The following is a 57,671-nucleotide window of genomic DNA, read 5'->3' on the forward strand; positions in this document are numbered from 1 at the left end:
AAAGCATAGTTTTCGCAAGGTTAGCACGAGCACCAAAGAACTGCATTTGCTTACCAACAACCATTGGAGATACACAACATGCGATTGCGTAGTCGTCAGAGTTCATGTCTGGACGCATTAGGTCGTCGTTTTCGTACTGGATTGAAGAAGTATCGATAGACACTTTCGCACAGAACTTCTTGAAGCCTTCAGGTAGTTGCTCAGACCAAAGAACAGTGATGTTTGGCTCTGGAGAAGGACCCATTGTGTATAGTGAGTTTAGGAAACGGAAGTTTGTACGTGTAACTAGCGTACGACCGTCAAGACCCATACCACCCATAGACTCAGTTGCCCAGATAGGGTCGCCAGAGAATAGATCATCGTACTCAGGAGTACGTAGGAAACGAACCATACGTAGTTTCATTACGAAGTGGTCGATCATTTCCTGAGCTTGTTCTTCTGTGATGCGGCCAGCAGCGATATCGCGCTCGATGAAGATGTCTAGGAACGTAGAAGTACGGCCTAGAGACATTGCCGCGCCGTTTTGAGATTTAACAGCAGCTAGGTAACCGAAGTAAGTCCACTGGATAGCTTCTTGTGCAGTTTCAGCAGGACGAGAAATGTCACAACCGTATTTTGCAGCCATTTCTTTGATTTGACCTAGAGCACGGTGTTGCTCTGCGATCTCTTCACGAAGCTGCATTGTCATTTGTAGGTCTTCGCCGTTCTCGAAACGCTCTTGTAGAGAAGAGAACTGTGCGAATTTATCCTTCATTAGGAAATCAATACCGTATAGAGCAACACGACGGTAGTCACCGATGATACGACCACGACCGTATGCATCAGGAAGACCAGTCAATACGCCAGACTTACGACACGCCATGATTTGTGGAGTGTAGATGTCGAAAACGCCTTGGTTGTGAGTTTTACGGTATTCTGTGTAGATTTTCTTAACTTGTGGGTCAAGCTCGCGGTTGTAGGCTTTGCATGAGCCTTCAACCATACGGATACCACCGTTAGGGATGATCGCACGTTTTAGAGGAGCGTCAGTTTGAAGACCTACGATAGTTTCTAGGTCTTTTTCGATGTAGCCTGCATCGTGAGCAGTGATGGTAGAGATAACTGAAGTATCAAAATCAACAGGAGCGTGAGTCGCGTTCTCTTGTTTGATGCCTTCCATTACCTTAGCCCAAAGCTTGTTAGTCGCTTCAGTACCTTCAGAAACTAGGAAAGATTCGTCGCCTTCGTACGGAGTGTAGTTCTTCTGAATGAAATCACGAACGTTTACTTCGTTTTGCCAGTCGCCTGCAGCAAAACCTTCCCAAGCTTTAGCAAATTGCTCTGCCATGACATACCTACCTTTTTAGTAGAAAAAAATACGTACTGCTTCGCCGTTGAGCCAGCTATCCCCAAGTTAAAGAGGGGAACAGTACACTCTTATGAATAACAATATTTATAGTCTTAAATTTAAATGTTCGAGTTACAAAACTATAAATATTGTCACTAGTTTTAACGTTTCTCTTTTTAAGCAACAGTTAGAGGTTAAACTAAAATTTTTTTGCAAACCTTAAACTAAATCAATAAATCCTCAAAAATCTCGATAAAAATGGGGTAGCGACTAGCGCTACCCACACATTTTCTGAACTGTCAGCTTTACAGCCAAGCTTGGATGCCATATTGGCCTTCAAGCATACCAACTGCAAGCATAGCAACTAAACAGATAATAAGTACGCTTACTGGGATCACAATCTTGTCTACAAACGACAAGCGAGACGCGCGCTCTTTATCACCAATTAAGCCGTTGTTATCTAAAAGCATAGTTAGTGCCCAAGCTAGAACAGGGTTAACGACTGCTGAACCAAAGATACAGATGCCTGCTGCTTGTGAATCTTTTGAGTCTTTCACCATCTGCATGCCTGCTTCAAGTAGTGGTAGAGAGACACCAACGAGAAGAGCAACGCGCATAACTGGTGGCCATACTGCAACATCCATAGGGAAACCAAGGATTGCAACAATAATACATAGAGAACCTAGTAAGATTGCACCGCCAGGAATAGGGCGCTTCGCGATTGCTGCAGGGATCATGTAAGTCCCCCAAGATGATGTGATGTTACCACCACCGACAGCGGTACCGACCATTTGGCGCACAGAACACATTGTCATTGTGTCATCAACGTCCATCAGTACTTTTTCACTCTTACGTGGGTAGTTCATTTCTTGGAAGATGCGGTGACCCAAGAAGTCAGGAGACCACATTGCTACAGCAAGAATTGCGAATGGTAGAGAAGCGATGAAGTGTTCCATATTAGGAAGACCAAGCATCCAACCTTCTTCTGTTGAACCCCACCAGTAGATTGGGTTTAGGTTTGGAAGACCCGTCTCGGTTACGAATTTAATATCGAAGCCTGCGCCAAGAATAAGTGCGATCGCAAGGCCAGTGAAGGCACAAACAGGGATTGCTAGCCAGCGTTTGTTCACTTTAGCAAGAAACGCGTACAGGCCAATGGTAACCGCAAGAACGATTAGACCAATGTAACCCATGCTACCTGCGGCAACTGTGTCGGATTGCAAACCAACAGCCCAAGCTTGAATGGAATTAATTTGGCTCATCGTTCCGGTTAAACCCAAGAAGATGAGAAGGCCACCAGCCGTACCTTCAGAGGTGAGGTTAACCAGTTTTGAACCACCTTTTAACAGGCTCAGAATTAAACCAAACACACCAATAAGAATTGCCAATGCAAGAGGGTGAGCACCAGCAAGCGCGATGGTACCAATAAGAGGGATCATTGGGCCGTGGTTACCTGCTAGGTTGGCTTTAGGGTTAATAAAGCCAGAAGCAAGTACACAGAAAAGAAGTGCAGGGATGAGCATCTCTACACGGGCAACTTCGATAGCGAAATCTTTGCCCAGGTTAACATGGTCCCATGCGGCAGTTAGGCCTTCAGCCCAAGACATCATTACCGCTGAGTACATCGCGATAATACCAATCGTACCGGCAAGTGCTGGAACAAGATCTTCAAGTTCAAAACGGAAGTCACGACCTGGCAAGTTTAAGCCGAAACGACGCGGCTTCATAATTTGTAGTTCGTGGTCTAGGTAGTCTGAACGGCTTGCGAACTCAGATGCTGGACGATGAAGCTCACGGTAGCTCTTGGTCTCGATATCTGAATCAGAGTGCGTTTTGTTAACTGCGTCTGACATAGATTCCTCATATATTTAAAAGTTATGAATTCTTCATTCAATTGTGTTAATCCGCATCCTGCGGCACGCTTATGCTAGCTATTATTAGATTTGTTACACGTCGACATTGTGCCTAAGCATAGCTAATAACTTATTGTGTTGAGGCACAAAAAAATCCTCATCTTTTGGCAGGAGTCTAGCAAGATAGCCATTTAGGGTGATTGATTTAGATCACTTTAAGAATGGTTGTGAAATAAAACTACAGAAAGTTTCTGGCATGCGAATGAGATGGTGAAATCTTGTGTAATTTCATTACACAAGTTGCATAAAATTAGAATTTGTTGCTCTTATCGTTCTGGGATGCAGGGTAAATATCAATATTCATGATGATTATATAAAGCTGGCTTTATTCTTGCTTTCTACAGGACAAAGACGATTTTTTGGCTAATCATTGCCGCTCAGTTTAGGAAAAAGACATGAAACAGCTTAAAGTACTGCCACTAGTGGCAATCATCTCAGGGTTAATGGTCGGTTGTGGTGGCGGTGGCGGTGGCGGTGGTAGTTCCACACCAAGAACTACATTCACTTTTACTTTTGCAGCTCCAAATGTCATTAGTGAAACAAATGCACAAAAAGACAGCTGTACTATTTACGACCGTAGAGTAGATGGCAATGGCATCGAGCAGGTATTGACCTATCAACCAGCCGTAAGTGCACAGCTAACAGGAGGTAAGGTTGTCGGTTTCTATTCAGACAAGAATGGTGTCCGTCAAGGCGACTTTATCTACCCATCAGGCACTACTTTGAAATTTGTTCTAGAAGACATTCCTGAGGACGGCTATTTTACTTATCAGTTGCTTGATGCTTCTGGAACCGTATTTACGGCAAACAGCTTCAGTCGAGACTTTTTAAAGGACAATAACCTTAGAAACTCAACGTTCTCAATGAATCGAGAGGCGGTGTCTGCTTGTAATAAAAATGGCAACTTCCGTAAGGCTACCCGAACTGACCTTAAATATGAAGCAACGGAGGCTGGTGGCTTAGAGTACAACTTCATATCTCAAATTGCGAAAGAGTCTAAGCCTACCTATTCTATTGATTCTTTAGATGTAAGAGCAATTGGTTCGAAGATGGAGTCGACAGTCGTGCTGCAATATGCAGACGCAGCGAAAACAGAACTGCACCAGTATGGTATTCGCGATTGGTCGAGTGAATCACCATTGCCATTGGTTGGCATGAATGGTTCTTCTCCAATCTTGAACCCAACATCTTTCAAATATGACACTTTAGACATCAGTGTACTTGTTGGTGATTACAACTACGAAGTTGCAGAGCTACCTATGTCAACGACGAAGTTCTACCACCCGCTTGAGCCAAAAACGGAAACTTGGACTTACAGTGTTGCAGCTGAAAAACCTATCAATGGTTGGACGGTAGCGCTGAACCAAAAGATGTATCAGGACGCAAATTGGGATATCTCAATTGATCCAAGCGCTTACTACAACCTAAATGCTCTGCCTGCGTCGCATGTGGTGAGAGGTTCAACTATTGATACTGGTTTTGCTTTCACTGACCAAGATAAAGGCTTTAGCCGCCTTGCATATCGTGCAGAGTCTAACTCTGGAACACTACACCGAGTAACACACAAGGTATTTACAACTTTAGAGAGTGATGTCGTTGTTCCGGAGTTGTTCTACTACACATTCGATGACAGTGTGAAACAAGATTTGAAAGTTTCTTCTACAAGTGATTACTCACAATCTATTGTCGTGGAGTCTGCTGAAGCAAACCTAAATAGCTATGACTTTGTTTCTCTTTTCTCTCATGGTGATGTGACCGATCTTAAAGTGGATCACGATGGTCTTGTGATCAGTGAAGTTGATTCTGAGAAGGTCAATACGAATGCTCAGAAATCTGATTTTATGGTATTGGTTAAGTAGCGTCTTAACACTTTTGTAAATTTATTAAGCCCCTTCTAAAGGGGCTTTTTTATATTTAATATTCAGCTTTTGAAGAATAAGTTGCTATATATTGCATATTAATTTGGTTATCGTATCTTTCTATTCGAATTATTTAGGTTAATAATTTGTTGCAAGTTTCAGGGTGTGGTGCTAATTTGTTCCGAATTAGAGAGGGCGGAGTCCCTTAATTGCAGTGACAAAAACACAGGGAGTAGAGCGCATGAATGATGTACCAGCGCTAGATATAAAAGACCTGCACAAAACATTTGGACAAAATGAAGTTCTCAAGGGAATTTCTCTTGCCGCGCACAAAGGAGATGTCATCTCCATCATTGGCTCTTCCGGTTCTGGTAAGAGTACCTTTCTTAGATGTATCAACTTGCTAGAAACGCCTACCGCAGGCGAAATTTGGGTGAATGGTGAATTAATCCAAATGAAGAACAACCGAGCAGGGGAATCTGTTCCTGCTAATGAAAAGCAAGTGCAACGTATTCGCTCACGTCTAGCGATGGTGTTCCAAGGTTTCAACTTATGGTCACACCTGACAGTACTAGAAAACGTGATTGAAGCCCCTGTTCATGTTCTAGGCGTACCAAAAGCCCAAGCGATTGAAAACGCAGAAGTCTTGCTTAAGAAAGTAGGCCTATATGAGCGTAAAGACTATTATCCTGGACACTTATCTGGCGGTCAGCAGCAACGTGCCGCTATTGCCCGTGCGCTAGCAGTTGACCCTGAAGTGATGTTGTTTGACGAGCCAACCTCTGCGCTTGACCCAGAACTCGTTGGGGAAGTGTTAGGGGTAATGAGAGATTTGGCAGATGAAGGACGAACCATGCTGGTGGTCACGCACGAAATGGCGTTTGCGCGAGACGTATCAAACCATGTGATGTTCTTGCATCAAGGCTTAGTGGAAGAACAGGGAAATCCAGCTAAGCTATTTACAAACCCGGATTCAGAACGATTACAGCAGTTTATCTCATCCATTTACTAATATTTTTAGGCGGCAGACTATTGCCTCCTAAGCCAGCACAACAAACAAAACGAAATAAAATAGCAATCACAGGAGTATGGAAATGAAAAAGTGGTTATTAGCAGCAACGATCGCTGCAACGGCAGTATCTGGTGTCGCTCAAGCGAAAGAATGGAAAACAGTTCGCTTCGGCATTGAGGGTGCTTACCCTCCGTTTAGCTGGACAGAAACGGATGGTTCTCTTAAAGGCTTCGACGTAGACATGGCCAACGCGCTTTGTGAGGAAATGCAAGTGAAATGTAAGATTGTCGCGCAAGATTGGGATGGCATCATTCCTTCTCTATTAGCGCGTAAGTACGACGCAATCATCGCTGCGATGTCTATTACTGAAGAGCGTAAGAAGAAAGTCGATTTCACTGGCAAATACGCACTGATTCCAAACAAATTTATTGCCAAGAAGGGTGCGAATCTGGATTTTGACAACCTAGATGGCAAGAAAATCGCTGTTCAACGTGCAACAACACACGACAAATATCTGACAGATAACTATGGCGATAAAGTAGAAATTGTTCGTTACGGTTCTTTTGATGAGGCTTACCTAGATTTAGCCAATGGTCGTGTTGCCGCTGTATTGGGCGACGCCTCTGCTCTAGAAGAAGGTGTGCTTAATAAAGCGGGCGGCGACGCGTACGAGTTTGTTGGTCCGTCATTGACCGATCCTAAGTGGTTCGGTGAAGGTTTTGGTATTGCCGTGCGTAAACAAGATAAAGATCTAACGAAGAAATTGGACGCGGCGATAATTTCACTACGTGAGAAAGGTGTTTATCAAGAAATTGCTGGTAAATACTTTAACTACGATGTGTACGGTGAATAAACCGTAATTAAGCGACCGTTGGCTTGTTCCTAGAAGTAGTCAACGGTCGATTTTTTGAGTTTAGGGATTAGGAACTCACCTATGCTAGATTTACAAGGATACGAAGCTTCGATTTTAAAAGGGGCTTTAGTAACGATAGAAGTTGCAGTGCTTTCACTCCTTCTTGCCGTGATCTTAGGTATGCTTGGCGCATTAGCTAAGTTAGCGCCTTACAAATGGGCAAGGGCGATTGCCACTCTTTACACCACCGTCATTCGCGGCATTCCTGATTTGGTTCTGATGATGCTGATTTTCTTTGGTGGACAAATACTTTTAAACAATAGCCTGTACTCCATTAACGAAACGCTCAATGAGTGGTTTGCTTCGAGTGATCCAAACCATGAATGGACGTCTTACTTACCCGACTATATTGATGTCAGCCCATTTATTGCAGGTGTACTCACGATTGGTTTTATCTTTGGTGCCTACATGGCGGAGACTTTTCGCGGAGCGATCATGGCGGTGGACAAAGGTGAACTAGAAGCGGCGAAAGCTTATGGTATGAGCTCAGCCTTATCGTTTAGAAGAATCTTACTGCCTCAGATGATTCGTCATGCATTACCTGGATTTGGTAATAACTGGTTAGTGTTACTCAAGACCACTGCGTTAGTTTCCATCATCGGCCTGGATGACATGGTGAGAATGAGCTCGTTGGCGGCGGGTACGACGAAAATGCCGTTTACCTTTTACATGGCTGTCGCGCTCATCTTTCTGTTTTTTACCAGCGTTTCGACCGGGCTACTCAAGCTTGTTGAGCGTAAGTTCAGTATTCATGCGAGGTAAGTTATGGATTTTTCTTTGATTATTGAAAGTTTCCCAACTTATCTTCAGGGACTTTGGACGACAGTTTGGCTGGTAGGATTAGCGTTGGTTATCGGTTTGTGTGTCTCGATTCCATTAGCCGTGGCACGTAATAGTACGAATTATGCCTTTAGCTTACCTTCTTGGGGATTCATTTACTTTTTCCGTGGAACACCGTTGTTGGTCCAGTTGTATTTGATTTATTACGGTATGGATCAGTTCTTTCCTGTGAAAGATACCTTGTGGGAAAACGCTTGGTTCTGTGCTTTAGTCGCTTTTATTCTTAATACGTCGGCTTATACTGCAGAAATTATTCGTGGTGCGATTAATGGCTTGCCCAAAGGTGAAGTAGAAGCTGCCAAAGCGTATGGGATGAGTAAGTTTATGACATACAGACGTATTATCTTGCCTAGTGCACTGCGTCGAGCATTACCAGCTTATTCAAACGAAGTGATTTTCATGCTGCACGGTAGTGCGGTCGCGGGTATCGTTACCATTATGGATCTAACTGGCGCTGCGCGCTTAGTTAACTCACGTTACTATGCGCCATTTGAATCTTTCCTTACGGCGGGGCTGTTCTACATGGCACTGACATTTATGATCTTGTGGTGCTTTAAAGTGGCAGAGAAGCGCTTCTTGGCATACCTACGTCCTTTAAGTTAATAATTAATGTCAGCAATGGTATCGGAATGGGTACCATTGCTTTTTGATGATTTTGTTATCTTCATTCCTATTTTTCCTATCGATACAAAAGACTATTTCTTTTTATTCATGTACTTACATTAATATTTGATAAACCCATTGTTTAGTAAGTAAAAATGAAAAAAACAATTCTATCGTTGGGCCTTGCCGCCGTTGCCACTGGATGTGGTGGGGGAGAGGGAGAGTCACAATCTAATGCTCAAGTAAAACCAACGCCAGCTCCAGTTCAACAAGCTCTGGAAACTGGTAATGCACTGCTCGTTTCTGACCCGAACGATTTCATCCGAGAAAGCCGGCAAGTTGTGGAAGGGCACAAGAAACAGTCGAATACGATCAAATCTGCAATTGCGAAAAACCTTTCTGGCCTTTATTGGGATCCAACCCATGATGCAGCGATATTGGCACCTCAGTATGGGTTCAACGACACCATCTTGATGACCAACAAGGCCATGGCTAGCGGTTATAAAGATCAGGCGTTGTCAATTGGCGTTGCTGGAGAAAAAGCTAATGGTCAACGTTATGCGCTATTAGGTAGTAACCCATTTAGAACGGCACAACGCTTTCCCGAGTCTTCGAATGCAGCGATGACTCAATGGCTAAGCAACCTGGTCACTTGGTTGTCAGGCGGAGCTACTTCAAACGTTGTCATCGCGCAAATGGATCAGTCTTATTACTTCCCTGATGAGCAAGCGACTCGGAATTGGTTGAAAGACAATGTTTCACAAGAGTTGGCGTTTAACGAGGCCAACCTATGCGATGGTTCGAAGCTACTTAGCTGCGTGCAAACCAATACTCCAAACTTATTGATCTTGTCACAGCATCTGCAATCTGGCGACACCAACCAACAAGTACTCGATGCTCTGGCATACGCTGAGCAAGCCCAAATTCCTGTTCTATACCTGCATTGGGATGGAGGACTAACTGAACTTGGCCGAGACATTTTGGAAAAATTCCATGTTGATTATGTGGGAGATAACTATTGGCGTAAGTTAGGCTTGGTTGATTGGGCGCCTTCATCACTCATGAACTTCGTGCCAGACTCTGTTGCTACGCAACAAGCGCTGTTGTCTCGTTTTGAATCTCAAAACTTCAATGTTGACTTGTCACAGTGTGATGACAAATCTTGTCCTGACACTGCGAATATGGAAAGTCAATTTTATGCAGGGGCAAACAGTATTCGCCATCGGTTGCAAAAGCTTGATGAACAAAAAGTAGATTTGTTTAATCAAGACGGCTACCAATACGAAAAACTCATGGTATTGCTGGCTGATCATTATCGTCAAACGGTTGTCTTCCCAATGGACAAACAGTCAACCCAAACGACCGAATTCCTAAAGTCGTACTTTGCCGATTACGTGCAATACAACAGCCGAAGCGTAAACCCAAAACAACCAAATATGGGGAACTTCAGCCGTAGTGAGTTTAGCCCTGAAGTAAAGAGAATCAGCGCAACGATTAATATGGAATCAAAGCGTAACTTCCGCTCTGCTGGTGTGTATGCGCTTCCTGGGGAGACCTTTACGGTCACGCGCAATGACAGTAATGAAGTGACGACTAAAATTGTCATCAACAGTTTAAGGAGTGGCGCAACTCATGAATTCAGCAAAGATGGATACACGCGACCAAAAATGCTGACTTCTTTCGCCTATGAGGTGAAGCCGGGTGAAACCATCACGCTGACTTCACCTTATGGCGGGCCTATCCAGGTTCACTTTAACAATAATGATGTACCAGTAGCTCTAACATTTAGCCATGTAGCGCAACACCCTGTATGGAGAAGTGAAAAGGATAACGATGCGTTTATTCAGGAGCTTGAAGCGAATTTGTTCGATTGGGCTGAACTGATCACGCCTGGATTTGAGGTACATTCTAAACGTGACAAAATGCTTGAATCTGTCAACGATGAGATGTGGTCGACACCAGCTGAAATGGCGCTGGCGACAGAAGAGTATGTTCATAACTACCCACATGTCTTGGCTGGTTTCCAAGGGCCGGGGATCGATGAGGTTCCGGAAATTATCCAGTATGCCAAAAATCAAGGTTGGGAAATCGCCAATATTGATATGGTGAAGCATATGAACGCTGACCAAGCGACGTGTGGTTACGGCTGTTCTGGTAACCCATACGATGCTTACTGGTCATTCAGCCCACTCGGTCACGGTGATTTACATGAGCTTGGTCATGGCTTGGAAAAAGGTCGATTCCGATTTGCTGGTTGGGAAGGGCATTCAACGACCAATTACTACTCGTATTACAGTAAGTCTCGTTTCTTCCAGAATACGGGGAAAGTTTCAACTTGCCAAAGCTTAGATTTCAAAGGCCAGTTTGAATTATTGCAAGCAAGCCGAACTCAAGCGGATCCAAACGCTTACATGGCAGCGCAAAATCAAACTGGTTGGAGTTGGGGAGCTCGCGTTTACATTCAAATGATGATGGCGACGCAGCATGAAGGTGTACTGCAAAATGGTTGGCATTTATTGGCGCGATTGCACCTGATTGAACGTGAGTTTAACCGCTTGAAATCGGATGATGCGCTTTGGAATGAGAGACGATTGAGTATTGGTTTCACCAACTACTCTCGTGAAGAGGCAAATAGCATCTCAAACAACGACTGGTTGCTTATTGCTCTGAGCTACATCTCTCAGCGAGACATGACGAGCTATTTAGATATGTGGGGCTTCTCGTTCACAGAAAAAGCGAAACAGCAGGTTGTGGCGCTGAATCTACCGCCGATGCCTCTCACTTACTTTGCAAGCAGCAATACCGGCTACTGTCTGAACGAATTTGCTCAAACGCCAGTCAGTGTTGATGGTCAAACGGTTTGGCCGCTGAACTAGCTGAGTAGAAAGTAACTTGCATGAAAAAGGGAGACAGAGTCTCCCTTTTTCATGGGGTAAGCTTAGCGTTGAGTCCCGCTTATTGCTCAGTTATGTATTACTTGAACGTCGACCAAATTGGAGCGTGGTCTGAAGGTTTTTCAATACCGCGTAATTCATAATCGATCCCCGAGTCAATACATTTTTTCGCGAGAGAAGGGGTCGCCAAAATGACATCAATTCGTAGACCTCGGTTATCATCAAACCCGCGAGAGCGATAATCAAACCACGAGAATTTATCGTTCACTTCTGGATATAGCTTGCGGAAGGTGTCCTCAAAGCCCCAATCTAGCAAGGTTTTCAGCCATTCGCGCTCTTCCGGTTGGAATGAACATTTACCTGTTTTTAGCCAACGCTTACGGTTTGGTTCGCCGATACCGATATCTGCATCAATAGGGCTAATGTTGATGTCACCCATAACAATCAATTGCTCGTCGCTATTGTGATGATCGTTTAGGTAAGTCATCAGATCTTTATAGAACTGACGTTTGTATGGGAATTTTGTTTCGTGGCTGATGTTATCCCCTTGAGGGAAGTAGCCATTTAGCACCGTGATTTTTTCGCCGTTTTCATTTAAAAACGTTGCCATGATCATGCGCTTTTGGTGCTCTTCGTTATCCGTCGGGAACCCTTTTTGTACGAGAAGAGGCTCTTGCTTACAAAGCATTGCGACGCCGTAGTGCGCTTTTTGACCATGGAAATACACTTTGTAGCCCATGGCTTCGACAGCTTCAATCGGGAATGCTTCATCGTGAACTTTAATTTCCTGAAGGCCAATCACATCTGGTTGGTGTTTGTCGATTAGCGCTTGGAGTTGGTGCAGTCGCGCACGTAGTCCATTGATGTTAAAGCTGATTACTTTCATTGTTTATCCTTTTTGAGGGCGTACTTTTTTATGAATAGTATCATTGTGCAAGAGCACTGAAAACGAGTCTCGGTGAAAGGAGCGAAACGTTGGGCTACTTTGCTTTTAATTTGTTTTCTAAGTCGTTTTGCACGATCTTCAAAGCGTTAAGCGCAACTTCTGGATCTATCTCATTGCTCTCAAGTAAATAGATCAAATCGACAGCCAATTTGATCTCTTCAGGTGCGTCATCTAAAGGCGAGGTTGGTTGATCGGCCATTATTGGTGTTTTTCCCTATGTGTAATTTGGTTCTCTAGTTTCAGAAGCGCTGCCTCACAACGAGCCAAACGTTGCTCGGTCGCTAGTAACACTTTCTGAGCCTCGGCACGCATAAAACTAGGAGCGGTTTCGACAGCACGTTCTTTTTCTAACACCATTTCGCGCAAGCGTCTTGCCCACTCTTGGTGTTGAGCGAGTTCCTGATAAAGCACGTTAATAGGCTTGCGGAAATGGCTGCTATGTTTGATTTCATTCTTACGAATTTTAGTGGTAGAAATCTCGCGTTGAATCGCACCGACTTGCGCTACTAACCGTTCAGTGAGGTACTCAGCACGCAAAGCGGTGAGCTTACCTTCATTTTGCTCACGCACAATCGCATCCAGCGTAGCTTTTGCTTCTTTTACGCAAGGAGTAAGTAAGCGAGAGCGACAACCAAATAAGCGCTCATCAAAAAGCGGAACATGGTGTTCGCCTCTTTGACGGTCAAGAACAGCGGCTTGCTTCGCCATTTGTTCTAGGTTTTCCTGGAGTTGAGAAATGTTCATGACAAACCTACAAACCATGCGTCATAAGCCAATTTTATGGCCAGTATACTGACGACAGTAACAAATACAGGGCGAATGAATTTAGAACCAAACCGAATGGCGGAGTGCGCGCCAACAAAAGCGCCAGCCATTAAACATACCCCCATTGTTAAGCCTAGCACCCAGTTGATATGACCGAGGACTGCAAACGTAATCAAAGAGGTAAAGTTGCTGGTAAAGTTCATTGCTTTTGCTAAGCCAGAGGCGAGCAAGATATTCAGCCGATACAGGGCCATTGAACTGACCGTCCAAAAAGCCCCAGTTCCAGGCCCTGCGAGCCCGTCATAGAACCCTATGGATAATCCTTGCATGTACTGTTTTCTATGAAGTTTTGGGCAAGGCTCGGGAATTGGACTTTGATGAGGAGAGTGCGGTGTTTTATGGAAGACGGTATATAACGCCGCCGCTAAAATAACAAGGGGTAACCCTTTTTCTAGCCAATCCGTGCTAATCGCGTCCACAAGTAGGGTACCTAATGTTGCTCCGACAAGCGTCGCTACAAAGGCTCTTCCCCAGCATTGAGGCTTGAATAAACGTTTCTTGTAGTACGTAAATGCCGCAGTAGAAGAGGCAAAGGTAGCCGCAAGTTTATTGGTGCCTAGTGCAATATGAGGCGGCAAGCCCAACGATAGTAGAGCAGGTACGGTTAGCATGCCACCACCACCGGCAACTGCATCAATAAATCCAGCGACAAAAGCGACAAGCGCCAACACCAACAGCATAGTTGGCTCAATCATTTCCATAAATGGTGATTCTTCTAATATTCTATTTTACGTTTAAATGGAGGTAGTGAGTCGATTAAGGCTTGTCCGTATCGCTTAGTGACTAGGCGTCGATCAAGAATCGTTACTCTACCAGAATCTCTCTCTTTACGCAGTAAGCGACCTACGCTCTGGATCAGCTTTTTGCTTGCGTCAGGTACAGTTATTTGCATAAACGGGTTCCCTCCTTTTTTCTCGATATATTCGGAGTGAGCCTGTTCGACAGGGGAGGTTGGAACACCAAATGGAATTTTTGTAATCACCAAGTTTTCAAGTAATTCGCCAGGTAAATCTAGCCCCTCAGAGAAACTGCCAGTACCAAATAAGATGCTGGTTTTATTTGATTCTATTAGATTTTTATGTTTTTTTAGAATTTCTTGACGTGAGCTTTCACCTTGAACTTGCAATGCCCAGCCTTTTTTTATGAACTCCGAAGACAGCGCCTTCGCAACTTGGTTCATCTGCCAATAGGATGAGAATAATACTAAGTTGGCTTTCTTGTCTTCCAAGTACTTAGGCAATATCTCAATAAGATATTCAGTAAATTGAGGCGCTGGTGGTTCATATTTCATCGCAGGGATGAGCAATTCTGCCTGGTTTTGGTAATCGAATGGTGACGCAAGCGCTAAAAACTGTGTGCCTGATTCTGGTTTTCCATCAATACCAACCTGATGGCAAAAGTAATGGAAGGAGTTTAATGCACGCATCGTTGCGGAAACTAAAATGGCGCCAATGCACCTGCTCCAAATTTGTTGGTCGAGTTGCCATCCAATTTCAAGCGGAGAAACACTCACAATTAAATCACCCTCGCGATCGGGGTGGGTTTCTAACCAGCGAGCTAAAGGCGCACCTTTTTCACGAGTTGGCTCAGCCATCAAGTGCCAGACTTGCGCTAGGTTTTCTAACCTTTGAATGTAGAAGCCGAGTTCTGCAAGCGCTGGTTCAGCCAATCTTGTCGCAAGCTCCCCATCTTTTACTCGTTCCGCAATAAGGTCGGCAATTTTTGCCACACTTTGATTTGCTTTTTTACTGAACTGCTTTAACTCTTTGGATTGGTTCTCTAGCCATTCTGGTAGTTCACCGTGCTCAAAGCGGTAGATGCCTTCTTCAAATTGAGCTGGATCGAACTGTTTAGGCAGTTGAGTCAGTGCTGGTATCAAGTTCTGAACCGCGTCTTGAAGGTCGTTGCGAAATCGAGCTACGCGTTTCTCGTCTGCGAGCGATGAAAACTTGCTAATCGACTGATTTAACTTCTCAAGCCACGCTGCCGCACCTTTTAAGCTAGCAGATGCTGAAGCATGATCGCGGGCGACATGAGGTAAGTGATGTGCCTCGTCAAAGACGTATATCGTGTTTTCTGGCTCAGGTAAGATTACTCCGCCCCCCAAGTCTGCGTCTGCCATGACGAGAGAGTGGTTCGCAATGATGACATCATTCTTATCCAACTCTGAGCGCGCTTTTTGAAATGGACAGCCGCGATGGCCGGGTAGACTGTTATTGCAACTGTGTTTATCACTGACAATCAGTTGCCAAAGCTTATCATCAATGGTTTTAGGCCAAGAATCACGGTCACCGTCCCATTTACCTTGCGCAAGAGAGCGATGCATTGTTTCCAACAGCTCTATATCTCTTTGCTTAGGCTTGGTTTCGAACATGGCTAACTGACCACCATCAGCACCACAAGCTGAAGCAAGTTTTTCTGCACAACAATAGCGTTGACGGCCTTTTGCCAAAATAAAAGAAAACTCTCGGTCGGTAATCCGACGAAAAAGAGGGAGGTCTTTATTTATGAGCTGCTCTTGCAGAGCTACGGTCGCCGTTGAGATAACCACTTTTCTATTGTTATGTACGGCCACGGGGATGGCGGCCATTAGATAGGAGAGCGACTTACCAATTCCAGTCCCGGCTTCTGCAACCAGTATTCGGTTAGATTTGTGGTACTGACCGCACAGCGTTTTTGCAATCTCTGCAACAAGGTAGTTTTGTGCTCTTCTAGGTACAAAGTTATCAAGTTGATCTTGCAGGTTTTGATAGCTATTACGAATCGATTTTTGAATGTTACTGGTCAGCATACGGGCCTCAAATGCGTTGGAGGCGAATAGTAGCACACATCACTAGTTGTACAGTAGTTCACAAAACGGAATGCTTTTATGAGGAATGTAGATCTTCTTCACAAAAAATATTGAACCTTATCTAAATGAAATTAATTTCATTATATGGAAAATATAAAACTCCAAATATGATATTTTTATGGTTTTTTGTTCTGTATATTGTGTTTTTTAGTGTATATTTTTGGTTTAAAATCTTATTATTAATGGTTTTATAAATTATGAAAAATCAAGAAGATTGATTAGATGTTCGTCGAGTAAATAAAGATAAGTGTTACAAGTTATTGTTTTTTAATATTATTTTTGTTTTTTACATTGGCATTTAGAAAATTTGACAGTCAGAACAATCTTTTGCACTCTTAGCTCCAGATTTTGAGAAGGCGCTGTATAACGTTTTGTTAACGCTCCATCTCAAACATATAAAAAAAGGGAATCGGACAAGGATATCCCGAACTAAGAAAAGGCAGTGGATTAATTATGAAAAAGACTCTAGTAGCTCTTGCAGTAGCAGGCATCTCTACGTCTGCACTAGCAGCAGGCAACATCTACGACAACGGTACAACTTCTTTCAACCTTAAGGGTGAGATCGATACTTACCTAAGTACAAGAGAAGCTAAGCTAGCAGGCAAGCAAATCAAGAAAAACGACCTTGACATTGACCTATGGGCAAAAGTTCAAGTTGATGCTACTCATAAAATCAACGATGACGTTAAAGTGTTTGGCTCATTTGAGCTAGAAAACGGTAACGGTTTCGGTTACGACGCAGACAACAACAAGGTTAGCACAGACGACCTTTACTTTGGTGCTTACTTCGGTGATAACTGGGGTGTGGCTCTAGGTGAAATTGGTGACTTCGGTGACTCTCTAGACGCGATCACAATCGACAACACTAACGAAGGTTACGGTTACGCTGATGACTTCCTAGGTTCTCTTGAAAGTGCTGGTCACGCAGTATCTGTTAAGGGCAGCTTTGACCAGCTTACTGTTATTGCAGATGCATACTTAAATCAAGACGAAAATGTTGATACTGCATTCGGTCTATCTGCACAATACGTAATCAACGACATGTTCACCGTAGGTGCTTCTTACCAAGATCAAGGTAAAGCAGAAGTTAAATTCGCTGATGTTAAAACGACTGTAGACCACAAAATTTTGGGTATCGCAGCTCGCTTCAACATGGATAACTTCTCTACAGCGGTTAACTACATTGCTGAAGAGTGGGACAACGTTGACGTAAACACTTGGTCTGCTGTTGCTGCATACCAAATGAATGAAGCTCGAGTTTACACTTCATTCGGTTTCACTGATATCGATGACTCAGACGCAGATGCTAACTACTACACGTTTGGTGCTGATTACGCAGTGACTAGCAACGTTCTTTCATTCCTAGAATACTCAGTAGCAGAAGCTGACAACGGCACCGCGAAACTTGAAGATACTCTAGTTGTTGCTGGTGTTTACTACACGTTCTAATTACTGAACTTAAGTAGATATAGTAAAAGGTCGCAGCTATTGCGACCTTTTTTCTATAGAGTATATAAGTAAATCCTTCTTGAACTCTGGTCAATGTGAAAGAGTGTGAAACGTCAAGGATTGAGTGCGTTTACCAATTATCTACAGTGAGTTATGTAGAAATCATTGGCTTTTCTTCAATGATTTCCTCAAACTGTGATGAACGGTAAACGAGATTTAACACTGTTGATGTAATTAATTGAATTTTAAGGTTATTAGGATATGAGACTAAAAGCTTGGACTGTAGCATTTGTTCTTGGGCTATTTGGGACAACAGCGAGCGCAGAGACAACAAATAGAGCTGATACTTCAGCAACCCTAACTACCGCTCAAGGCGTGCAAGTGCTGTTTGTCAATGGTGTTAGCGCGGATGATTTGAGTGAACCGTTTGGTCTTGTTGATGGCTCTAACCAAGTAGTTGTAAAAGTAAACAAAGCGATTGGGCGTGGCGATAAACGTACTCAAGTTTACTCTGCACCATACATTCTTGGTTTCAGTTCTGGCGCGGGTGAGCTTTATATTGATGCGCCATCTTTCAGAGAAAAACGTCAGGCAGACAAGCTGTTTGAGCAAGATAAAATGGACTGGAAAGTAAGTTTCAACGATAAGTCTATTGATTACTCGCAATATAAAATGCCAGGTGAGAAAGGCGCGTTCCCTTATTCAAACCTTGATGAGCAACTAGCGGTGTACAATGAAGCTAATGGCGTTTTCTTTGCAAACGGTAAGAGAGTCGAATTGTCTGAGCTACAAGCAGCGACGGCTGTAACAGCAACCAGCAAAAGCGCGCAAAGAGTAAAATCACCCGTAACAAAAGCGAAGATTGCCTACCTAGAAATGACAGACGAAGAACGTCAGGCATTCAAGAAGTGGGTTGCTCAACAATAATCGTTATTGGTAACGACAAAAACTAAAAAAGCAGGTGATAGCCTGCTTTTATGTTTTTTGAGGTTTAAGCCTAGAGCTTTATTTCTCGCCACTCCCCTGGCTTTAAATCGTCAAGAACAATGCCGCCCATCGAGTAACGAACTAAACGCAGCGTTGGGAAGCCAATGTGTGCAGTCATGCGACGCACCTGACGATTTCTTCCTTCAATAATGGTAATGGCTAACCAAGTGGTAGGGATATTTGCGCGAAAACGAACAGGAGGGGTTCTATCCCAGACTTGTGGTTCTGGAATCACTTCAACTTCGGCTGGTAGGGTCATACCATCTTTTAGCTCTACTCCCTTTCTCAATTTTTCAAGGTCTTGCTCTAGAGGAGCGCCATCGACTTGAACCCAATAAGTCTTCGGGGATTTTGACTTTGGCTGCGTGAGCTTCGCCTGCAAGATGCCATCGTTAGTGAGCACCATCAAACCTTCGCTGTCTCGGTCCAATCGGCCAGCCGCATAGACATCTTTGATTGGGATATAGTCCGCTAACGTTTTGCGACCATCGCCATCGGTAAATTGACTGAGCGTATCGTAAGGCTTATTGAAAATAATGACTTTACGATCTTTGGGGGCCACTTTTGGCTTTTGGCTTTTTGTTGGGCGATTAGGGCGACGGTCTTGCTGAGTACGAGTCTTCGAGCCATTGCGAGCTCCTGAGTGTTTAAAATGGCCCGTTTTAGACTGGTTACGACTGCGACCTTTTTCCTGACCTGTACGAGATGACATGTTAACTACCCTGCAAAAATGTAAATGAACTGTGTTTGAAAGTTTTAAGTTTTCTCATGATCGGATATGATTTGCGCGCCTAAAACTAACAAACGCGCACAGAATGATAGACTAATTCGTGTTATTTGTTTAATTATATCAGTGCACTCATGGATTCAGAGCTTAGAGCTTCAAACTACAACAAAGAGTGCGAACCGCATGTGGCGTTAGTGAGGAGACATGTACTGCTAACGTGCAGCAATGCGTCAATTAAACCAACTCAGACGCTGAGTTGATCAGCCAACAAGTTGATTAAAAAATAGGGAAATTTCATGCCTACAGAAAAACCTACAATTATCTACACCATCACTGATGAAGCGCCGGCGCTAGCAACTTATTCATTACTACCAATCATTCAATCATTCACAGCATCGTCTGGCATCAATGTAGATACTCGTGATATTTCACTAGCAGGTCGAATTATCGCTAACTTCCCAGAGCATCTAAAAGAAGAACAACGCATTGGCGATGCGTTGACTGAGCTTGGTGAACTGGCTCAAACTCCAGAAGCAAATATCATCAAGCTGCCTAACATTTCAGCTTCAGTTCCTCAGCTTAAAGCGGCGATTAAAGAGCTTCAGGCGAAAGGTTACGATTTACCAAACTACCCAGAAGAACCGAGCACGTACGAAGAGAAAGCGATTAAAGCGGCTTACGACAAAATCAAAGGTAGTGCGGTTAACCCAGTACTTCGTGAAGGTAACTCAGACCGTCGTGCTCCAACTTCGGTTAAGAACTACGCGAAGAAAAATCCACATTCAATGGGTGCGTGGTCATCAGAGTCTAAGTCTCATGTTGCGAGCATGTCAGACAATGACTTCTTTGGTAGCGAAAAGTCCACGACTATCTCTGGTGCAACAGAGGTAAAAATCGAGTTTGTTGGTAATGACGGTACAGTTAAAGAGCTCAAGTCTGCGTTCCCATTACTAGATAAAGAAGTCATTGACACTTCAGTGATGAAGAAGAAGGCGCTGGTTGAATTTTTCGAGAAAGAGATTGCTGAAGCGAAAGCACAAGACGTGCTGCTGTCTCTTCATATGAAAGCGACAATGATGAAAGTTTCTGACCCTGTCATTTTCGGCCATGCAGTAAAAGTTTACTACAAAGACGTTTTCGATAAGTACGGCAAGCTGTTTGAAGAACTGGGCGTTGATGTAAACAATGGCATTGGCGATGTTTACTCGAAAATTGAGTCTCTACCTGAAGCACAAAAAGCAGAAATTGAAGCGGCAATTCAAGCGGTTTACCAAACTCAACCAGAGCTTGCGATGGTTGACTCTGATCGTGGTATCACAAACTTACATGTACCAAGCGACATCATTGTAGATGCTTCTATGCCAGCAATGCTTCGCTCTTCTGGTCAAATGTGGGGACCAGATGGTAAACAAAAAGACACCAAAGCGATGATACCAGATCGTAGCTACGCAGGTATTTACCAAGCGGTGATTGATTTCTGTAAAGAGCACGGCGCATTTGACCCGACCACTATGGGTAGCGTGCCTAACGTTGGCTTAATGGCTCAAAAGGCAGAAGAATATGGTTCTCACGACAAGACGTTCATTCTAGATGCAGCGGGTACCGTTCGCGTTGTTGATACTGCGGGTAACGTATTGTTAGAGCAAGCGGTTGAAGAAGGCGATATCTTCCGTATGTGTCAGGTGAAGGACGCACCAATCCAAGATTGGGTTAAACTAGCAGTGACTCGCGCACGTGCAACAGGTGTTCCAGCCGTATTCTGGCTAGACGAAAACCGTGCGCACGATGCTGAACTCATTAAGAAAGTAAATACCTACTTACCAGAGCACGATACTGACGGTCTAGAGATTAAGATCCTATCTCCTGTTGATGCTTGTAAGTACTCGCTAGAGCGTATGAAAGCGGGTCTAGATACTATTTCTGTAACGGGTAACGTTCTTCGTGACTACCTAACAGACTTGTTCCCAATTTTAGAGTTAGGCACGTCAGCTAAGATGCTATCTATCGTTCCACTGATGAATGGCGGTGGTCTATTTGAAACAGGTGCTGGTGGTTCTGCTCCTAAGCATGTTCAACAAGTAGAAAAAGAGAATCACCTTCGTTGGGATTCTTTAGGTGAGTTCTTAGCACTAGCTGCATCCCTAGAACACCTAAGTGTGGTGGCAGACAACCCGAAAGCGCAAGTTTTGGCGGATACGCTAGACAAAGCGACTGGTGAGTTTTTAGATACCAACAAGTCTCCGTCACGTAAAGTGGGCGAATTAGATAACCGCGGTAGTCATTTCTACCTCGCACTTTACTGGGCGAAAGCACTTGCCGAGCAAACAGACGATGCTGATCTCGCTGCTGAGTTTGCACCGATTGCGAAAGCGTTGTCAGAGCATGAAGAAAAAATCGTCGCTGAGCTAAACAACGCACAGGGTGTGAAAGGAGAGCTGGGCGGTTACTACCTGCTAGACGATGCATTGGTTTCTAAGTTGATGCGCCCAAGCGAAACCTTTAACGCGATCATTAACAAGTAAAATAGATGAAAAGAGCACGTCGCTTTCGACGTGTTTCTTATTTTATCAATACGTTGTATATGGTCTATCTGCATTTCATAAGCTACAAATATTAAGAAACCCGCTATCTTGGCGGGTTTATTTTTCTCTTCAGAACATCAAAATGATGTTTCGAGAGCAATATTTTTATTTTTCGACAGCGCTCTAATTATTTGGCTTGACCTTCAAGAGGCACGACGCTACTCGCGTGACAGCCTTTGGGACCTTTTTCAATCTCGTATGAGACTTGTTGGCCTGCTTTCAGTGTACGATAACCGTCCATCTGGATAGTTGAGTAGTGGGCAAAGATATCTCCCTCTTCTTCATCTGAACAAATAAACCCAAATCCTTTGGCATTGTTAAACCACTTTACTGTACCTGTAGCCATGCTTTTACATCCCTCATGCATTTTTTACTGAGTTGTTACAACAACCAAGTTATACCTTTAACCTGGTACTACTATTGTCAGCGAACGCTAACAAACATCTAGTCAATGAGAAATCACATTCACCAAGCTGCTTAAAAACAAATGGATTCAAAATGACGATTTATGCATCAACACTTTCCACTGTAGTCAATGAATCCCGACAGTCAATAGCATTAAGCAACAAACAGAAACATAATTGAAAACAAATCACTTTTGAGATTAACAAATTTGCAAACAGTTTTTCGTATATACGCGGAAGTTTGGTCAATTAGCCTGCAAAGTAGTATTCACTGGAAAAACCATACTGTTCGTGTTGCTTATGATAGATGAATCCTCTAACTGAATAAAAAATGAAGTTTTCGTGATAATTACCCCATTCTCAGTTAGGAAGTGTGATCTCGGTAGAAGACTGAGAGATGTTTCGCAATAGCTCGGAGGGGGTAAAAAGAAAGTTATTTTATAAGTAAAAATGTGTAACTTATCGACAAGCATCTTTTATTTGCGCCCCCTCAAGACCTGCATTAGTCTCTATATTAGGTAGCAACTTTTATCGATCAAAGATCGAATTCGGTGCCATATCTCACTACACCGCGCTGCACGCTTGTGGTAGATTGTTTTTATAGGTCGAAAACATCAACCCTTTGATACGATATCTTTGAATTGCCATGAGTAAAAATTTTGAATGGGTCACTCCGGACTCTGATCTTCTGGAGCGAGAAAGTACGAAAGTTCAGCCACCTAAGCTGTACAATGTTGTACTAAATAATGATGACTATACACCTATGGATTTCGTCATAGAGGTACTTGAGCGATTCTTTTCACATGATATTGATAAAGCGACTCAGATCATGCTCAAGATTCACTATGAAGGAAAGGCAATCTGTGGCACATACAGTGCAGAAATTGCCGAAACAAAAGTAGCGCAAGTTACGATGTACGCAAGGGAAAATGAACATCCGCTACTTTGCACTATGGAGCAAGCGTAAACAAAGAAGACTTGCTCGAACAACCCAAGTTGTTTTTTCGGGAGGTACTTATGCTAAATAAAGAACTAGAGTCAAGCCTTAACGGTGCATTTGCTCGGGCGAGAGATAAACGCCACGAGTTTATGACTGTCGAACACCTCCTACTTGCATTATTGGAAAATGATGCAGCTAAGGAAGCCCTTTTAGCTTGTAAAGCGGATCTTGACGCTTTACGTAACGAGCTCGATATATTCATCGATCAAACTACGCCTCTTATCCCAGACAGTGATGAGACGCGTGAAACCCAGCCGACTTTGAGTTTTCAACGTGTGCTACAACGCGCCGTCTTTCATGTACAGTCGTCTGGCCGCAACGAAGTAACAGGTGCAAACGTGCTTGTGGCGATCTTCAGTGAGCAAGAGTCGCATGCCGCCTATCTATTGAAGAAAAACGACATCTCCCGATTAGATATTGTTAACTTTATCTCCCATGGTATTACTAAAGCGTCAGGTGCAAGCGAAGACCCATCATCAGATTCGTTCAGTTCAGAGAGTGTCGAAGAGCCGAATTCTGAAGAACGTTTGGAAAGCTTTGCGACTAACCTTAATCAGGTCGCTAAAGATGGCAATATCGATCCACTGATTGGTCGCGATAAAGAGCTAGAGCGCACTATTCAAGTACTTTGCCGCCGCCGCAAGAATAACCCATTACTAGTGGGTGAAGCCGGGGTAGGTAAAACAGCCATCGCAGAAGGTCTTGCTTGGCGAATTGTAGAAGGGCAGGTCCCGGAAGTTATTCAAAACAGCGTGATTTACTCATTGGATATTGGTTCTTTATTGGCTGGTACTAAGTACCGTGGTGATTTTGAAAAACGCTTCAAGGCGATTTTGAAACAGCTTGAAAAAGAAGAAGATGCAATTTTGTTCATCGATGAGATACACACAATCATCGGTGCGGGTGCGGCTTCTGGTGGTCAAGTTGATGCCGCAAACCTTATCAAACCTCTACTAAGTAGCGGTAAGTTGCGTTGTATCGGCTCGACTACATACCAAGAATACAGCAACATTTTCGAGAAAGAGCGTGCGTTGTCCCGTCGCTTCCAAAAGATTGACGTTGTAGAGCCTTCTCTGGATGACACAACTAAAATCTTGATGGGCTTGAAGCCGAAGTACGAAGCACACCATGAAGTACGTTACACCAATAAAGCACTGCGTGCCGCGGTAGAACTTTCGGCGAAATACATCAATGAACGTCATTTACCAGATAAAGCCATTGATGTCATTGATGAAGCTGGCGCTCGCAGTCGTCTTGCTCCTGCAAGCCGCCGTAAGAAAACGGTTGGTGTTGCCGATATCGAAGCGATGGTTGCCAAAATGGCACGAATCCCAGAGAAGTCGGTTTCTTCTTCAGATAAAGACATCTTGAAGAACCTAGATAGCAAGATGAAGATGTTGGTATTTGGTCAAGATAATGCGATTGATGCATTATCCGAAGCGATCAAGCTTACACGTGCAGGTTTGGGCGTGGATAACAAACCAGTTGGTTCATTCTTGTTTGCTGGCCCTACTGGGGTGGGTAAAACAGAGGTGACGGTGCAGCTATCTAAGCTTCTAGGGATCGAGCTACTTCGTTTTGATATGTCGGAATATGGTGAGCGTCACTCCGTGAGTCGCTTAATTGGTGCGCCTCCTGGTTATGTCGGTTACGACCAAGGTGGTTTGCTGACAGACGCTGTTATCAAGCACCCACATTCAGTAGTATTGCTTGATGAGATTGAGAAAGCGCATCCAGATATCTTTAATTTGCTATTGCAAGTGATGGATAATGGTACGCTAACGGACAACAACGGTCGTAAAGCAGACTTCCGTAATGTCATCCTCGTTATGACAACCAACGCGGGTGTGGCTGAAACTGAGAAGAAATCAATTGGTTTGATTCAGCAAGACAACAGTCACGATGCGATGGCGGAAATTAAGAAGGTGTTCACTCCTGAGTTCCGTAACCGTCTTGATAACATCATCTGGTTTAACAGCCTTGATGAAAGCGTTATCCATCAAGTTGTTGATAAGTTTATTGTTGAACTGCAGGTGCAACTTGATGCCCGTGGTGTATCAATGGAGGTATCGCAAGATGCACGCCATTGGTTAGCGAATAAAGGTTATGATAAGGCGATGGGTGCTCGTCCAATGGGACGCGTTATCCAAGAGCAACTTAAGAAACCTTTGGCTAATGAATTGTTGTTTGGCTCTCTAGTCGACGGCGGCACTGTGAAAGTAACGCTAGTGAATGACACACTTAAATTTGAATATTTGAGTGAGAAAGAGGCAGCGATGCATTAATTGCTCCGTAGGGAAGTAAAAGCGCACGATTTTATCGTGCGCTTTTTGTTTGTCTGAACCTACTCGGAAATAAAAATCATGCAATAAAAAACGGAGCAAACTGCTCCGTTTTTTATTGCATCCGAAAATCAGAGATTAACGAGCGCGGAAGACGATGCGGCCTTTTGACAGGTCGTATGGAGTCATCTCTACAGTTACTTTGTCACCCGTTAGGATACGGATGTAGTTCTTACGCATCTTGCCAGAGATGTGAGCAGTCACAACGTGACCGTTTTCAAGTTCAACACGGAACATAGTGTTTGGTAGAGTGTCAAGGACTGTGCCTTGCATCTCGATTACGTCTTCTTTAGCCATTTAATCCTCTTTAGAAATTAGGCAATATTAGCGGGCTATATTCTGCCGCTAAATAGTAATTATGTAAAGTTGAGGCGTATTCTACCCTCGCCAACGCTGATTTACTAGCCTTTGGTGGCGTTGAAAGCGTGTTTTGTAGCTCATTGCTGGGCACTCATCAATCTGATAACCCAAATAAAGCCACTGTTGTTTGTTTTCTTGGCAGTATTTTATTTGATAGAGCACTGCCAAAGTGCCAAGAGATAACGGGTAGTCAGGGTCAAAAAAAGTATAAAATGCACTCGAACATTGAGTCATTACATCCGTTACCGCAATGGCGAGTAATTGATTTGACTCATCGTAAATATGCAAAAATGAAGTGTTCAGCCAGCTAGTTTGAGCAAATCGAGCAAACTCATCACGCTTTGGTGGGTACATAGTGCCGTTTTTATGCCGTTTGCAGATGTACCGACTGTAAAGCTCAAACCATTCCTCATCCATTTCGGGTTTCATTTCCCAGCGTAAAAACTGTGCTTTACTGAGCAGCCTCTTCTGGCTTTTTGATAGCGTCACATCCGGAATCGAGACTCGAATTGGCTGGCAAGCATTACAATGCTCACAGTGCGGTTTATATATGGTATCTCCGCTACGACGAAAGCCGTTGGCCATCAGCAGTTGATAGTTTTCTTCAGTATGCAGTCCTGCATCAAGTGCCACCGCCACACGCTCTTGCCGTTCAGGCAAGTAACTGCAAGGGTGATTATTCGTTAATCCAATTCGAATATGTTGTATATCCGTACTCATACTGAATCCTGCAAAACTTGGGGCTTATAGGTATCAAATAGTGTTTGTTTTTCTCTTAAAGATAGTAGTTTTTGCATAAACTCGTTACGCTCTAGTTCAAATGCGCCAAGTGATGCCAAGTGCGAGTTCATAACCTGACAATCGATTAATTGACCTTGCTTTGACGCCAAATGGTTGCATAAGTACCACAATGCAATTTTAGATGCGTTATCTTTTAGGCTAAACATCGACTCTCCGCAAAAAAGTTGACCAACGCAGATGCCATATAGTCCCCCAATGAGCTCGTTGTCATGCCATACTTCTACTGAGTGACAGTGACCAAGTTTAGCTAACTCAATATAAGACGCTTGCATTTCCTCGTTGAGCCAAGTTTCCTCTGCAGGACGTGTTGATGAACATAGTCTAATCACTTCTTCTGTCGCGAAATTGAGCGTTACTTTATAGTTATGTTTACGCTGAAATTTTTTGAGACTTTTAGACGGTTTAAACGCTAAGGGATCAAAAACAGCGCGTGGGGAAGGGCTCCACCATAGAATAGGTTCTCCAGGACCATACCAAGGGAAAATGCCTTGATAGTAACCATTGAGGATTCTCATGGGATCTAAGTCACCGCCAAAAGCAAGCAAACCATTGGGATCGCTGAGTGCTTTATACGGTGAGGGAAAGTTGAACGTATCATCGAGTTCAGTTAAATAAATAGCCATAAGAAGTCGTTACCAACATTAGAGTCAGAGGAGTTTATGATGACCTGGTCAAGAAATATTGTGAAAGTATGGCTTTGGATCATACTGTTTTTCCCACTTGCCGCCAACGCAGCATATGAAAGAAATGTTGCCAAGCCGGTAAATGAAGTGGTGTATGGGAAGATTGACTCTGTCCGTTATATTACTCAGCAAGAGGTCGTTCAATCGAAAAATAATGGTTGGAAAACGCTACTTGGTGCCACAATAGGCGGTTTAGTCGGCAATCAATTTGGTGGTGGTACTGGACGAGAAGTTGCGACGGCAGTGGGTGCACTTGCAGGTGCAGCGGTTGCACAAAATCAAAGTAATTACCAATACACGGTTGAATATAAGTTAGTTGAGCTACTCATTAAAGTGAAGGGAGACAAGCTGATTAATGTTATCCAAGATGTTGATAAAAATATGCTATTTAGTCGAGGGGATGAAGTTCGTATCTTATATTTTGATGATGGAGTCAGGGTTGATATCGCTTATTAATCCTACGTTATTTTAACCTAAGGTAGCCTAACCAGGCATGCACAGTAGGGCTGGCTTATCGTCAAATAAAGTCGAAATAGCTTGCTGTTTCGTCGCGCCTCTTTCGCTCTTATTTACATCGCTGGCAATACCTTTAATTCAGTATCTTTAGGCTGCTTGAGGATATTCATTAATTAGCGCCGATTTACTCTGGTTTTGTCGTGTTTTTTTGGGTAGTCTGAATTCACGAAGAATTGTTTAGCCCTCATAAAAAATCGTATGTTGAGGGCACAAAGGATTATCAACTTTTAATGGAAAGCCTAACGTTACAACCTATCAATAGAATTCAAGGGGAAGTGAACCTTCCTGGCTCTAAAAGCGTTTCTAATCGAGCTCTTTTACTTGCTGCTCTTGCTAAAGGCAAAACTCGCCTTACTAATCTCCTCGACAGTGATGATATCCGTCATATGCTGAATGCGCTGACTAAACTCGGCGTTCAATACCAACTTTCCGAAGATAAAACAGAATGTCTCGTTGAAGGCCTTGGGCGTCCGTTTTCTGTCTCAGAACCGGTAGAGTTATTTCTCGGTAATGCTGGCACTGCGATGCGACCGTTAGCTGCGGCTCTTTGTCTTGGAGAAGGGGAGTATGTACTGACGGGCGAACCTCGTATGAAAGAGCGTCCAATTGGTCACCTTGTCACGGCACTGAAAGATGCTGGTGCGAAGGTTGAGTACATGGAGAACGAGAACTTTCCGCCTCTCAAAATAGTCGGTACTGGCCTAAAAGCAGGTACAGTTTCTATCGATGGATCCATTTCAAGTCAGTTCTTGACCGCTTTCTTAATGTCTGCGCCATTGGCTGAAGGTGAAATTCGCATCAACATCGAAGGCGAGTTGGTTTCTAAGCCTTATATCGATATCACCCTGCATATCATGAAGCAGTTTGGGGTCGATGTGATCAACAACGACTATCAAGAGTTTGTGATTCCTGCCGGTCAGCAATACATCGCTCCAGGTGATTTCTTGGTTGAAGGTGACGCGTCTTCTGCTTCTTACTTCTTAGCGGCGGCAGCCATCAAAGGCGGAGAAGTTAAAGTCACGGGTATAGGTAAAAACAGCATTCAAGGTGATATTCAATTTGCTGATGCGCTTGAAAAAATGGGTGCAGAAATTGAATGGGGTGATGACTACGTAATTTCACGTGTTGGTCAATTGAAAGGCATCGATATGGATTACAACCATATCCCTGATGCTGCAATGACCATCGCGACAACAGCGCTATTTGCCGAAGGCACTACTGCTATTCGTAACGTCTATAACTGGCGTGTAAAAGAAACAGACCGTTTGTCAGCTATGGCGACGGAATTACGTAAAGTGGGTGCGGAAGTGGAAGAAGGGGAAGACTACATCATTGTCAAACCTGTCTCTCAGTTAAAGCATGCTGCGATTGATACTTACGATGATCATCGAATGGCGATGTGTTTTTCGCTGGTGGCACTTAGTGATACGCCTGTGACGATTAACGATCCAAAGTGTACGTCGAAAACGTTCCCTGACTACTTCGACAAACTTAAGGCTTTAAGCTGCTAAATATTCTGACCTGAAACAGGAAAGCCAGAGTGAATAGCACTCTGGCTTTTTTGTTTTCCGCTACTATTTAACCAGCGTAAATTCCTTGGAAAGGTGATGCGCTAAGTATTTGAACATATTGAATACTGCAGTCGTATTTGAAGTTGGTAAACCTTTGTCATCAAGGAAGTATTCACCTTTAAAAACTAAAACACCTTCTTTTTCTTCTACGCTTGTTGCTCGCATCCCTTCGATGTAATCATCGTGTTCTTGGATGATTTGGTTAGCGATCAAAAGAAGGTCGAACTCTTCGATAAACGTTCTATCAGACATACTTTTTCTACCATTCATTTCAGTTGAGAACGCTGAGTATACCTACAACTAAAATGGGTTTGCATGATTAATTCAGTCAATCGTTCACTTAGCCTAAACAGATCAATTTTTAGAGTGTAAGTATGATTAGTTGGAGGATATGGAAGAGCCACTGAACGAAACTATTTTGTGATGGGTAACAAAATTTATTGCATTGGATTAGCGGATGCTAAGTTTGCCTGTTTAGATATGCCGCTCAATACCTTTCAGAACCCTGTCTCTTTGAAGTATAAAGACGATGAATTGTCAACCAATCGGATCTGAATTTCAAAAAAGCAGTTGATCTTCTTTTCATCTCGCACAATAGTAAAAAAAGAAGCAATGAAATAGAACATTATGCGGGTGGCCTTTAAACAAGGTTTCTACCCGCATTATTATGAAGGACGTTAGAGTCAGTTATGGGTAAATCACTCGTTATAGTGGAGTCACCAGCCAAGGCAAAGACGATAAATAAGTACCTTGGTAAAGACTTTATTGTTAAGTCTAGTGTTGGTCATGTGCGTGATCTGCCTACGGCCGGTCAAAGCACTGGTGAGAAAAAAGCCGCAGCCATCTCAACAAAAGGGATGAGTCCGGAAGAGAAAGCGCGCGTTAAAAAAGAGAAAGACCGCAAAGCGTTGATCAAAAAAATGGGGATTAACCCATATCATGACTGGGAAGCGAATTACCAAATCCTTCCAGGCAAAGAAAAAGTTGTCAACGAACTACAAAAACTCGCCAAAGACGCAGATTGCGTTTATCTCGCAACCGACTTGGACCGCGAAGGGGAAGCAATCGCATGGCACCTTCGTGAGATCATCGGTGGCGATGAAGAGCGATACAAACGTGTAGTTTTTAACGAAATTACGAAAAACGCGATCCAACAAGCTTTCCAGACACCTGGTGAGCTGAACATGGATGGTGTTAATGCCCAACAAGCGCGTCGCTTCATGGACCGTGTCGTTGGTTTTATGGTTTCACCTTTACTTTGGAAGAAAGTGGCTCGTGGTTTATCTGCTGGTCGCGTGCAGTCTGTTGCGGTGAAACTATTAGTTGAGCGTGAGCGTGAGATTAACGCGTTTGTACCAGAAGAATTCTGGGATATTCATGCGAATACGAAAACGAAAGACAAAGCGGACTTTAAACTACTTGTTGCTCAGAAAGATGGTTCTGCGTTTAAGCCAGTTAATGAGGCAGAAACCAAAGCAGCGATGTCTGTGCTTGAGAATGCAAGTTACGAAGTATGTAAGCGTGAAGATCGCCCGACGAAGAGCAAGCCTTCAGCACCTTACATCACCTCTACGCTTCAACAGGCAGCGAGTACACGTCTGGGCTACGGCGTGAAAAAGACCATGATGCTAGCTCAGCGCCTCTATGAGGCCGGTTACATCACTTATATGCGTACGGACTCGACTAACCTAAGTGCCGAGGCTGTGGACGCTGTACGTGACTTTATTGGTTCTGAGTTTGGTGATAAGTATTTACCAGCGAAACCGCTGACGTATGGCAGTAAAGAAGGGGCACAGGAAGCGCACGAAGCGATCCGTCCTTCAAATGTGGGTGTTAAAGCGGAAGACCTGCAAGGTGTCGATGCTGATGCGCACAAACTTTACGCTTTGATTTGGAATCAGTTTGTCGCGTGTCAAATGACACCAGCAGAATACGATTCAACAACCATCAGCGTAAAAGCAGCAGAATACACGCTTAAAGCGAAAGGCCGTATCCTTAAATTTGACGGCTGGACTCGTGTACAACGTCCAATGGGCAAAAACGAGGATACAATCCTTCCTGCGGTACAACTTGGCGATAAGCTAAGCTTAGAGTCACTTGACCCTAAACAGCACTTTACAAAGCCACCTGCGCGCTACACTGAAGCAGCACTGGTTAAAGAGCTGGAAAAACGAGGTATTGGTCGTCCTTCGACTTATGCATCGATCATTTCTACGATTCAAGATCGTGGTTACGTAAAAGTTGATCAGCGTCGTTTCTACGCCGAAAAAATGGGCGAAATTGTTACCGACCGCCTTGATGACAGCTTTAACGATTTAATGAACTACGACTTCACCGCCCGCATGGAACAGAAACTGGACCAAATCGCTGAAGGTGAAGTGAACTGGAAAGCAGTGCTAGATAACTTCTTTGCTGATTTCACTGGCGATCTTGAAAAAGCGGAATTGGATGAGTCAGAAGGCGGTATGAAGCTAAACCATATCGTCATGACGGATATCGAATGTCCGACGTGTAGCCGTCCAATGGGTATCCGTACTGCTTCGACAGGTGTGTTCTTAGGCTGTTCTGGTTACGCGTTACCACCAAAAGAGCGTTGTAAGACAACCATCAACTTGGGTGACGAAGAAGGTATTATTAACGTTTTAGAAGAAGACGTTGAAACGGCCGCGCTTCGTGCTAAAAAGCGTTGTCCGATCTGTGAAACGGCGATGGATGCGTACCTGATTGATGACAAGCGTAAGATGCATGTTTGTGGTAATAACCCGAACTGTGAAGGCTACCTTGTTGAATACGGTGAGTTCAAAGTCAAAGGCTATGATGGTCCAGTTGTTGAATGTGACAAATGTGGCTCTGATATGGTGCTTAAGAACGGTCGCTTTGGTAAATACATGGACTGTACGAGTGAAACGTGTAAGAACACTCGTAAGATTCTGAAGAATGGCGAAGTAGCGCCACCGAAAGAAGATCCTGTTCATTTCCCCGAGTTGCCTTGTGAAAACTCAGATGCGTATTTCGTACTTCGTGATGGTGCTTCAGGTCTATTTATGGCGGCAAGCAACTTCCCGAAATCGCGCGAGACACGTGCTCCTTTGGTTGCTGAACTGGCACGTTTTGAAGAGCGTTTACCTGAGAAGTTCAAATACCTAGCGACCGCACCGCAAGAAGATCCTGATGGTCGTCCTGCAGTTGTACGCTTTAGTCGCAAAACAAAAGAGAACTACGTTCGTTCGGAAGAGAACGGCAAACCATCTGGTTGGACAGCGCTCTTTGTTGAAGGTAAGTGGGAAGTCACAGATAAGCGTAAAAAAGCGAAAGCATAAAAATGCACCATTAAAGTAATGTAAAAAGGCAGCGATATCGCTGCCTTTTTTGCGTAGGGGCCGACAGTTTTCTTCTGCGCATTCTTCCTCTAATCGACCTTTCCTCACTTTAACAAGCACCATTGTCGCTAGAAAACACCAGAGTCACGATTTATTAGTAGTGAACGTATTTTTTATGTAAAAAACATTCGTCGTAACTTTCATTTTGCGTTCATATATTTGTTATATATTAAGCTCAAAAAGTCGGTGGTGTAGTGAATCCGTTCGTAAATTGTTTTCATAATGTAATCGTTTGCTTTTGCATGTGTGATCTAGATATCGTCTTGAGTAAGCAAGAACTGTATGGAACACAGAATGGCGTATTAAAAATTGTAATTTAGAACCTGCTTAGATAATTTATTACAAAAATTAGTGCAACTGTGTGCATTTTGCGTCGAAAAATAAGAAAAGAGTGGACGTTGCATACTGGAAGTGCCGTAGCTTTTTTATCGTGTTGTAAGAGTTCAAAGAAACTCCTGATACGGTTACTAAATGTATTCGCTTGACTCCCCGAGTATGACTCATTCAAGCGAGTACCAAATCCAAGCTATAACGATATGGAGAACAACAAATGGCTGGTGTTTTGGGAATGATTCTTGCTGGCGGTGAAGGCTCTCGTTTGAGACCTTTAACAGAATCTCGTAGTAAACCTTCGGTACCGTTTGGTGGTAGCTATCGATTGATCGATTTTGCTCTAAACAATTTTGTAAATGCGGATTTAATGCGCATTTACGTCCTCACCCAATTTAAATCTCAATCTTTGTTCCATCATTTAAAAAAGGGCTGGAACATTAATGGCATCACTGACCGCTTTATCGATCCTATTCCTGCTCAAATGCGCACTGGTAAGCGTTGGTACGAAGGAACGGCAGACGCGATCTATCAAAACCTCCGTTTTATGGAACTAGAGGAACCGGATCAAGTTTGTATTTTTGGTTCTGACCATATCTATAAGATGGATATTAAACAAATGCTGAACTTCCACTCAGAGAAACAGGCTTCTCTCACGGTATCTGCATTGCGTATGCCACTAAAAGAGGCGTCGCAATTTGGTGTTATCGAAGTGGACAGTGAAGGTCGCATGATAGGTTTTGAAGAGAAACCAGCAAACCCGAAGTCGATTCCTGGCGATCCTGATTACGCTTTAGTTTCAATGGGTAACTACGTTTTTGAAGCTCAGGTGTTATTCTCTGAGTTGGTTGAAGATGCGGATAATGAAGCTTCATCACATGATTTTGGGAAGGACATTATTCCTAAGATGTTCCCTCGAGGTGACGTGTTCGTGTATGACTTCAGTACTAACAAAATCAGCGGTGAAAGAGAAGAGGTGTACTGGCGTGACGTGGGAACCATTGATGCGTACTGGGAAGCGCACATGGATCTGCTAGAAAAAGACGCACCGTTTTCACTATATAACCGTAAATGGCCGCTGCATACTTATTATCCTCCACTGCCGCCAGCGACATTTACAGACTCTGATAATGGCCGTGTTCAGATCATCGACAGTTTGGTATGTAATGGCAGTTACGTCAGAGGCTCAAGAATAGAAAAGTCGGTGCTTGGGTTCCGCAGTAATATTGCATCTGCTTGCGATATCAGCGAATGTATCCTTCTTGGTGACGTGAAAATTGGCGAAGGCTGTGTTTTACGTCGTGTGATTGTCGATAAGGATGCCGATATTGCCCCTGGTACTCAGATTGGTGTGAATCTTCAAGAAGATAAAAAACACTTCCATGTGTCTGAGGAGGGCATTGTTGTTATTCCGAAAGGAGCTCGAGTTGGCTACTAACAACTTATCTATTCTGTTTGTAGCTTCTGAGGTTGAAGGTCTCATTAAAAGTGGTGGCTTGGCAGACGTTGCCAAGGCACTACCGGAAGCCCTTCAAAACCTACAGCAAGACGTAAGAATTACCATCCCTGCGTACAGCAGTATTGATAAACTCGCTGACGCAGAAGTTGTATTAGAAACAGAACTAACATCATGGCCGCATACGGAGTATCGAGTTCTGCGGCTCATGCTAGGTCAAAATCCTGTTTATCTGATTGATTGTCAGCCGTATTTCAATCGACCATCGATGTATGCGGAGAACAACCAAGCGTATACCGATAACGGTGAGCGCTTTGCGTTTTTTAGTGCGGCATGTTTAGACATGTTGCCGAAGCTTGCTTTTCAACCGGATATCATACACGCGAACGATTGGCACACTGGTCTTGTTCCATTTTTGCTCAAGCACAGGTATAGCAATGATCCGTTTTTTGCTCATACTAAAAGCGTCATTTCAATTCACAATGCGGTCTTTAAAGGCGTATTTAGTTATGAAGACGTGCAGTGCTTGCCAGAGTTTCATTGTCGAAACGTTCCCGATGCTGCGGTGAGTGCAACGCATATTACTATGCTCAAAGCTGGTGTAATGAATGCCGATAAGATAAACGCGGTCAGCCCTACGTACGCAGAGGAACTCAAAACAGAGCTTGGCAGTCATGGAATGGCTTGGGAGTTTCAGCAACGCGCGCAGGACTTAGTTGGTATTTTGAACGGTTGTGATTACAGTGCTTGGAACCCGGAAACGGATACTTACTTGCCAGTTAATTACTGCGCTGACCAACAAAGTATGACGCAAGGCAAGAAAGCGTGTAAACAAGCATTACAACTGCGGCTAAATTTGCCTGAAAAAGATGTAGCCATGTTCGGTATGGTTTGTCGGTTGACCCAGCAAAAAGGTGTGCATTACTTGTTGCCTGCTTTGGCCGATTTTTTGAAGCACGATGTTCAACTAGTTGTCGTTGGGACCGGAGACCCTGTACTAGCCGCTCAGCTAGAAGAGGTTGCTGCACAGTTTTCTAGTAAATTTGTCTTCGTAGAAGCTTATGATAATGAACTTGCGCATATCGTTGAAGCGGGTTCTGATTTCTTTCTGATGCCTTCTGAGTTTGAGCCGTGTGGTTTGAATCAAATCTATAGTATGGCTTACGGTACATTGCCGATAGTACGTGGTGTCGGTGGTCTAAAAGACAGCGTCAACGATTATGATGTGAACCCTTCTGAAGCGACGGGGTTTGTTTTTTTCGAACCGACACCGCAGGCATTGTTGTTAACGATGCTAAGGGCACTGTTGCTCTATGCTCAAAACGAACCTGAAGTGAATAAAGTACAGTTGCACGCGATGCAACAAGATTTTTGTTGGCAAAAGGCCGCAGAAGCTTATTTGCAACTTTACAATTCGGCGTTAAATTGACTTAAAATTGTAACGAAAGGCACCGAATGAGGTGCCTTTATTATCTTGAGTAAGGGGAGTGTGGTAGGATGGCTTTTTACTCAATAGCACGACCTTTTTGATACTTGAATATGACCCAGCCGCTACTTTTTCATAAAACCTATTTGCACCCTACTAGTCATGAGTGGGTTGTATTTGTGCATGGTGCTGGCGGTAGCTCTTCTATCTGGTTCAAGCAAATCAAAGCTTACAAGCAACATTTTAACTTATTGCTGATCGATTTAAGAGGTCATGGAAAGTCAAATCAGTTACTTAAAGAGCTCATTGCCAGCCGTTATACCTTTACGGAAGTTACCCAAGATATTTTGAAAGTATTGGACCATTTAAAGATCCAATCCGCTCATTTTGTCGGTATGTCACTTGGTACCATTATTGTTCGAAACCTTGCTGAATTATCAGCAGAGCGCGTGCGTTCAATGGTACTCGGTGGTGCTGTCACAAGGCTCAATACTCGTTCTCAAATATTGGTTAAATTAGGTAATTTTTGTAAGCACATTCTGCCGTACATGTGGCTCTACAAACTTTTTGCGTATATTGTTATGCCACAGAGAAGCCAGCGAGAGTCTCGCCATCTTTTTATTCGTGAGGCCAAGAAGCTTTGCCAAAAAGAATTTAAACGTTGGTTTATTCTTGCTGCTGATGTAAATCCTTTAATGAAGTATTTTAAAGATCGAGAGTTACCCATTCCCACACTCTATTTAATGGGCGACAGAGATTACATGTTTATTAAGCCTGTTAAAGAAATGGTTGCGGCGCATAAGCTTAGTGTTTTACGAGAGATCCCCAACTGTGGTCATGTCTGTAATGTTGAGCGGCCTGAAGATTTCAACCAACATTCCATCGAATTTATTAAGCAGCAAACGGTTTCTGCTTAGCGCTGAATAAATCGATTGAGTAGGAGTAGGGGAGTTATTAAGGCTCCCCTATTTGATGTCCACATTGCCAACAAGCACCAAACTGCCCCTCGTTTACCTCATGGCACTTCGGGCACTGCCAATCTTGATACTTATTTCCATCGGATTGTTTGCGGTAGGCTTGTACTATTCCTTCTGCTTTTACTCGTTGTTTGGCGTCAAAAAGCCAGACATAAGGATCGGTATCATCACTAAACGGCAGCTCTCCTTTTAAACCGAAAATACCTTCTCCGCGGACTTCACAATAGACTTGCTCGGTTTTCAATAATTCGCACACGATATGCGCTTCTGCTGGGTTTTTAGCGATAAATATTTTCATCAAACACGTCCACTTACTAATTATGAGTTTTGCTGACTCGGTGTCGGCCTTACTTTATTCATAACCCATTTAGTGATGATTGGAAACAGCCCCAGTAATGCAAAAGAGGCCAATACCGCCGGTGAAATAATGCCTGACAGGCTTTCAATTGTTGCTAACTGAGTACCGGCGTTTAAGTAAACTGCAGTGCCTGGCAACATACCTACTTGGCTAGTAAGGTAAAATCGACCTACAGACATTGGCGTTAAGCCCATCAACAAGTTGATAAGAAAGAAAGGGAATACCGGAATGAGACGCAAGGAAAATAGATAAAATGCACCGTCTTTTTCGACACCTTGGTTAATTGCGATTAACTTATTGCCAAACTTGTTTTGTGCCCAGTCACGCAGCAAATATCGGCTGCTTAAAAATGCTAGCGTTGCACCCATAGTACTGGCGAAAGAAACCAGTAATAAGCTCGTCCAAAAACCAAATAGAGCCGCACCAAGTAATGTAACCACAGCTGCCCCAGGAATAGAAAAAGCGGTAATTGCAATGTAGGCAAAAAAGTAAATAGCTGCCGAAAAAACAAAGTTCTGATCGATGTATGTGGTCAGCGCTTCTTGTTGTGCTTTTGCATTTTCCAACGTTAAATACTGACTAAAGTTAACGCCTAAAAAGATAATGATCGCGACCAGGATTAGGCCTAATATCAGTTTCTTATTCATATTTATGATTCCAATTTGGGATATATATAATAAGACAGAAGGAAAGTCGAAAAAATTTCACAAAAAAACCGCAGATTAGACTGCGGTTTTACAAGATAGTTTTTAAGGCCGACTTTTATTGGAGGCCGTTCATCAACTCATCTCGGCGAGCTTGAGGTACAACGCTCCAATGAGTACCGTTAATAGCCCCTTCTAGTGCCCATAACAGCTCAATGTTGACGGTTGCAGAGTGCGTATCTCTTATCGCTTTATAAGCGTTAAGTGCACCTTCCTCTTCCAGTTTTTCTACTGACTCAATGCCTGCTTTTTTCAGCATGCGTTCAGTCGCCAGTCGTAAGTTAGGCAAATCTTTTAAGCGATTAGGCTTTGTAGTTGCTTGCTGTTCTTTTTCAAGCTTTGCCTTTTTCAACGATTGGTTAGCTACTTCGATTAAGCGTTCGCTAGACTCCCATAAATCGTTGGAAATTGCGTAGTACTTAGTAACGACTGGGAAGCCACGTTTCTTATAAACGTAAGGCTTTAGCCCTTGTTTCTCGAAGTCAGATGAAGTTTGTTGGTCTGCTCTTATATGAAGCTGATTATTTACAACTAGTGCAAACATTGTTTCATCAGCGAATAGTCCGAAGCCACCAAACATTGAGCGCGACTTGATATTACCAAGTGCCTCAAATAGCTTCATAGAGTCTTTGAGTATCGGTTTATCCATGTTTTGTTATCTCGGTGTAATTAATATTACGCCACCAAAAGTCAGGTCCGAGAGAGTAGCAAACATGCGCAAAAGCAATGTCATTACAGGGTAAAGTCATCGCTTGCACACTTGCCATCGGTAACCCCGCTACCTTCCATATAGTACTATGGTTCAGGCCGGAGGCTTTGCGTCCCACCCTTTCGAATGGTTTGCCCTGTGCGTGACAGAATGAGCATACTTCGTATATTGAATTAACATCACGTTTTACCCGTAAAAGTGTGATTTTGGTTCAATAAAAAGTGTCGACAAGCGCATATTTGTGCATATTTGAGAATAAGGCGGGATGATCTCGAGGTTGTGAGGGAGTGTGATTTACCTACATATAAAACAGAGACTTAGAGATTCGAGATTTTTTGTCTAACAAACCTAAGTCAGGAAAAAGTTATTTAGAGATAAAAAATAAGCGCCCTTTTAGAGCGCTTATTTGACATCGTTATATTTGGCGAATTTTAGTTCATTTTCTTCACGGTGTTTCGAATTACAAGCTCAGGTTGCATTTCGAAAATTCGCTTTTCGTGTTCTTTATCTTTGATTCGCTCAAGTAGGATCTCGAACGCATTTTTACCCACACGACGTTTAGGTTGGTGGATAGTTGTTAACGGTGGAGAGAAGTATTCCGCAAGCTCGATGTTGTCGTAGCCGATCACTGAAATATCATCAGGAACTTTGATACCGTTTTGTTGTAGGCGGCTCATTAGGCCCAGAGCCATTGTGTCGTTAAAACAGAATACCGCTGTCGGACGTTTGTCCATTGCTGTAATTTTATCTGCGACTAATACGGCCGTATCACATTCAAAGTTACCTTCAAGGATCCAGTCCTCATTTACAGTTAGGTTCGCTTCGCTCATCGCGCGACGGAAACCTGCAATGCGCTCTTGGCAAGCAAGTTTTTCAAAATGACCGCTTAGACAAGCAATATCAGTATGGCCATTGTCGATCAGATGTTTGGTTGCGATGTAGCCACCTTCTTCTGAGTTATCCATGATCTTGTCCGCTTGTGAGCTTTCTGGACCCCAATCCATGACCACTTTAGGAATGTCGGCATGACGGTCAAGCATCTCTTTAAGCTCTTCGGTTAAGTCAGAACACATCACTAGGATGCCATCAACACGTTTTTCAGCCAGCATACGGATGTAATCGCGTTGTTTTTCGTAAATCCCACCCGTATTACACAGAATCAGAGTGTAGCCTTGGCGGTAACAGTAGCTCTCAACCCCGTCAATCACTTCTGAGAAGAATAGGTTGGTTGACTGCGTTACTAACATGCCAATCGTACGAGTTGAGTTGCACTTTAGGCTGCGTGCAACAGCACTTGGCGCGTAATTCAACTCGTCCACGGCTTTCATTACTTTTTCTTGCGTTGCTTCTGCAACGAAACGCGTTTTATTGATAACGTGCGAAACTGTCGTAGTGGAAACGCCGGCTAAGCGAGCAACGTCTTTTATAGTGGCCATAAATGGTGTCCTGTATCGAGCTACTGAAATATGTCGTGTGGATGTACCTGATGCTCTAATGGTTTACACCCAGCAATCTAAGGTTGGCGCTAAGTGTTTCGGCAGCGGTTGGTCCAAGTACGACAAAAGGGTACGTAGCAGCATCGGTCGATGAATTTTATCTTTTTTCTATCTGATGATAAATTGCCATCAACCTGTTAAAAAACACAAAAACCGCTATATTTCAGCGGTTTACATATAAATCATATTTAATCGTTTGCGCTCACATTTTAGCCCTATGTGGACTGACTAGCAATGTTTTCAGCAAGAGATTTGTGTATTTGAAGTCACATTTTGACTGCTAAATAACCAAGCGTCTTTGAGCTAAGTTAAGGCAAACGAATAATATACCCAACTTACTTACATTCAGTTATTTGAGGTATACAGGAAGCCCGATAGGCGGGCTCCTTAAAAATAGGCGGCAATTATTCACCAAGAAGGTAAGCGCTGTCTAGTTTACAAAATGCAACTAATAGTTTCGCGACGCTCGAGTAGAACCCAAATTCGTCGAATTGTTTACATTTGTCTGCAAACTGAGGTAACCAAGACATTAACTGTTTCTGGATAAAGTCGTTTTGTTTAACGAAGGCTTCTTCCATGTGTTTTTCTTGCTCAAGTTCGTTTGAGCGGATAATCATGTTGCCGAGAAAGTCGAGTTCAACGGCTAAGTGGTCCGCAGGCTCTTTTAGATTTTCATCTACTTGAACGCCAAATTCTGCCATCAACTTTTCCATTTCCTCGGCTGGCTTGTCATTCAGCAAACCTGATTCACCGATGTACATCGATGCGTAAGGAAGAGCGCCGTATTTTTCTGTCTTCAAAAACAGTTCACAAAAGTCAGCAGCAAGCTCCAATTGAGCGTCTTCACGATCTTGCAATCGGTTTAGCGCATCAACGAGGCTATCAACGGCTGGTTTCAGCGACTCATTTTCACCTAAACCTGCTAGAAAACTACGAATTTCAACACTGTGGTAGGCTTCCAGCTCTTTCTCTGTTAGCTCTTTTGCGAACAAGCTCGAAAACCACCAGTAAATTTCAGCGCGTTTTTCATTAAAAGCTTTCACTTCTTGCATTTTGGGCTCCTGAATGATGCTTCAAGTTGTGCATCACAAAGTCAATTAGGGATATCCCCTAAGTGTAATCAATTAAAATGAATAGCAGTAACTATAATTATTATGTTTTATGGTCAAAAATTAACGTTTATTAATAGCGATGGGTAAGCTTGTTTTGAATCAATAAAAACGCTAAATCTTGCTTTTTAATGTATCTATGACTAGAAATGTTACTAGTTATGAATAGAATACGTCTTGGATAATAAGAAGACAGAAAAGTGGTGTAAATGAGCTATCACGTATTAGTCGTAGAAGATGATGTTGTAACTCGTAGTAAGCTTGCGGGATATTTCCAAAATGAGGGTTACCAAGTCAGCGAAGCAGAGAGTGGCGCAGAAATGCGTGAGGTCCTGCAAGCGGGCGATGTAGACCTGATCATGCTGGATATCAACCTGCCGGGTGAAGACGGCCTGATGCTTACTCGTGAATTACGTAGCCAATCGGATATTGGTATCATATTAGTAACAGGACGCACGGATAGCATTGATAAAATCGTAGGCCTAGAAATGGGCGCTGACGATTATGTGACAAAACCTTTTGAACTGAGGGAATTGTTGGTTCGCGTTAAAAACTTGCTGTGGCGTATTTCAGCAGCGCGTAGCGGTAGCGCGAAAGCGAACGAAACCAGTGAAGAACATATTGTACGTTTTGGAGAGTGGACATTCGACATTCAACGTCGTGCGCTGAGCCGTAACGGCGAACCCGTAAAATTGACCAAAGCAGAATACGAACTTTTGGTGGCGTTATCGTCTTACCCTAACCAGGTGTTAAGTCGCGAGCGTATTTTGAATATGATCAGCCACCGAGTTGATGCTCCCAATGATCGTACTATTGATGTTCTTATTCGACGTATGCGCGCAAAAATGGAGTTTGATCCAAAGAACCCGCAAATTTTTGTGACGGTGCACGGCGAAGGCTATATGTTTGCTGGTGATTAAACTGAACAAACCTAAGTCTTAAAAAGAAAAAGGAGAGCTTCGGCTCTCCTTTTTTGTGGTTTCAAGATAGTACTACTTTGCTTCAACCATTGGTGTTTGGCCGACAGTATCACGCAATCTTTGCCAAATGCTGCCCAAGTACTCATGCCAATAAAGCTCCGTTTGTTCTAAGTAACGCGCTTTAGGTGAGTATTTATCCCAAGGTTGACTGATTTCGCTAATAGCTAAGAAGTTGGTCGGGGCTGGGATTGGTTTAATGCCTGCTGCGTTGAACTCATACAATGCACGGCTCATGTGGCTCGCAGAAGTGACTAACACAATCTCCTTTTGTTGAACGAATGCAGCCGCTTGACGCGCCTCTTCCCACGTATCTTTCGCATCTTCTAATAAAATGATATCGGATTTCGCGACTCCCAACGCAAGGGCAACGTTCGCCATCATTCTCGCATGGCTAATTTCAGAACCGCCAGCATAGCCAGACAAAATTAATTTAGCACCTGGATACATTCTTAAAATACGAATGCCTTCAGTTAAGCGCATTAATGCTGCACGGCTTAACTGCGAGGTGGGTGGAATTTCGTCATCGATAACATGACCATTCCCTAAAACCATCACGTAGTCGATGGTGCCAGAAACTGGCAAAAAGGCTTTATGCTCTCGCTCTAATGGCATAAGAAGCTTGGTTGAAACAGGTTGGAAGGCAACAAGAAAAATGCCAACAAAAGAGAATAGAACAACGAAGCAGCCAGTTTTACGTTTTGTGGTAAAACTAATGAGAGCAAGACCCAACAAGCCTATCAGCAGCAATGCCGGAAGTGGCATAAGCAAGGCTGACACTACTTTTTTCAGCTCAAACATACATAAATAGTCCGAAAAAACATCAATTGATAATAAAAATGAGGGTACCCCTCTTTATTCCTGCTTTCCTTGTGCCAGAATAGCGGCACAATCCGTTATGATAACTCAGCAGAAGTGACAGAAGACCGCAATTTCGACGATATCGCCCACAAATTTGCAAAAAATATTTACGGCTCCGACAAAGGGGAGATCCGCCAAATCATTGTGTGGGAAGATTTTCTACAGATTCTAAGTGAATTAGATGCTGACCAGCAACCCCTAGAGGTGTTGGATGCTGGTGGTGGTTTGGCACAAATGTCGCAAAAGCTTGCTAAGCTCGGACATCGAATCGCTTTATGTGATCTATCTTCGGAAATGCTGCAGTTGGCTAAGCAGGATATTGAAAAAAACGGTTTGCTTGAGCAGTATCGCCTGATTCATTCGCCTGTCCAATCCATTGGTGAGCATATGGATGAACAGGTGGATCTTGTTATGTTTCACGCCGTCATGGAGTGGTTGGTCGATCCTAAGGACGCACTTGAAACGGTACTAGAACAAGTAAAACCGGGAGGCATCGCATCAGTGATGTTCTATAACCACCATGGTTTAGTCTATAAAAACGTGGTTTGTGGCAACATTCCTCATATATTAGACGGCATGCCTCACCGAAAAAGATTTAAACTACAGCCGCAAAAAGGCTTAAAACCTGAAGAAGTCTACCAATGGATAGAAGATTCAGGCTTTAGTATTTGTGGTAAATCTGGTATCCGCTCATTTAGTGATTACATAGGCAATATGCAATACATGGGCGATTACGAGTTTGAAGATGTGTTGGCGCTAGAAAAACAACTTTGTCGACAAGAGCCATACCTCTCATTAGGCCGCTACATTCATGTGTGGGCTAAAAAGAACGATAAACAGGAATAACAATGAGTGAGATGACTCTCAATGCTGCAGAGCAACCAATCGATGAGTTGGTTGGCTGGGTTAAGCAGCACGATTTCTCGTTGAACCTGACCACAGAGCGATTGGCATTCTTAATAGCCATTGCCGTACTGAGTAATGAAAGGTTCGATGAAGAATTGGGTGAAGGTGAATTGCATGATGCGTTTGCCATCGTCACTCGATTATTTGATGAGACTGGCGAAGCATCCGCTTTTCGTGCTAACAACGCCATCAACGAGATGGTAAAGCAGCGCCTTATTAGCCGTTTTGTCAGTGAGATTACTGATGGAGCGAGCATTTACCGCTTGTCGCCTTTAGCGATAGGAATTACCGATTACTACGTGCGTCATCGTGAGTTCTCGAAACTGCGCCTTTCTATTCAACTGTCTATGGTGGCAGATGAAATGGCGAAAGCGATTGAGGCAGCACAAAAAGGTGGCACACCGGGCCACTGGAAGAAAAACGTATACGGAGTTTTAAAATATTCTGTAGGCGAAATCTTCGATCAAATCGACCTCAACCAACGTGTCATGGATGAGCAGCAGCAATCTGTGAAACAACAAATTGCCGACCTGCTAAACAAAGACTGGCGTGAAGCAATCAACAACTGTGAAGCGTTATTGTCCGAAACCTCCAGCACGCTGCGTGAACTTCAAGATACGCTGCAAGCCGCGAGTGATGAACTGCAAACTCAAATCCTAGACATCCAAGAGATTGTTTATGGTGACTCTGAGCTTGAGTTTATTGAAGAAGCCTTGTTTGGTCTGCAAATGAAGCTAGACCGAATCACAAGCTGGGGCCAGCAAGCGATTGACCTCTGGATTGGCTACGACCGACACGTGCACAAGTTCATCCGTACCGCTATCGATATGGATAAGAACCGTGCATTTAGCTCGCGTCTGCGTCAATCGATAAAAGACTATTTTGATACGCCTTGGTATCTGACTTATGCAGATGCGGAAAGGCTTTCTGACCTTCGTGATGAGGCGTTGGTGCTACGTGATGACGAAGTGACCGGCCAAGTTCCGATGGAAGTAGAGTATGAAGAATTTCAACAAGTCAATGATGAGTTGTCTGAACGAATTGGTGACATGCTAAAAGCGCATAAAGATCAAGGCACGCCAATCGACTTGAGTGTGGTATTGCGAGATTACCTTGCACAGCATCCTTACACTCATCATTTTGATTTAGCTCGCATTATTGTCGATCAAGCTGTGCGTCTAGGGTATTCAGAATCGGATTACCAAGCGATTCAACCAGACTGGAAAGCGATCAACGAATTTGGGGCAAAGGTACAAGCGAATGTCATCGACCGATACTAATGAATACATGTCAGATAAACTGGCAAAAGCAATTTCTAACCCTCTGTTCCCAGCGCTAGACAGCATGCTACGAGCAGGGCGTCATATCTCAAGTGAAGATCTGGATAACCACGCGTTGTTATCGGACTTCGAACTTGAGCTTTCTTCTTTCTACCAGCGCTACAATACCGAATTGGTGAAAGCGCCAGAAGGTTTCTTCTACCTTCGTCCTCGTTCAACTTCTTTGATTGGCCGCAGTGTGCTTTCTGAGCTGGATATGCTGGTGGGTAAGGTACTGTGTTTCCTTTACCTAAGCCCAGAGCGTCTTGCGCACGAAGGCATCTTCACTAACCAAGAGTTGTACGACGAGCTACTTGCTCTGGCTGATGAAAACAAGCTGATGAAGCTAGTGACGAACCGTGCTACCGGTTCTGACCTTGATAAAGAAAAGCTGTTTGAAAAAGTACGTACGTCACTTCGTCGTCTGCGTCGTCTAGGCATGATCATCAACATTGGTGAGACCGGTAAATTCAGCATCAGTGAAGCGGTATTCCGCTTTGGTGCCGATGTACGTATTGGCGATGATATGCGTGAAGCGCAGCTACGTCTGATCCGTGATGGTGAAGCGGTAGTGCACACCAAGGAGCCAAGCCAAGGCAGCCTATTGTCTGAAGAAGATCAAGACGACCAAGCCCAAGAAGAAACAACAGAAGAGGGTGAAGCATGAGCATGATTGAACGCGGTAAATACCAATCGCTGACCATGGTCAACTGGAACGGCTTCTTTGCCCGTACGTTTGACATCGATGGTCTGGTCACCACACTATCAGGTGGTAACGGTGCAGGTAAATCAACCACAATGGCGGCGTTCATCACCGCATTGATTCCTGACCAAACGCTACTGCACTTCCGTAACACGACAGAAGCGGGCAGCAGCCAATCGTCTCGCGATAAAGGTTTATACGGTAAGCTGCAGCCGGGCGCATGTTATGCGGCGCTAGATGTGGTGAACTCACGTAACCAACGCCTACTGTTTGCAGTAAAACTGCAGCAAGTTGCGGGTCGTGATAAGAAAGTAGACATCAAACCGTTTGTTATTCAAGGCCTTCCAAGCCATGTAAAACCAACAGATATTTTGGTTGAAAGCGTATCTGCGACTCAAGCTCGTGTACGTCAAATCAACGAAGTAAAAGAATCGATCGCGGAATTTGAAGGTGTTCAATTCAAAGCCTTCTCTTCTATTGTTGATTACCATGCGCAGATGTTTGAATTCGGTGTTATTCCGAAGAAACTGCGCAACTCTGGTGACCGCTCTAAATTCTACCGTCTGATCGAAGCATCGCTTTACGGTGGTATTTCAAGTGCGATTACGCGCTCTCTACGTGACTACCTTCTGCCACAAAACGGCGGCGTGAAGAAAGCGTTCCAAGATATGGAATCGGCGCTGCGTGAAAACCGCATGACGCTAGAAGCGATCAAAACTACGCAAGCAGACCGTGACTTGTTCAAGCACTTGATTACAGAGTCGACAAACTACGTGGCTGCTGACTACATGCGCCATGCTAACGATCGTCGCAACAAGCTTGAACAAACTCTATCTTTGCGCTCTGAGCTCTTTGGCTCACGCGAGACGTTGATTGAGCAAAACAATCTGCTTAATCACGTTCAAGAAGAGCTGGAACTGCTGATCGAATCAGAATCTTCTTTAGAGCAAGACTACCAAGCGGCTTCGGATCACTTGCAACTGGTGCAAAACGCGCTGCGTCAGCAAGAGAAGATCGAACGTTACCAAGAAGATCTTGAAGAGCTGAGCGAGCGTCTTGAAGAACAAATGATGGTAGTGGAAGAAGCGCAAGAACGCGTGATGATGGCTGAAGAGCAAGCGACCGTTGCAGAAGAAGAGGTGGACAGCCTTAAGACGCAACTTGCTGATTACCAGCAAGCTCTTGACGTTCAGCAAACTCGCGCCCTTCAATATCAACAAGCAGTTCAAGCGCTGGAGAAAGCGAAGCAGCTACTTGGCGATGACAGCCTAACGGCAGAATCCGCACAAGCGTTAGTGGCGGAGCTGAAAAACAAAGAGTCAGAAAATACCAATACGTTGTTGTCTGTGAAACATAAGCTCGATATGTCATCAGCTGCGGCAGAGCAGTTTGATACTGCATTGAAGCTTGTACAGAGCATCGTTGGCCCTGTTGAGCGCAAAGAAGCCTCTGAGCACGCAAAATTGGCAATCGTTAAAGCTCGAGAATCACAGCAAATTGCACAAAACGAACAGCAATGGCGAGCGCAACATCGCGATCTTGAGCGTAGCCTCAATCAGCAACGTCAAGCACGTGAACTGGTTGCTGAATACAAAAAGCAATATCACGTTGAACTAACCGATGAGGTTACGTTTGAACAAGAGCGTGAACGTCATGCGATGCAAATCGAATCACTAGAGATAGCTCAAGAAGAAGTTCGTGATCAGCGTGGTGAACAGCGCCGTCTAGAGCAAAACGCGGCGGCAGAAATCAATAAGCTTGAAGCGATAGCGCCAGCTTGGATTGCGGCGAACGATGCGCTAGAGAAACTGAGAGAGCAGAGTGGGGCAGAGCTTGAGGATCGCCATGCGGTAATGAACCACATGCAGGTTGTTCTTGAGCAAGAAAGGGCGCTGTCCTTAGCTAAAGATAAACTTGCTGAGCGTCGCAGTCAGCTTGACACTGAGATTGAACGTCTTGCTTCTCCTGGTGGTTCAAACGACCCTCGCCTGAAAGGTTTGGCTGATACTTTAGGCGGTGTATTACTGTCTGAGATCTACGATGACATCACGATTGATGACGCGCCTTACTTCAGTGCGATGTACGGTCCGGCTCGTCACGCTATCGTTGTTTCTGACCTGTCAGGTATCGAAGAGAAACTGGTAGAGCTAGACGACTGTCCAGAAGACTTGTACATCATTGAAGGTGACATCGATGCCTTTGATGACAGCTCGTTCGATGCAGAAGAGTTAGAGGGCGCGGTTTGTGTTCGCATGAACGATCGCCAAATGCGTTACTCTCGCTTGCCTGAGATCCCATTGTTTGGTCGTGCAGCACGTGAGCAGCGTCTTGAGTTGCTGCGTAACGAACGAGAAGAAGTGGTAGAGAAACACGCAAAAGCGGCGTTTGACTCTCAGAAAATGCAGCGTTTGTACCAAGCATTTAACCAATTTGTGTCTAACCATATTCAAGTTGCTTTTGACGCCGATCCAGAACAAGCGCTCGCAACCATTCGTGATAAGCGTAACCAAATCGCTCGCGTGCTGGCGGATCTGGATGCAAAAGAGCAGCAGCAACGCTCTCAGCTTCAAACTAGTAAGCAAGCACTGTCTTCTCTGGACAAGCTAGCATCACACATGGTGCTTGTTGAAGATGAATCATTGCAAGCGCGTTTTGATGAGCTAGAAGAGAAAATCGCTCAGCTTGCAGAGGCGAAAAACTTCTTAAACAATCATGCAAAAGCCGTCGCGCAACTAGAGAATATTGCGTCTGAGCTTGATGCTGACCCAGAGCAATTCGATGCACTAGAAGCAGAATACAAAGCGGCAGATGAACAGTTACAAGATCTTAAGAAGCAAATCTTTGCACTCTCGGATCTGGTTGAACGTCGTCACTACTTCGCTTACTCAGACTCGGTTGATCTTCTGAACAAAAGTAGCGAACTGAGTGAGCAGCTAAAAGCGAAGTTGATTCAAGCTGAACAGACTCGTACTCGTTCTCGTGAAGAGTTGAAGCAAGCACAAGGACAAATGAACCAATACAACCAAGTATTGGCGTCTTTGAAGAGTTCGCATCAAGCTAAGCAAGAAACCGTACAAGAGTTCAAACAAGAGCTGCAAGAGTATGGTGTAAATGCCGACGAAGGTGCGGAAGAGCGTGCAATGCGCCGTCGTGACGAACTGCACGAACGCTTACATACTTCACGTAGTCGTAAGAGTGAATACGAGCGCACGATAACGTCGACCGAGCTTGAGATGAAAGGCTTAGCGAAACGTCTGAAGAAAGTTCAGAAAGAATACGCAGAGCTGCGCAAATTTGTCGTTGCAGCGAAAGCGGGTTGGTGTTCAGTACTTCGCTTAGCGCGTGAAAACGATGTTGAGCGTCGTTTACACAAGCGTGAACTGGCGTATATGTCGGCAGATGAATTGCGTTCCATGTCGGATAAATCGTTGGGTGCGCTGCGTCTTGCTGTTGCAAACAATGATGACTTGCGTGATGCACTCCGTTTGTCTGAAGACAACGCTCGCCCAGAGCGTAAAGTTCTGTTCTACATTGCTGTTTACCAACACCTTCGTGAGCGTATTCGTCAGGACATCATCCGCACCGATGACCCAGTAGAAGCGATCGAAGAGATGGAAGTGGAACTGGCGCGTCTAACGGAAGAGCTAACGCAACGTGAAAACCGCTTAGCGATCAGCTCTGAGTCGGTAGCGAGCATCATCAAGAAGACGATCCAGCGTGAGCAAAACCGTATTCGTATGCTGAACCAAGGCTTGTCGAACATCTCGTTCGGTCAGGTGAAGGGCGTACGTCTAAACGTGAAAATTCGCGAAAGTCACGAAGTGCTACTGAACGGTCTAGCGACACAACAAGAGCAGCATAAAGATCTGTTCGAATCGACTCGCTTTACCTTCTCTGAAGCAATGGCGAAACTGTTCCAACGTGTGAACCCACATATCGATATGGGTCAACGTTCTCCTCAGGTTCTGGGTGAAGAGCTACTGGATTACCGTAACTACCTAGAGCTAAGTGTAGAAGTGAACCGTGGTACAGATGGTTGGCTACAGGCTGAGTCTGGCGCGCTATCAACAGGTGAAGCGATCGGTACTGGTCAGTCAATCCTCCTGATGGTTGTTCAAAGCTGGGAAGAAGAATCTCGTCGTCTTCGCAGCAAAGACATTGTGCCTTGTCGTCTGCTCTTCTTGGATGAAGCAGCGCGTCTGGATGCGAAATCGATCGCGACATTGTTCGAATTGTGTGACCGTCTGGATATGCAGCTTCTTATTGCGGCACCAGAAAACATCAGCCCAGAGAAAGGTACTACCTACAAGTTGGTGCGTAAGGTGTTTAAAGACCATGAGCACGTACACGTAGTTGGTCTACGTGGTTTTGGTCAAACGGATAAGCCTAAGACCGAAGCGCAAGAGATGATCGAAGAGTTTGAATCGTAAACTCCGAATCTAGCAAAACGCCCGCAATGAACGCGGGCGTTTTTGTATTTGTTAGCGGGAGGCTTCAAAGCGTATAAAATAAGCCGAGACTGTAGGACGACAGTCTCGGCTTATTAATAGAACTTAGCGGGGAGGCTAAGTTTTATTCCTCTGAAATATCGTCTCTGATATCGATCATTTCAGCAAGCTCTTCAAGTGCTTGGACAGAAAGCTCAGACAAGCGTTGTAAATGCTGGTCTAAGCTCTCTTGTTCTTCAAGCTCTGGTTCATCGTTATCTGTTTCTTTTGTTAGCATTTCTCAACCTCTCAAGTTGAGTAAGGGGAGACCTCATCATACTCAAAAGTTAAAGGAGAAAAGAAACGATCTATGTTGATTCTGTTAGCTCGATCATTGATTCAAGTTATAGGTGAGATAGGTTTGTTTAATAAGATGAGTAGGTAGACGGTTTTGGAAACGGAAACAAAAAACGCCAGCAATCCGAACAATTACTGGCGAATGATATTGTGATTGGCGATTAGAACTGCGGTTTTACCCCAAACTGCTCTGCTGCGTAGGCGACACGTTCAATCGGCTTTGGATACTCGGCAGGTGTGCCGAGGCTCTCTATGTGTTTCAAACGAGGAAGCAAGCCTGCACCATTGGCGATTTGGATTGCCAAGCCAGGACGAGCGTTGAGCTCTAAAACCATAGGTCCTTCTTCTTTATCTAACACCATATCCGTGCCCATGTACCCCAACCCTGTCATCTCCCACGCACTAGACGCAAGCTCAAGCAAGCGCTCCCAGTGCGGGACTTGGAGGGTAGAAAGGTCTTTGCCTGTATCCGGATGGTGGGTGACTGGATGGTCGAATTGCACCGCTCGGATTGCTTTACCTGTGGCGATATCAATGCCCACGCCCACAGCGCCTTGGTGAAGGTTTGCTTTACCGTCCGACGCCGCCGTAGAACAGCGCATCATTGCCATAACAGGGTAGCCTTTAAATACGATGATCCGAACATCTGGTACGCCTTCATAACTGAAGCCATCAAAACAGTCATCAAACTTGATTAAGTTTTCAACCACAGCAACGTCATTTTTACCACCAAGAGAGAAAAGGCCAGCAAGCGCATTACTAATGTGACGCTCGACCTCATCCCGACCTATTGTAGAGCCGGAGGGTTTGGTATATACCCCGTTTTTGTGAGAGGTAACAACCAGAATGCCTTTACCGCCACTACCTTGTGCAGGTTTGATTACAAAACCAGGCCAGTTCTCAACCATTTTGTGGATAGTCTTTACTTCTGCTTGGTTATGAATAACGCCGATCAGGGCAGGGACTGTCGCCCCTGCTGCCTGCGCAATAATTTTAGTCTTGAGCTTGTCATCAACTAATGGGTATTTAGAACGATCATTGTAACGGCCGATATAACTGTGGTTACGTTTGTTCATTCCCATAATGCCTTTATGGCGAAGCTTAGCTGGCGAAGTAAAACTTTCGAACATCGTTTAGTCCTCCGCTAGTGGTTTGAAACGACGTAACTCAGTTAGACGGTAACCTGTGTAAGTACCTAGTAATAGAATACCGGCCAGAACAATCAACTGTAGACCAATGAAGTTAAAGGTTAGGTGCTGAATGTATGAGTTCGTCATCGCTAAGTAAACCAATACTGCGGTGAGCAGTGAGCCCCCACCTTGCAGAGCGACTTCTTTCGCACCTTCTTCTTCCCATAGGATAGACATACGTTCAATTGTCCATGACAAGATGATCATCGGGAAGAACGTAATTGTTAAGCCTTCCGTTAAGCCCATCTTAAATGCGACTACTGTGAACACCGAAATGATCATAATAACGGTAATAATGACCGCTGATATCCGTGCTACAAGCAGTAAGTTCAACCTCGATAAGTAACTTCGAATAATCAAGCCTGTGCCAACGATCAGTAAGAAACCGACAATACCCGTTAATAGCTGGGTTTGAACAAACGCAACAGCAATCAGTACTGGCATGAAAGTACCGGATGTTTTTAGACCGATAATCACGCGCAAGAACACCACGATAAGGGCACCGATAGGGATTAGCATGATGGTCTTAAACATTGCTTGTTCTTCAAGAGGCAAGCTATGAATTGAAATATTCAGCAGCCCATCAGCTTCTATCTTGTTGTTTGTTGCTTGCTGTGGAGTCATTTCTTGCTTGATCATTGAGAAATGAACTTGGCTATTTTTACCACCAACAAGATCAAGCAGGGATACATTCGACTCATCCCAAACTAATAAGTTTGGTTTCACGGCTTTCTGTTCGGAATTTGGTGAGAACAGCACCCAATCTTTACCCGACCAAACCTGAACCATTGGTTGAATGGTTTGGCGTCGACGTCCATCTTCTAGTTCGATAACACCGACTGTTTTGCTCTGTATACCTGCGGTAAGCAAAATATTATGTAGTGCATCAGTACGGCTGAAGTCATTCAGTAGTAGCGATGAATTTTGACTGTCTGGGTCATTAAGCGCTTTGATGAGCTCACGAGTAAAGGTCACATTGTCGGCAGAGCGACTCATCGCACGCTCTACAAGGGCATTTGCCGCCGCGGCTTGTGGCGCTGATAGAGTTGGTGGCGTAATGTCTTCAGTTGGTGGTAGAGGCGTAACTTTAGCCTGAGGGTCCACTAAGAACTGCGCTTTGTAGTAAATGGTTTGAGGACCTTTGGCCTGACGAATTGACCACTCGGCACGACGTCCAGAATCAGAATTAATGTAGGAAACGCCATAACCAGAAGAGGAAGCGGATTCACCGATAAGCGTATAACCACTTTGTGTATGAGGTGCTGCGAGTGAAGCTTTGACTTCATTGCCGTTAGCATTGAACTCAATACGTGCCTCTACATCCCATACCTGACGAGTTTCGCCTGGTGTCCAAGGCACGCCGTAGTTTTCATGTCTGAAAACACTCAAAGCAATGCCCGCAATCACCAATAAGATGATTGAAAGGTAAAACGGTATTTTTGACGTCATAATCTACCTTATTATTTTTTATCTTCGTCCGTTTGGATATAGGTACGACTTACATCGACAAGTGCGATGTCGCGCATAAATTCTCTACCCAGTAAAATAGGATGGTTCATATGCGAGCGATCTGCCAACGTAAATTGCGCTTTTTCATGAATTTTTCCAACGCGCACCCAAAGTTCTACTACAGCGCGACGTTCTAGTTCTTCACTGGTAACTTGGCGAATTTTTACGTAACGAATGACAGGCGCTTCAATCCAAGTATTTTTTTCTTCTTCGGATTTACTGGTATCTGCCAGGTGGAATCGAACCCAGTTTTTGCCGTTTCTTTCGAACTCTTCAATATCAACTGCATTTAAAGATGAGGTTGCGGCACCGGTGTCGACACGTGCATCAAAAGTCTGCTTAATGGAGTCAATAGTGACCTTTTCAATTGAGCCAAGGACAATATCATGAGTTGGTGTTGGTTCCACAGGAGCAGGAGATTGGACAATAATCGGCTCTTTTGGCTTTTTTACTTCTGCCATTGCTTCATCACGAAATGTCAGAAGTTCAACCTGTAGTTTATCGACTTGTTCTTCAAGGCTGTCGATATAGTCCGATTGGTTGCTGAGCTGAAGCTCTAAGTTAGTAATGCGATTATTGACATTCGCTTCTGAAGTTTGAATAGCCGCTAACGTTTCTTGGTGGTACTGTTCGCCTTTGGTTAGTGAGCATCCAGATAGTAAGGCGATGGCAACAATCGGGGTCAATCGTAATAACATTGAAAACCTTGGGATTGGATTAAGTTGTTTATTTTTTAGGAGTTTAGCTCATATCAATAAAGCCTCACAAGTAAGAATGTTTCTCTATTACTTATTGTTTGAGGAATAGTGATGAAAAGCTAAAAATCAAGGACATAAAAGCGCATCCTTATTTAGAGCGTGCTTATGTTTTGATGTAACAAATGGACTCGAAAAACAAACACGCTCAGTACGAGGAAAGAGGGTAATGTCTTAACTCGTAAAATGAGTTAAGACAATGTCAGGAATCTCAGCGAATTATGGTTTGCGAGCGACAAGAACCGCGCGGCGAGGGGCAGGGTAACCTTCTACAGTCTTGCTTGGGTCGTTCGGATCTAGATAGTCTGGTAGAGAGTTATGCGTCATCCAATCTGTGGTACGTTGTTCATCAACTGAAGTGACGTTTTCATCAACGATGCGCACATCTTCAAATCCTACCAACTCTAACCACACTTTCAGCGCTTTTGCTGAAGGGAAGAAATAGACATTACGCATTTGTGCGTAACGAGAAGTTGGAACCAACACTGCATTCTCATCACCTTCAATCACGAGTGTTTCCAATACTAGTTCACCACCAGACACTAATTGATCTTTTAGCTGCACCAAGTGATCCAGTGGAGAGCGACGGTGGTAAAGTACGCCCATGCTGAATACCGTGTCGAACGCTTCTAACTTAGGTAGTTGTTCAATACCCAGAGGTAACAGGTGTGCGCGTTGGTCGCCGCCCATGAGTTTACGAATCGCTTCAAACTGAATCAGGAACAGATGAGACGGGTCGATTCCTACACAAAGACGTGCGCCTTCACCGAGCATACGCCACATGTGGTAACCGTTGCCACAACCCACATCCAGAACACTGCGGTTTTTCAGCGGAGAAATATGCGGAAGCACGCGATCCCATTTCCAGTCACTGCGCCACTCGGTATCGATATGAATACCGTGCACCGTGTATGGGCCTTTGCGCCAAGGGTGGAATGTGCGTAGCAAGTTTTCTAACTTTTTCAGCTCACCTTCGTGGAAAGGCGTGTCGTTGCTGATGGTTACCGAGTTCTTGATGTCAATTTGATCTGGTGAGCCTTCTGGAATCTTGTTCAGTGCTTTCAACCAGCGACCAAAGTCACCGTGCTCTGCATTTTGCCAGTCCGTTAACTGTTGTGGTAACACATTCAGCCAAGGTTGAAGACGTGTGTCTTGGGCAATCAATTGGTAGAAGTTTGCAAAGTTAAACATAGTTAGTTAATCGCTGAGTTGATGGTATTAAAATTATTAAATAACAGCCTAAAGTGGCGTGATTCAGGGCCTTTGTATGCAAGGTTTATTTAATTGCGAACATAGAGCCAAAGTTAAAGCATTGGAACCAAACATCGTAGCTAGAAAAGCCAATTTTAGCGAAACGCTCTTTATGCTCTTTCTTTGAATCTGGGCGCATTACGTTTTCTATCGCGCTGCGCTTTTGGCTGATTTCTAGTTCGCTATAACCATTTGCACGTTTAAAGTCGTGGTGAAGGTCAATTAACAGCTCGTTTGACACTTCATCTTCGAAGACGAATTTCTCCGACAAAATCAAAATTCCGCCTGGACGTAGACCCGCGTAGATTCGTTCAAGCAGGGCGTAACGATCGTCTGGAGAAAGAAATTGCAGAGTAAAGTTCAGTACGACAACTGATGCGTTTTCAATATCGATATTACGAATATCCGCTTCAACCACATCTACAGGAGTATCGCTTCGGTACGCGTTTACATGTAATTTGCAACGCTCAACCATTGCAGGTGAATTGTCGACCGCAATGATCTTACAGCCTTCTTGTTTGATATGACGACGCATAGACAGCGTAGCAGCACCCAAAGAGCAACCTAGGTCGTAGATGTTTGAGTGAGGTTTTACAAAACGCTCTGCCAGCATACCAATTGCAGAAATAATGTTGCTGTAACCCGGCACCGATCGCTGAATCATGTCAGGAAAAACTTCCGCTACGCGTTCATCGAACGTGAAATCCCCAATTTTATCGATTGGAGCCGAAAAAATAGTATCTGGATTGCTCTTAGGGTTCATAACCAAATCTCTGCATACAAGCCGCCTGAAAACGTCAGGCACCAAAAAAGGCGCGTATTTTATGGGAATTTCGCGCCTCTGTCATGTGTTGCGTTAGAACATCTGCAACTGCGAGTTGCCATCGTCAGCTGGGAACGGCGCTAACTCAGGGAGCGTGATACGCTTTTGTATGTCTTTATACAGATTGGCTGCCAACTCCGGCGCAATTATATTGTCCGCAGTATGGATCATGACATACGGCTGTTTACCTTCTGCAATCCATTGCGGCAACTTGCTGAGCCATGGTGTAAAAAACTCGTAATTTTGCTGTTCTTCTGGATGACCAATAAAGCGAATCAAAGGGTGTGAAGCGGTAGCAATGGCGTGGACTGGTACTCTTGGTTTTTTCATTTGCGCATCAATGATCGCTTCATTGTCTGGCTTAGCGGCAAAGACAGGGCGGCTATCCATAATAATGCGGTCAATGTTATTTTCTACTAACCATTGGTTAAGTGCTCGCTCTTCTTCACCTTTGGAGAAAAATGCCATATGACGAACCTCAACACCAAGAGGGAAGTTAGGTGGAAAGCTCGCACAGAACTTTTTCAGTCGATCAAGGTGCTCAGGACCAAATGCCGCTGGCAATTGAATTGTCCATTGCCCCACACGGTCATGCAACGGCTCCATGACTTTCATGAAGTCTCTCAGCTGTTCGCTGCAACCTCTTAGCATTTGCTCATGAGTGATGGCTTTAGGAAGTTTGAAAGTAAAGCGAAAATCATCTTGGGTTGCTGCTCTCCAGTTTTGCACCGTGTTGAGCGTCGGCGTGGCATAAAATGTCGTGTTGCCTTCCACGGTATGGAACACCTGTGCATACTTTTCTAAACGTTCAGCGGGCTTTGTCCCGCTGCCGTAAAAGCTTTGTTGCCATTGATTGTGCGACCACATCGTCAATCCAAGTCGAAGAGGTAAGTTATCCATTATTCTTTACTGCTTGCTACTCGTGTGAATACTTTACGAGAGTTTTGCTGAAATAGGTAATTTCACGCTATAATCCCCACCAATTTTTTCGCTTTGGTGCGCTTTTGAACATTTGTTGTACTAAAAAGCACCAGTGAATGATAAAACACACGTAATTGTATGTTGAGTAGTCGATTTTCGTGGACATTCAGCGTATAACTGAATCTTTACTCTGCTTGGCAATGAGGCTGACAGAGCGTAGTTAACAACATTTGAGAGATTGGGAATTTCATTATGCGTACCCATTACTGTGGTCATCTGAACAAGTCCCTTGCAGGACAAACTGTAGAACTTTGCGGCTGGG

At 44.1% G+C, this 57,671-nt stretch carries 49 protein-coding genes and 1 riboswitch (2 of these 50 running past the window's edge); of the genes, 23 read left to right on the forward strand and 26 right to left on the reverse strand.

Going from position 1 to position 57,671, the window contains the following annotated elements; translation table 11 throughout:
- Positions 1-1,327 carry the 5' portion of a formate C-acetyltransferase gene (gene pflB, locus NL645_RS06660; RefSeq protein ID WP_005390666.1) on the reverse strand. 950 nt of this gene lie to the left of the window's left edge, so only the first 1,327 of its 2,277 coding nucleotides appear in the window; it begins with the start codon at positions 1,325-1,327; its stop codon lies beyond the left edge, outside the window.
- Between the two features lie 305 nt (positions 1,328-1,632).
- A complete protein-coding gene (locus NL645_RS06665) occupies positions 1,633-3,180 on the reverse strand; it encodes a DUF3360 family protein (protein WP_046874722.1) in 1,548 nt (515 codons plus the stop codon).
- A 455-nt stretch (positions 3,181-3,635) separates the two neighbouring features.
- Between NL645_RS06665 and NL645_RS06670 the strand changes: the two genes are divergently transcribed.
- The 6 genes from NL645_RS06670 (at position 3,636) to NL645_RS06695 (ending at position 11,343) form a co-directional block, all read left to right on the forward strand.
- Positions 3,636-5,099: a 54K polar flagellar sheath protein A gene (locus NL645_RS06670; protein WP_104971457.1), complete on the forward strand. Its 1,464-nt coding sequence runs from the start codon at positions 3,636-3,638 to the stop codon at positions 5,097-5,099.
- Between the two features lie 241 nt (positions 5,100-5,340).
- Positions 5,341-6,111: an ABC transporter ATP-binding protein gene (locus NL645_RS06675; protein ID WP_005378438.1), complete on the forward strand. Its 771-nt coding sequence runs from the start codon at positions 5,341-5,343 to the stop codon at positions 6,109-6,111.
- A gap of 82 nt (positions 6,112-6,193) precedes the next feature.
- A complete protein-coding gene (locus tag NL645_RS06680) occupies positions 6,194-6,964 on the forward strand; it encodes an ABC transporter substrate-binding protein (protein WP_012841998.1) in 771 nt (256 codons plus the stop codon).
- Between the two features lie 81 nt (positions 6,965-7,045).
- Positions 7,046-7,786, forward strand: a complete 741-nt coding sequence (locus NL645_RS06685) for an ABC transporter permease (RefSeq protein WP_006742137.1) — start codon at positions 7,046-7,048, stop codon at positions 7,784-7,786.
- 3 nt (positions 7,787-7,789) lie between these two features.
- Positions 7,790-8,467 (forward strand): ABC transporter permease, encoded by a 678-nt coding sequence (locus tag NL645_RS06690; protein WP_005390676.1) that lies wholly within the window; start codon positions 7,790-7,792, stop codon positions 8,465-8,467.
- Positions 8,468-8,622: 155 nt separating this feature from the next.
- Positions 8,623-11,343, forward strand: coding sequence for an ImpA family metalloprotease (locus tag NL645_RS06695; protein WP_253651454.1), 2,721 nt, complete (start codon positions 8,623-8,625; stop codon positions 11,341-11,343).
- Positions 11,344-11,440: 97 nt separating this feature from the next.
- Here the strand turns inward: NL645_RS06695 and xthA are convergent, their stop codons facing one another.
- From xthA to dinG, 5 genes are all read right to left on the reverse strand, one after another.
- Entirely contained in the window at positions 11,441-12,247 is an 807-nt protein-coding gene (gene xthA / locus NL645_RS06700; protein WP_253651455.1) for an exodeoxyribonuclease III, read from the reverse strand.
- A 94-nt stretch (positions 12,248-12,341) separates the two neighbouring features.
- A complete protein-coding gene (rsmS, locus tag NL645_RS06705; RefSeq protein WP_005378432.1) occupies positions 12,342-12,506 on the reverse strand; it encodes a pleiotropic regulatory protein RsmS in 165 nt (54 codons plus the stop codon).
- On the reverse strand, positions 12,506-13,051 hold the full coding sequence (locus tag NL645_RS06710; protein WP_005390685.1) for a primosomal replication protein: 546 nt from the start codon (positions 13,049-13,051) through the stop codon (positions 12,506-12,508). The genes rsmS and NL645_RS06710 overlap by 1 nt, the downstream gene beginning before the upstream one ends.
- Positions 13,048-13,833 carry a TSUP family transporter gene (locus tag NL645_RS06715; RefSeq protein ID WP_005390688.1) on the reverse strand — a complete coding sequence of 262 codons (786 nt, stop codon included), beginning with the start codon at positions 13,831-13,833 and terminating at the stop codon, positions 13,048-13,050. The genes NL645_RS06710 and NL645_RS06715 overlap by 4 nt, the downstream gene beginning before the upstream one ends.
- A 14-nt stretch (positions 13,834-13,847) precedes the next feature.
- Positions 13,848-15,923, reverse strand: a complete 2,076-nt coding sequence (gene dinG, locus NL645_RS06720) for an ATP-dependent DNA helicase DinG (RefSeq protein WP_253651456.1) — start codon at positions 15,921-15,923, stop codon at positions 13,848-13,850.
- Positions 15,924-16,436: 513 nt separating this feature from the next.
- Between dinG and NL645_RS06725 the strand changes: the two genes are divergently transcribed.
- Positions 16,437-17,432, forward strand: coding sequence for a porin (locus NL645_RS06725; RefSeq protein WP_253651457.1), 996 nt, complete (start codon positions 16,437-16,439; stop codon positions 17,430-17,432).
- A gap of 261 nt (positions 17,433-17,693) precedes the next feature.
- Positions 17,694-18,359, forward strand: a complete 666-nt coding sequence (locus NL645_RS06730) for a DUF2057 domain-containing protein (RefSeq protein WP_253651458.1) — start codon at positions 17,694-17,696, stop codon at positions 18,357-18,359.
- A gap of 70 nt (positions 18,360-18,429) precedes the next feature.
- On the opposite strand, the gene NL645_RS06735 is transcribed toward NL645_RS06730, so the two are convergent.
- Positions 18,430-19,131 (reverse strand): pseudouridine synthase, encoded by a 702-nt coding sequence (locus NL645_RS06735; RefSeq protein ID WP_005390696.1) that lies wholly within the window; start codon positions 19,129-19,131, stop codon positions 18,430-18,432.
- 311 nt (positions 19,132-19,442) lie between these two features.
- Here NL645_RS06735 and NL645_RS06740 point away from each other — a divergent pair, with 311 nt between their 5' ends.
- On the forward strand, positions 19,443-21,668 hold the full coding sequence (locus NL645_RS06740; RefSeq protein WP_253651459.1) for an NADP-dependent isocitrate dehydrogenase: 2,226 nt from the start codon (positions 19,443-19,445) through the stop codon (positions 21,666-21,668).
- Positions 21,669-21,855: 187 nt separating this feature from the next.
- Here NL645_RS06740 and cspD read toward each other — a convergent pair whose 3' ends face one another.
- A complete protein-coding gene (gene cspD, locus NL645_RS06745) occupies positions 21,856-22,074 on the reverse strand; it encodes a cold shock domain-containing protein CspD (protein WP_005378407.1) in 219 nt (72 codons plus the stop codon).
- 704 nt (positions 22,075-22,778) lie between these two features.
- On the opposite strand from cspD, the gene clpS reads away from it, so the two are divergent.
- Both clpS and clpA read left to right on the forward strand, forming a co-directional pair.
- On the forward strand, positions 22,779-23,099 hold the full coding sequence (gene clpS, locus NL645_RS06750; RefSeq protein WP_031780157.1) for an ATP-dependent Clp protease adapter ClpS: 321 nt from the start codon (positions 22,779-22,781) through the stop codon (positions 23,097-23,099).
- A gap of 50 nt (positions 23,100-23,149) precedes the next feature.
- Positions 23,150-25,417: an ATP-dependent Clp protease ATP-binding subunit ClpA gene (gene clpA / locus NL645_RS06755; protein WP_005390700.1), complete on the forward strand. Its 2,268-nt coding sequence runs from the start codon at positions 23,150-23,152 to the stop codon at positions 25,415-25,417.
- A gap of 135 nt (positions 25,418-25,552) precedes the next feature.
- Here the strand turns inward: clpA and infA are convergent, their stop codons facing one another.
- From infA to aat, 3 genes are all read right to left on the reverse strand, one after another.
- On the reverse strand, positions 25,553-25,771 hold the full coding sequence (gene infA / locus NL645_RS06760) for a translation initiation factor IF-1 (protein ID WP_001040192.1): 219 nt from the start codon (positions 25,769-25,771) through the stop codon (positions 25,553-25,555).
- A gap of 81 nt (positions 25,772-25,852) precedes the next feature.
- The gene (locus tag NL645_RS06765) at positions 25,853-26,554 is read right to left on the reverse strand and encodes an arginyltransferase (protein WP_253651460.1); all 702 of its coding nucleotides are present in this window, start codon (positions 26,552-26,554) and stop codon (positions 25,853-25,855) included.
- Positions 26,551-27,258 (reverse strand): leucyl/phenylalanyl-tRNA--protein transferase, encoded by a 708-nt coding sequence (gene aat / locus NL645_RS06770; RefSeq protein WP_048626183.1) that lies wholly within the window; start codon positions 27,256-27,258, stop codon positions 26,551-26,553. The genes NL645_RS06765 and aat overlap by 4 nt, the downstream gene beginning before the upstream one ends.
- A 39-nt stretch (positions 27,259-27,297) precedes the next feature.
- On the opposite strand from aat, the gene NL645_RS06775 reads away from it, so the two are divergent.
- The gene (locus NL645_RS06775; RefSeq protein ID WP_005390705.1) at positions 27,298-27,774 is read left to right on the forward strand and encodes a glycine zipper 2TM domain-containing protein; all 477 of its coding nucleotides are present in this window, start codon (positions 27,298-27,300) and stop codon (positions 27,772-27,774) included.
- Positions 27,775-28,064: 290 nt separating this feature from the next.
- Entirely contained in the window at positions 28,065-29,345 is a 1,281-nt protein-coding gene (gene aroA / locus NL645_RS06780; protein ID WP_074191076.1) for a 3-phosphoshikimate 1-carboxyvinyltransferase, read from the forward strand.
- A 63-nt stretch (positions 29,346-29,408) separates the two neighbouring features.
- Here aroA and NL645_RS06785 read toward each other — a convergent pair whose 3' ends face one another.
- A complete protein-coding gene (locus NL645_RS06785) occupies positions 29,409-29,657 on the reverse strand; it encodes a YciN family protein (RefSeq protein ID WP_005387884.1) in 249 nt (82 codons plus the stop codon).
- 437 nt (positions 29,658-30,094) lie between these two features.
- Here NL645_RS06785 and topA point away from each other — a divergent pair, with 437 nt between their 5' ends.
- From topA to NL645_RS06805, 4 genes are all read left to right on the forward strand, one after another.
- Complete coding sequence (gene topA, locus NL645_RS06790; protein ID WP_005390711.1) at positions 30,095-32,725, forward strand: type I DNA topoisomerase; 2,631 nt, start codon at positions 30,095-30,097, stop codon at positions 32,723-32,725.
- A gap of 610 nt (positions 32,726-33,335) precedes the next feature.
- Entirely contained in the window at positions 33,336-34,553 is a 1,218-nt protein-coding gene (glgC, locus tag NL645_RS06795; RefSeq protein ID WP_048626184.1) for a glucose-1-phosphate adenylyltransferase, read from the forward strand.
- Positions 34,543-36,000 (forward strand): glycogen synthase GlgA, encoded by a 1,458-nt coding sequence (glgA, locus tag NL645_RS06800; RefSeq protein ID WP_046874734.1) that lies wholly within the window; start codon positions 34,543-34,545, stop codon positions 35,998-36,000. Before glgC ends, glgA begins: the two co-directional genes overlap by 11 nt.
- Positions 36,001-36,110: 110 nt before the next feature.
- Positions 36,111-36,914 carry an alpha/beta fold hydrolase gene (locus tag NL645_RS06805; RefSeq protein ID WP_006742124.1) on the forward strand — a complete coding sequence of 268 codons (804 nt, stop codon included), beginning with the start codon at positions 36,111-36,113 and terminating at the stop codon, positions 36,912-36,914.
- 37 nt (positions 36,915-36,951) lie between these two features.
- On the opposite strand, the gene NL645_RS06810 is transcribed toward NL645_RS06805, so the two are convergent.
- The 5 genes from NL645_RS06810 to torD all read right to left on the reverse strand — a co-directional run bounded on the left by NL645_RS06810 (position 36,952) and on the right by torD (position 41,293).
- A complete protein-coding gene (locus tag NL645_RS06810) occupies positions 36,952-37,272 on the reverse strand; it encodes a DUF2007 domain-containing protein (RefSeq protein ID WP_152812476.1) in 321 nt (106 codons plus the stop codon).
- Positions 37,273-37,292: 20 nt separating this feature from the next.
- Complete coding sequence (locus NL645_RS06815; protein WP_253651461.1) at positions 37,293-37,979, reverse strand: TVP38/TMEM64 family protein; 687 nt, start codon at positions 37,977-37,979, stop codon at positions 37,293-37,295.
- Positions 37,980-38,094: 115 nt separating this feature from the next.
- Entirely contained in the window at positions 38,095-38,685 is a 591-nt protein-coding gene (locus NL645_RS06820) for a TfoX/Sxy family DNA transformation protein (RefSeq protein ID WP_005390721.1), read from the reverse strand.
- 116 nt (positions 38,686-38,801) lie between these two features.
- A riboswitch (cyclic di-GMP riboswitch) is annotated at positions 38,802-38,891 on the reverse strand.
- 285 nt (positions 38,892-39,176) lie between these two features.
- Entirely contained in the window at positions 39,177-40,181 is a 1,005-nt protein-coding gene (gene purR, locus NL645_RS06825; protein WP_005390722.1) for an HTH-type transcriptional repressor PurR, read from the reverse strand.
- Positions 40,182-40,645: 464 nt separating this feature from the next.
- Positions 40,646-41,293 (reverse strand): molecular chaperone TorD, encoded by a 648-nt coding sequence (torD, locus tag NL645_RS06830; protein ID WP_047008553.1) that lies wholly within the window; start codon positions 41,291-41,293, stop codon positions 40,646-40,648.
- 266 nt (positions 41,294-41,559) lie between these two features.
- On the opposite strand from torD, the gene torR reads away from it, so the two are divergent.
- Entirely contained in the window at positions 41,560-42,270 is a 711-nt protein-coding gene (gene torR / locus NL645_RS06835) for a two-component system response regulator TorR (RefSeq protein WP_005390726.1), read from the forward strand.
- Positions 42,271-42,342: 72 nt separating this feature from the next.
- Here the strand turns inward: torR and elyC are convergent, their stop codons facing one another.
- Positions 42,343-43,128, reverse strand: a complete 786-nt coding sequence (gene elyC / locus NL645_RS06840) for an envelope biogenesis factor ElyC (RefSeq protein ID WP_006742121.1) — start codon at positions 43,126-43,128, stop codon at positions 42,343-42,345.
- 114 nt (positions 43,129-43,242) lie between these two features.
- On the opposite strand from elyC, the gene cmoM reads away from it, so the two are divergent.
- The 4 genes from cmoM to mukB are packed head-to-tail and all read left to right on the forward strand — an operon-like array spanning position 43,243 to position 50,546.
- A complete protein-coding gene (cmoM, locus tag NL645_RS06845; protein ID WP_253651462.1) occupies positions 43,243-44,034 on the forward strand; it encodes a tRNA uridine 5-oxyacetic acid(34) methyltransferase CmoM in 792 nt (263 codons plus the stop codon).
- A gap of 2 nt (positions 44,035-44,036) precedes the next feature.
- The gene (gene mukF / locus NL645_RS06850) at positions 44,037-45,374 is read left to right on the forward strand and encodes a chromosome partition protein MukF (protein WP_253651463.1); all 1,338 of its coding nucleotides are present in this window, start codon (positions 44,037-44,039) and stop codon (positions 45,372-45,374) included.
- On the forward strand, positions 45,355-46,080 hold the full coding sequence (gene mukE, locus NL645_RS06855) for a chromosome partition protein MukE (protein WP_006742118.1): 726 nt from the start codon (positions 45,355-45,357) through the stop codon (positions 46,078-46,080). Before mukF ends, mukE begins: the two co-directional genes overlap by 20 nt.
- Positions 46,081-46,082: 2 nt before the next feature.
- Complete coding sequence (gene mukB, locus NL645_RS06860; protein WP_253651576.1) at positions 46,083-50,546, forward strand: chromosome partition protein MukB; 4,464 nt, start codon at positions 46,083-46,085, stop codon at positions 50,544-50,546.
- 142 nt (positions 50,547-50,688) lie between these two features.
- On the opposite strand, the gene NL645_RS06865 is transcribed toward mukB, so the two are convergent.
- From NL645_RS06865 to NL645_RS06895, 7 genes are all read right to left on the reverse strand, one after another.
- Positions 50,689-50,841 carry a hypothetical protein gene (locus tag NL645_RS06865; protein WP_005390736.1) on the reverse strand — a complete coding sequence of 51 codons (153 nt, stop codon included), beginning with the start codon at positions 50,839-50,841 and terminating at the stop codon, positions 50,689-50,691.
- Between the two features lie 220 nt (positions 50,842-51,061).
- On the reverse strand, positions 51,062-52,030 hold the full coding sequence (locus NL645_RS06870) for an alpha-L-glutamate ligase-like protein (RefSeq protein ID WP_104971473.1): 969 nt from the start codon (positions 52,028-52,030) through the stop codon (positions 51,062-51,064).
- Positions 52,031-52,033: 3 nt separating this feature from the next.
- Positions 52,034-53,539 carry an inactive transglutaminase family protein gene (locus NL645_RS06875; RefSeq protein WP_005390741.1) on the reverse strand — a complete coding sequence of 502 codons (1,506 nt, stop codon included), beginning with the start codon at positions 53,537-53,539 and terminating at the stop codon, positions 52,034-52,036.
- Positions 53,540-53,550: 11 nt separating this feature from the next.
- Positions 53,551-54,297, reverse strand: coding sequence for an ATP-dependent zinc protease (locus NL645_RS06880; protein ID WP_012841986.1), 747 nt, complete (start codon positions 54,295-54,297; stop codon positions 53,551-53,553).
- Between the two features lie 276 nt (positions 54,298-54,573).
- The gene (cmoB, locus tag NL645_RS06885; RefSeq protein WP_253651464.1) at positions 54,574-55,545 is read right to left on the reverse strand and encodes a tRNA 5-methoxyuridine(34)/uridine 5-oxyacetic acid(34) synthase CmoB; all 972 of its coding nucleotides are present in this window, start codon (positions 55,543-55,545) and stop codon (positions 54,574-54,576) included.
- Between the two features lie 85 nt (positions 55,546-55,630).
- Positions 55,631-56,368 (reverse strand): carboxy-S-adenosyl-L-methionine synthase CmoA, encoded by a 738-nt coding sequence (gene cmoA, locus NL645_RS06890; RefSeq protein ID WP_048626189.1) that lies wholly within the window; start codon positions 56,366-56,368, stop codon positions 55,631-55,633.
- Between the two features lie 93 nt (positions 56,369-56,461).
- Positions 56,462-57,328, reverse strand: coding sequence for a DUF72 domain-containing protein (locus tag NL645_RS06895; RefSeq protein ID WP_253651465.1), 867 nt, complete (start codon positions 57,326-57,328; stop codon positions 56,462-56,464).
- Between the two features lie 273 nt (positions 57,329-57,601).
- Here NL645_RS06895 and aspS point away from each other — a divergent pair, with 273 nt between their 5' ends.
- Positions 57,602-57,671, forward strand: partial view of an aspartate--tRNA ligase gene (gene aspS / locus NL645_RS06900; protein WP_253651466.1) — the 5' end (the start) only. Its footprint extends 1,709 nt past the window's final position; 70 of the gene's 1,779 nt are visible here — the first part of the coding sequence; it begins with the start codon at positions 57,602-57,604; the stop codon falls past the right edge of the window.

This window comes from Vibrio sp. Y51_MX_L26 (assembly GCF_024181935.1).
Taxonomy (GTDB): domain Bacteria; phylum Pseudomonadota; class Gammaproteobacteria; order Enterobacterales; family Vibrionaceae; genus Vibrio; species Vibrio diabolicus.

What these genes read in the sequence shown, in the direction of transcription:
- NL645_RS06665 (WP_046874722.1), bottom strand. Translation starts at nt 3,180, where the DNA reads ATGTCAGACGCAGTTAACAAAACGCACTCTGATTCAGATATCGAGACC.
- NL645_RS06670 (WP_104971457.1), top strand. Translation starts at nt 3,636, where the DNA reads ATGAAACAGCTTAAAGTACTGCCACTAGTGGCAATCATCTCAGGGTTA.
- NL645_RS06675 (WP_005378438.1), top strand. Translation starts at nt 5,341, where the DNA reads ATGAATGATGTACCAGCGCTAGATATAAAAGACCTGCACAAAACATTT.
- NL645_RS06680 (WP_012841998.1), top strand. Translation starts at nt 6,194, where the DNA reads ATGAAAAAGTGGTTATTAGCAGCAACGATCGCTGCAACGGCAGTATCT.
- NL645_RS06685 (WP_006742137.1), top strand. Translation starts at nt 7,046, where the DNA reads ATGCTAGATTTACAAGGATACGAAGCTTCGATTTTAAAAGGGGCTTTA.
- NL645_RS06690 (WP_005390676.1), top strand. Translation starts at nt 7,790, where the DNA reads ATGGATTTTTCTTTGATTATTGAAAGTTTCCCAACTTATCTTCAGGGA.
- NL645_RS06695 (WP_253651454.1), top strand. Translation starts at nt 8,623, where the DNA reads ATGAAAAAAACAATTCTATCGTTGGGCCTTGCCGCCGTTGCCACTGGA.
- xthA (WP_253651455.1), bottom strand. Translation starts at nt 12,247, where the DNA reads ATGAAAGTAATCAGCTTTAACATCAATGGACTACGTGCGCGACTGCAC.
- rsmS (WP_005378432.1), bottom strand. Translation starts at nt 12,506, where the DNA reads ATGGCCGATCAACCAACCTCGCCTTTAGATGACGCACCTGAAGAGATC.
- NL645_RS06710 (WP_005390685.1), bottom strand. Translation starts at nt 13,051, where the DNA reads ATGAACATTTCTCAACTCCAGGAAAACCTAGAACAAATGGCGAAGCAA.
- NL645_RS06715 (WP_005390688.1), bottom strand. Translation starts at nt 13,833, where the DNA reads ATGGAAATGATTGAGCCAACTATGCTGTTGGTGTTGGCGCTTGTCGCT.
- dinG (WP_253651456.1), bottom strand. Translation starts at nt 15,923, where the DNA reads ATGCTGACCAGTAACATTCAAAAATCGATTCGTAATAGCTATCAAAAC.
- NL645_RS06725 (WP_253651457.1), top strand. Translation starts at nt 16,437, where the DNA reads ATGAAAAAGACTCTAGTAGCTCTTGCAGTAGCAGGCATCTCTACGTCT.
- NL645_RS06730 (WP_253651458.1), top strand. Translation starts at nt 17,694, where the DNA reads ATGAGACTAAAAGCTTGGACTGTAGCATTTGTTCTTGGGCTATTTGGG.
- NL645_RS06735 (WP_005390696.1), bottom strand. Translation starts at nt 19,131, where the DNA reads ATGTCATCTCGTACAGGTCAGGAAAAAGGTCGCAGTCGTAACCAGTCT.
- NL645_RS06740 (WP_253651459.1), top strand. Translation starts at nt 19,443, where the DNA reads ATGCCTACAGAAAAACCTACAATTATCTACACCATCACTGATGAAGCG.
- cspD (WP_005378407.1), bottom strand. Translation starts at nt 22,074, where the DNA reads ATGGCTACAGGTACAGTAAAGTGGTTTAACAATGCCAAAGGATTTGGG.
- clpS (WP_031780157.1), top strand. Translation starts at nt 22,779, where the DNA reads ATGAGTAAAAATTTTGAATGGGTCACTCCGGACTCTGATCTTCTGGAG.
- clpA (WP_005390700.1), top strand. Translation starts at nt 23,150, where the DNA reads ATGCTAAATAAAGAACTAGAGTCAAGCCTTAACGGTGCATTTGCTCGG.
- infA (WP_001040192.1), bottom strand. Translation starts at nt 25,771, where the DNA reads ATGGCTAAAGAAGACGTAATCGAGATGCAAGGCACAGTCCTTGACACT.
- NL645_RS06765 (WP_253651460.1), bottom strand. Translation starts at nt 26,554, where the DNA reads ATGAGTACGGATATACAACATATTCGAATTGGATTAACGAATAATCAC.
- aat (WP_048626183.1), bottom strand. Translation starts at nt 27,258, where the DNA reads ATGGCTATTTATTTAACTGAACTCGATGATACGTTCAACTTTCCCTCA.
- NL645_RS06775 (WP_005390705.1), top strand. Translation starts at nt 27,298, where the DNA reads ATGACCTGGTCAAGAAATATTGTGAAAGTATGGCTTTGGATCATACTG.
- aroA (WP_074191076.1), top strand. Translation starts at nt 28,065, where the DNA reads ATGGAAAGCCTAACGTTACAACCTATCAATAGAATTCAAGGGGAAGTG.
- NL645_RS06785 (WP_005387884.1), bottom strand. Translation starts at nt 29,657, where the DNA reads ATGTCTGATAGAACGTTTATCGAAGAGTTCGACCTTCTTTTGATCGCT.
- topA (WP_005390711.1), top strand. Translation starts at nt 30,095, where the DNA reads ATGGGTAAATCACTCGTTATAGTGGAGTCACCAGCCAAGGCAAAGACG.
- glgC (WP_048626184.1), top strand. Translation starts at nt 33,336, where the DNA reads ATGGCTGGTGTTTTGGGAATGATTCTTGCTGGCGGTGAAGGCTCTCGT.
- NL645_RS06805 (WP_006742124.1), top strand. Translation starts at nt 36,111, where the DNA reads ATGACCCAGCCGCTACTTTTTCATAAAACCTATTTGCACCCTACTAGT.
- NL645_RS06810 (WP_152812476.1), bottom strand. Translation starts at nt 37,272, where the DNA reads ATGAAAATATTTATCGCTAAAAACCCAGCAGAAGCGCATATCGTGTGC.
- NL645_RS06815 (WP_253651461.1), bottom strand. Translation starts at nt 37,979, where the DNA reads ATGAATAAGAAACTGATATTAGGCCTAATCCTGGTCGCGATCATTATC.
- NL645_RS06820 (WP_005390721.1), bottom strand. Translation starts at nt 38,685, where the DNA reads ATGGATAAACCGATACTCAAAGACTCTATGAAGCTATTTGAGGCACTT.
- purR (WP_005390722.1), bottom strand. Translation starts at nt 40,181, where the DNA reads ATGGCCACTATAAAAGACGTTGCTCGCTTAGCCGGCGTTTCCACTACG.
- torD (WP_047008553.1), bottom strand. Translation starts at nt 41,293, where the DNA reads ATGCAAGAAGTGAAAGCTTTTAATGAAAAACGCGCTGAAATTTACTGG.
- torR (WP_005390726.1), top strand. Translation starts at nt 41,560, where the DNA reads ATGAGCTATCACGTATTAGTCGTAGAAGATGATGTTGTAACTCGTAGT.
- elyC (WP_006742121.1), bottom strand. Translation starts at nt 43,128, where the DNA reads ATGTTTGAGCTGAAAAAAGTAGTGTCAGCCTTGCTTATGCCACTTCCG.
- mukF (WP_253651463.1), top strand. Translation starts at nt 44,037, where the DNA reads ATGAGTGAGATGACTCTCAATGCTGCAGAGCAACCAATCGATGAGTTG.
- mukE (WP_006742118.1), top strand. Translation starts at nt 45,355, where the DNA reads ATGTCATCGACCGATACTAATGAATACATGTCAGATAAACTGGCAAAA.
- mukB (WP_253651576.1), top strand. Translation starts at nt 46,083, where the DNA reads ATGATTGAACGCGGTAAATACCAATCGCTGACCATGGTCAACTGGAAC.
- NL645_RS06865 (WP_005390736.1), bottom strand. Translation starts at nt 50,841, where the DNA reads ATGCTAACAAAAGAAACAGATAACGATGAACCAGAGCTTGAAGAACAA.
- NL645_RS06870 (WP_104971473.1), bottom strand. Translation starts at nt 52,030, where the DNA reads ATGTTCGAAAGTTTTACTTCGCCAGCTAAGCTTCGCCATAAAGGCATT.
- NL645_RS06875 (WP_005390741.1), bottom strand. Translation starts at nt 53,539, where the DNA reads ATGACGTCAAAAATACCGTTTTACCTTTCAATCATCTTATTGGTGATT.
- NL645_RS06880 (WP_012841986.1), bottom strand. Translation starts at nt 54,297, where the DNA reads ATGTTATTACGATTGACCCCGATTGTTGCCATCGCCTTACTATCTGGA.
- cmoB (WP_253651464.1), bottom strand. Translation starts at nt 55,545, where the DNA reads ATGTTTAACTTTGCAAACTTCTACCAATTGATTGCCCAAGACACACGT.
- cmoA (WP_048626189.1), bottom strand. Translation starts at nt 56,368, where the DNA reads ATGAACCCTAAGAGCAATCCAGATACTATTTTTTCGGCTCCAATCGAT.
- NL645_RS06895 (WP_253651465.1), bottom strand. Translation starts at nt 57,328, where the DNA reads ATGGATAACTTACCTCTTCGACTTGGATTGACGATGTGGTCGCACAAT.